At 71.3% G+C, this 56,574-nt stretch carries 54 protein-coding genes (1 of these 54 only partly in view); 20 read left to right on the top strand and 34 right to left on the bottom strand.

The window, feature by feature from the left end:
- Positions 1–85: 85 nt before the first annotated feature.
- The 3 genes from IEY73_RS24620 to IEY73_RS24630 all read right to left on the bottom strand — a co-directional run bounded on the left by IEY73_RS24620 (position 86) and on the right by IEY73_RS24630 (position 3,072).
- The gene (locus IEY73_RS24620) at positions 86–517 is read right to left on the bottom strand and encodes an NUDIX hydrolase (protein ID WP_189081687.1); all 432 of its coding nucleotides are present in this window, start codon (positions 515–517) and stop codon (positions 86–88) included.
- A gap of 83 nt (positions 518–600) precedes the next feature.
- Positions 601–2,400, bottom strand: a complete 1,800-nt coding sequence (locus IEY73_RS24625) for a ricin-type beta-trefoil lectin domain protein (protein WP_194505942.1) — start codon at positions 2,398–2,400, stop codon at positions 601–603.
- 237 nt (positions 2,401–2,637) lie between these two features.
- A complete protein-coding gene (locus IEY73_RS24630) occupies positions 2,638–3,072 on the bottom strand; it encodes a helix-turn-helix domain-containing protein (protein WP_189081689.1) in 435 nt (144 codons plus the stop codon).
- A 6-nt stretch (positions 3,073–3,078) separates the two neighbouring features.
- Here IEY73_RS24630 and IEY73_RS24635 point away from each other — a divergent pair, with 6 nt between their 5' ends.
- The 3 genes from IEY73_RS24635 to IEY73_RS24645 all read left to right on the top strand — a co-directional run bounded on the left by IEY73_RS24635 (position 3,079) and on the right by IEY73_RS24645 (position 5,536).
- Positions 3,079–3,342, top strand: coding sequence for an alpha/beta fold hydrolase domain-containing protein (locus IEY73_RS24635; protein WP_189081690.1), 264 nt, complete (start codon positions 3,079–3,081; stop codon positions 3,340–3,342).
- 586 nt (positions 3,343–3,928) lie between these two features.
- Complete coding sequence (locus tag IEY73_RS24640; RefSeq protein WP_229716120.1) at positions 3,929–4,834, top strand: hypothetical protein; 906 nt, start codon at positions 3,929–3,931, stop codon at positions 4,832–4,834.
- 381 nt (positions 4,835–5,215) lie between these two features.
- Entirely contained in the window at positions 5,216–5,536 is a 321-nt protein-coding gene (locus tag IEY73_RS24645) for a nuclear transport factor 2 family protein (protein ID WP_268240484.1), read from the top strand.
- Here IEY73_RS24645 and IEY73_RS24650 read toward each other — a convergent pair.
- Both IEY73_RS24650 and IEY73_RS24655 read right to left on the bottom strand, forming a co-directional pair.
- Positions 5,527–6,375, bottom strand: coding sequence for an MmyB family transcriptional regulator (locus IEY73_RS24650; RefSeq protein WP_229716121.1), 849 nt, complete (start codon positions 6,373–6,375; stop codon positions 5,527–5,529). The genes IEY73_RS24645 and IEY73_RS24650 overlap by 10 nt on opposite strands.
- A gap of 54 nt (positions 6,376–6,429) precedes the next feature.
- Positions 6,430–7,458 (bottom strand): SDR family oxidoreductase, encoded by a 1,029-nt coding sequence (locus IEY73_RS24655; RefSeq protein WP_189081692.1) that lies wholly within the window; start codon positions 7,456–7,458, stop codon positions 6,430–6,432.
- 291 nt (positions 7,459–7,749) lie between these two features.
- Here IEY73_RS24655 and IEY73_RS24660 point away from each other — a divergent pair, with 291 nt between their 5' ends.
- Positions 7,750–8,325, top strand: a complete 576-nt coding sequence (locus tag IEY73_RS24660) for a TIGR03086 family metal-binding protein (RefSeq protein ID WP_229716122.1) — start codon at positions 7,750–7,752, stop codon at positions 8,323–8,325.
- Positions 8,326–8,380: 55 nt separating this feature from the next.
- Here IEY73_RS24660 and IEY73_RS24665 read toward each other — a convergent pair whose 3' ends face one another.
- Entirely contained in the window at positions 8,381–9,076 is a 696-nt protein-coding gene (locus IEY73_RS24665; RefSeq protein WP_189081694.1) for a hypothetical protein, read from the bottom strand.
- 433 nt (positions 9,077–9,509) lie between these two features.
- Here IEY73_RS24665 and IEY73_RS24670 point away from each other — a divergent pair, with 433 nt between their 5' ends.
- Complete coding sequence (locus IEY73_RS24670; protein ID WP_189081695.1) at positions 9,510–12,620, top strand: GH92 family glycosyl hydrolase; 3,111 nt, start codon at positions 9,510–9,512, stop codon at positions 12,618–12,620.
- A gap of 100 nt (positions 12,621–12,720) precedes the next feature.
- Here IEY73_RS24670 and IEY73_RS24675 read toward each other — a convergent pair whose 3' ends face one another.
- Positions 12,721–13,287 (bottom strand): hypothetical protein, encoded by a 567-nt coding sequence (locus tag IEY73_RS24675; protein ID WP_189081696.1) that lies wholly within the window; start codon positions 13,285–13,287, stop codon positions 12,721–12,723.
- Positions 13,288–13,297: 10 nt separating this feature from the next.
- Complete coding sequence (locus IEY73_RS24680; RefSeq protein WP_189081697.1) at positions 13,298–13,870, bottom strand: RNA polymerase sigma factor; 573 nt, start codon at positions 13,868–13,870, stop codon at positions 13,298–13,300.
- A 709-nt stretch (positions 13,871–14,579) separates the two neighbouring features.
- Between IEY73_RS24680 and IEY73_RS24685 the strand changes: the two genes are divergently transcribed.
- Positions 14,580–15,569 carry a LysR family transcriptional regulator gene (locus tag IEY73_RS24685; protein WP_189081698.1) on the top strand — a complete coding sequence of 330 codons (990 nt, stop codon included), beginning with the start codon at positions 14,580–14,582 and terminating at the stop codon, positions 15,567–15,569.
- 56 nt (positions 15,570–15,625) lie between these two features.
- Here the strand turns inward: IEY73_RS24685 and arfA are convergent, their stop codons facing one another.
- The 4 genes from arfA to IEY73_RS24705 are packed head-to-tail and all read right to left on the bottom strand — an operon-like array spanning position 15,626 to position 20,268.
- Positions 15,626–17,119 carry an arabinosylfuranosidase ArfA gene (arfA, locus tag IEY73_RS24690; RefSeq protein WP_189081699.1) on the bottom strand — a complete coding sequence of 498 codons (1,494 nt, stop codon included), beginning with the start codon at positions 17,117–17,119 and terminating at the stop codon, positions 15,626–15,628.
- A gap of 2 nt (positions 17,120–17,121) precedes the next feature.
- Entirely contained in the window at positions 17,122–17,967 is an 846-nt protein-coding gene (locus tag IEY73_RS24695) for a carbohydrate ABC transporter permease (RefSeq protein ID WP_189081700.1), read from the bottom strand.
- Between the two features lies 1 nt (position 17,968).
- Positions 17,969–18,910, bottom strand: coding sequence for a carbohydrate ABC transporter permease (locus IEY73_RS24700; RefSeq protein ID WP_189081701.1), 942 nt, complete (start codon positions 18,908–18,910; stop codon positions 17,969–17,971).
- A complete protein-coding gene (locus IEY73_RS24705) occupies positions 18,907–20,268 on the bottom strand; it encodes an extracellular solute-binding protein (protein ID WP_189081702.1) in 1,362 nt (453 codons plus the stop codon). The genes IEY73_RS24700 and IEY73_RS24705 overlap by 4 nt, the downstream gene beginning before the upstream one ends.
- A 137-nt stretch (positions 20,269–20,405) precedes the next feature.
- On the opposite strand from IEY73_RS24705, the gene IEY73_RS24710 reads away from it, so the two are divergent.
- Entirely contained in the window at positions 20,406–20,711 is a 306-nt protein-coding gene (locus IEY73_RS24710) for a hypothetical protein (protein ID WP_189081703.1), read from the top strand.
- 264 nt (positions 20,712–20,975) lie between these two features.
- On the opposite strand, the gene ftsH is transcribed toward IEY73_RS24710, so the two are convergent.
- The 3 genes from ftsH to IEY73_RS24725 form a co-directional block, all read right to left on the bottom strand.
- Entirely contained in the window at positions 20,976–22,982 is a 2,007-nt protein-coding gene (gene ftsH, locus IEY73_RS24715; protein WP_189081704.1) for an ATP-dependent zinc metalloprotease FtsH, read from the bottom strand.
- A gap of 99 nt (positions 22,983–23,081) precedes the next feature.
- Complete coding sequence (locus tag IEY73_RS24720) at positions 23,082–24,317, bottom strand: sensor histidine kinase (RefSeq protein WP_189081705.1); 1,236 nt, start codon at positions 24,315–24,317, stop codon at positions 23,082–23,084.
- The gene (locus IEY73_RS24725; protein WP_189081706.1) at positions 24,314–24,988 is read right to left on the bottom strand and encodes a response regulator transcription factor; all 675 of its coding nucleotides are present in this window, start codon (positions 24,986–24,988) and stop codon (positions 24,314–24,316) included. Before IEY73_RS24725 ends, IEY73_RS24720 begins: the two co-directional genes overlap by 4 nt.
- Before the next feature lie 176 nt (positions 24,989–25,164).
- On the opposite strand from IEY73_RS24725, the gene IEY73_RS24730 reads away from it, so the two are divergent.
- From IEY73_RS24730 to IEY73_RS24745, 4 genes are all read left to right on the top strand, one after another.
- Entirely contained in the window at positions 25,165–25,728 is a 564-nt protein-coding gene (locus IEY73_RS24730) for a DUF2231 domain-containing protein (RefSeq protein WP_189081707.1), read from the top strand.
- A 94-nt stretch (positions 25,729–25,822) separates the two neighbouring features.
- Positions 25,823–27,457, top strand: a complete 1,635-nt coding sequence (locus tag IEY73_RS24735; RefSeq protein ID WP_229716123.1) for a methyl-accepting chemotaxis protein — start codon at positions 25,823–25,825, stop codon at positions 27,455–27,457.
- A 32-nt stretch (positions 27,458–27,489) separates the two neighbouring features.
- On the top strand, positions 27,490–28,113 hold the full coding sequence (locus tag IEY73_RS24740) for a maleylpyruvate isomerase N-terminal domain-containing protein (protein ID WP_189081708.1): 624 nt from the start codon (positions 27,490–27,492) through the stop codon (positions 28,111–28,113).
- Positions 28,114–28,174: 61 nt separating this feature from the next.
- Positions 28,175–29,143 carry a sulfite exporter TauE/SafE family protein gene (locus IEY73_RS24745; protein WP_189081709.1) on the top strand — a complete coding sequence of 323 codons (969 nt, stop codon included), beginning with the start codon at positions 28,175–28,177 and terminating at the stop codon, positions 29,141–29,143.
- Positions 29,144–29,202: 59 nt separating this feature from the next.
- Here the strand turns inward: IEY73_RS24745 and argH are convergent, their stop codons facing one another.
- Positions 29,203–30,639, bottom strand: coding sequence for an argininosuccinate lyase (gene argH, locus IEY73_RS24750; RefSeq protein ID WP_189081710.1), 1,437 nt, complete (start codon positions 30,637–30,639; stop codon positions 29,203–29,205).
- A gap of 67 nt (positions 30,640–30,706) precedes the next feature.
- On the opposite strand from argH, the gene dapE reads away from it, so the two are divergent.
- The gene (gene dapE, locus IEY73_RS24755) at positions 30,707–31,786 is read left to right on the top strand and encodes a succinyl-diaminopimelate desuccinylase (RefSeq protein ID WP_189081711.1); all 1,080 of its coding nucleotides are present in this window, start codon (positions 30,707–30,709) and stop codon (positions 31,784–31,786) included.
- A 7-nt stretch (positions 31,787–31,793) separates the two neighbouring features.
- On the opposite strand, the gene argG is transcribed toward dapE, so the two are convergent.
- The 8 genes from argG to argC are packed head-to-tail and all read right to left on the bottom strand — an operon-like array spanning position 31,794 to position 39,610.
- Positions 31,794–33,047, bottom strand: coding sequence for an argininosuccinate synthase (argG, locus tag IEY73_RS24760; protein WP_189081712.1), 1,254 nt, complete (start codon positions 33,045–33,047; stop codon positions 31,794–31,796).
- Positions 33,048–33,082: 35 nt separating this feature from the next.
- Complete coding sequence (locus tag IEY73_RS24765) at positions 33,083–33,973, bottom strand: hypothetical protein (protein ID WP_189081713.1); 891 nt, start codon at positions 33,971–33,973, stop codon at positions 33,083–33,085.
- On the bottom strand, positions 33,973–34,476 hold the full coding sequence (locus IEY73_RS24770; RefSeq protein WP_189081714.1) for an arginine repressor: 504 nt from the start codon (positions 34,474–34,476) through the stop codon (positions 33,973–33,975). Before IEY73_RS24770 ends, IEY73_RS24765 begins: the two co-directional genes overlap by 1 nt.
- The gene (argF, locus tag IEY73_RS24775; RefSeq protein WP_189081715.1) at positions 34,473–35,396 is read right to left on the bottom strand and encodes an ornithine carbamoyltransferase; all 924 of its coding nucleotides are present in this window, start codon (positions 35,394–35,396) and stop codon (positions 34,473–34,475) included. The genes IEY73_RS24770 and argF overlap by 4 nt, the downstream gene beginning before the upstream one ends.
- Positions 35,393–36,550 (bottom strand): acetylornithine transaminase, encoded by a 1,158-nt coding sequence (locus IEY73_RS24780; protein ID WP_189081716.1) that lies wholly within the window; start codon positions 36,548–36,550, stop codon positions 35,393–35,395. Before IEY73_RS24780 ends, argF begins: the two co-directional genes overlap by 4 nt.
- The gene (argB, locus tag IEY73_RS24785; RefSeq protein WP_189081717.1) at positions 36,547–37,443 is read right to left on the bottom strand and encodes an acetylglutamate kinase; all 897 of its coding nucleotides are present in this window, start codon (positions 37,441–37,443) and stop codon (positions 36,547–36,549) included. The genes IEY73_RS24780 and argB overlap by 4 nt, the downstream gene beginning before the upstream one ends.
- Positions 37,440–38,612 (bottom strand): bifunctional glutamate N-acetyltransferase/amino-acid acetyltransferase ArgJ, encoded by a 1,173-nt coding sequence (gene argJ / locus IEY73_RS24790; RefSeq protein ID WP_189081718.1) that lies wholly within the window; start codon positions 38,610–38,612, stop codon positions 37,440–37,442. The genes argB and argJ overlap by 4 nt, the downstream gene beginning before the upstream one ends.
- Positions 38,609–39,610, bottom strand: a complete 1,002-nt coding sequence (argC, locus tag IEY73_RS24795; RefSeq protein ID WP_189081719.1) for an N-acetyl-gamma-glutamyl-phosphate reductase — start codon at positions 39,608–39,610, stop codon at positions 38,609–38,611. The genes argJ and argC overlap by 4 nt, the downstream gene beginning before the upstream one ends.
- Positions 39,611–39,961: 351 nt before the next feature.
- Between argC and IEY73_RS24800 the strand changes: the two genes are divergently transcribed.
- Genes IEY73_RS24800 through IEY73_RS24815 form a run of 4 tightly spaced genes read left to right on the top strand, consistent with a single transcriptional unit; the run spans position 39,962 to position 45,275 of the window.
- Positions 39,962–42,208, top strand: a complete 2,247-nt coding sequence (locus tag IEY73_RS24800; protein WP_189081720.1) for an exo-beta-d-1,3/1,6-glucosidase — start codon at positions 39,962–39,964, stop codon at positions 42,206–42,208.
- A 7-nt stretch (positions 42,209–42,215) separates the two neighbouring features.
- Positions 42,216–43,193 carry a phosphotransferase gene (locus IEY73_RS24805; RefSeq protein WP_189081721.1) on the top strand — a complete coding sequence of 326 codons (978 nt, stop codon included), beginning with the start codon at positions 42,216–42,218 and terminating at the stop codon, positions 43,191–43,193.
- 23 nt (positions 43,194–43,216) lie between these two features.
- On the top strand, positions 43,217–44,545 hold the full coding sequence (locus IEY73_RS24810) for an ATP-dependent 6-phosphofructokinase (RefSeq protein ID WP_189081722.1): 1,329 nt from the start codon (positions 43,217–43,219) through the stop codon (positions 44,543–44,545).
- Positions 44,546–44,594: 49 nt separating this feature from the next.
- Positions 44,595–45,275 (top strand): SanA/YdcF family protein, encoded by a 681-nt coding sequence (locus tag IEY73_RS24815; RefSeq protein WP_229716124.1) that lies wholly within the window; start codon positions 44,595–44,597, stop codon positions 45,273–45,275.
- On the opposite strand, the gene IEY73_RS24820 is transcribed toward IEY73_RS24815, so the two are convergent.
- Entirely contained in the window at positions 45,182–45,850 is a 669-nt protein-coding gene (locus IEY73_RS24820) for a DedA family protein (protein WP_189081723.1), read from the bottom strand. The genes IEY73_RS24815 and IEY73_RS24820 overlap by 94 nt on opposite strands.
- A gap of 91 nt (positions 45,851–45,941) precedes the next feature.
- On the opposite strand from IEY73_RS24820, the gene IEY73_RS24825 reads away from it, so the two are divergent.
- The 3 genes from IEY73_RS24825 to IEY73_RS24835 all read left to right on the top strand — a co-directional run bounded on the left by IEY73_RS24825 (position 45,942) and on the right by IEY73_RS24835 (position 48,184).
- A complete protein-coding gene (locus tag IEY73_RS24825; RefSeq protein ID WP_189081724.1) occupies positions 45,942–47,327 on the top strand; it encodes a M20/M25/M40 family metallo-hydrolase in 1,386 nt (461 codons plus the stop codon).
- A 105-nt stretch (positions 47,328–47,432) separates the two neighbouring features.
- Positions 47,433–47,750 carry a putative quinol monooxygenase gene (locus tag IEY73_RS24830; RefSeq protein WP_189081725.1) on the top strand — a complete coding sequence of 106 codons (318 nt, stop codon included), beginning with the start codon at positions 47,433–47,435 and terminating at the stop codon, positions 47,748–47,750.
- The gene (locus tag IEY73_RS24835; protein WP_189081726.1) at positions 47,747–48,184 is read left to right on the top strand and encodes a mycothiol transferase; all 438 of its coding nucleotides are present in this window, start codon (positions 47,747–47,749) and stop codon (positions 48,182–48,184) included. Before IEY73_RS24830 ends, IEY73_RS24835 begins: the two co-directional genes overlap by 4 nt.
- Positions 48,185–48,224: 40 nt before the next feature.
- On the opposite strand, the gene pheT is transcribed toward IEY73_RS24835, so the two are convergent.
- The 9 genes from pheT to IEY73_RS24880 form a co-directional block, all read right to left on the bottom strand.
- Positions 48,225–50,702, bottom strand: coding sequence for a phenylalanine--tRNA ligase subunit beta (gene pheT / locus IEY73_RS24840; protein ID WP_189081727.1), 2,478 nt, complete (start codon positions 50,700–50,702; stop codon positions 48,225–48,227).
- Positions 50,703–50,708: 6 nt separating this feature from the next.
- Positions 50,709–51,770, bottom strand: a complete 1,062-nt coding sequence (locus IEY73_RS24845) for a phenylalanine--tRNA ligase subunit alpha (RefSeq protein WP_189081728.1) — start codon at positions 51,768–51,770, stop codon at positions 50,709–50,711.
- A gap of 216 nt (positions 51,771–51,986) precedes the next feature.
- Entirely contained in the window at positions 51,987–52,778 is a 792-nt protein-coding gene (locus IEY73_RS24850) for a TrmH family RNA methyltransferase (protein ID WP_189081729.1), read from the bottom strand.
- A gap of 103 nt (positions 52,779–52,881) precedes the next feature.
- The gene (gene rplT / locus IEY73_RS24855) at positions 52,882–53,274 is read right to left on the bottom strand and encodes a 50S ribosomal protein L20 (RefSeq protein WP_189081730.1); all 393 of its coding nucleotides are present in this window, start codon (positions 53,272–53,274) and stop codon (positions 52,882–52,884) included.
- A gap of 38 nt (positions 53,275–53,312) precedes the next feature.
- Positions 53,313–53,507 (bottom strand): 50S ribosomal protein L35, encoded by a 195-nt coding sequence (gene rpmI / locus IEY73_RS24860; RefSeq protein WP_189081731.1) that lies wholly within the window; start codon positions 53,505–53,507, stop codon positions 53,313–53,315.
- A 151-nt stretch (positions 53,508–53,658) separates the two neighbouring features.
- On the bottom strand, positions 53,659–54,276 hold the full coding sequence (infC, locus tag IEY73_RS24865; protein ID WP_189081743.1) for a translation initiation factor IF-3: 618 nt from the start codon (positions 54,274–54,276) through the stop codon (positions 53,659–53,661).
- 351 nt (positions 54,277–54,627) lie between these two features.
- On the bottom strand, positions 54,628–55,068 hold the full coding sequence (locus IEY73_RS24870) for a PH domain-containing protein (protein WP_189081732.1): 441 nt from the start codon (positions 55,066–55,068) through the stop codon (positions 54,628–54,630).
- A gap of 26 nt (positions 55,069–55,094) precedes the next feature.
- Positions 55,095–55,937 carry an ATP phosphoribosyltransferase gene (gene hisG / locus IEY73_RS24875; RefSeq protein WP_189081733.1) on the bottom strand — a complete coding sequence of 281 codons (843 nt, stop codon included), beginning with the start codon at positions 55,935–55,937 and terminating at the stop codon, positions 55,095–55,097.
- A gap of 46 nt (positions 55,938–55,983) precedes the next feature.
- Positions 55,984–56,247 (bottom strand): phosphoribosyl-ATP diphosphatase, encoded by a 264-nt coding sequence (locus tag IEY73_RS24880; RefSeq protein ID WP_189081734.1) that lies wholly within the window; start codon positions 56,245–56,247, stop codon positions 55,984–55,986.
- A 172-nt stretch (positions 56,248–56,419) separates the two neighbouring features.
- On the opposite strand from IEY73_RS24880, the gene IEY73_RS24885 reads away from it, so the two are divergent.
- Positions 56,420–56,574, top strand: the 5' end (the start) of a protein-coding gene (locus tag IEY73_RS24885) for an ABC transporter substrate-binding protein (RefSeq protein WP_189081735.1). 721 nt of this gene lie beyond the right edge of the window; 155 of the gene's 876 nt are visible here — the first part of the coding sequence; it begins with the start codon at positions 56,420–56,422; its stop codon lies beyond the right edge, outside the window.

Raw genomic sequence — 56,574 nt, forward strand, 5'->3', positions numbered from 1 at the left:
GCGCCGCAACACCAGCGTGCAGGAGACCACTGCGATCACGGCGAACAGCGCCCAGACGGCACCGGCGCGGCGGTCAACCATCGCATCAGGGTATCGACGCGGGTCCATTCTGCGGTGCGGACCGTAGTTCCGCCGCCCGGTGCAGATGATCAAAGATGATCTGGTCGACGGGTGAGACGCGGCTCCGGTCGGCGTGGGTGAGCCAGACGATTTCCGCGATCTCGCTGGCCGGCTGCAGATCGCCCTGGTAGTGGGCGGTGTAGCAGGTCATGCGCACGACCGTGCCGGCCGGGTGTCCGTGGGCTTGCGCCTGGAACGTTCCGGTGTGGGCGGCGCTGTGCGCCATGATCGTGACGCTGAGTTCCTCGCGGATTTCGCGGACGAGCGTGTCGATGTCGCTCTCGCCGGGTTCTCGTTTGCCGCCCGGAAGGTAATAGGTGTTCTTGCCGGCGGAGCGGGTGCTGAGAATCGCACCGCCGACGATATGAATCCAGGCGATTTTGTCGATGACGGTCACGGTTCGGCTCCCGAGGGCTGGTGAGCGTGCGGATCGCCCGGCCGGACTGGTGCGGCCCGGCCGGGCGTCCCCGTGCGGCCCGGTCAGTCGGGGTCGAGCGGCGTGAAGATCCAGCTCTGGTTGGCCTGGCCGTTGCAGTGGAACACGATCAGCCGACCCCGGTTGGGGGTGGTGGGCTTGCCGGCGACGTCGAGGCACAGATTGGGGTTCTGGGCGTTGAGCAGGTTCACTGTCTCATTGTCCTCCTGGATGACAAGCCAGGTCTGGCTCGTTTCGCTGGAGCAGTTGTGGATGACCAGGATCATGCCGGAGACCACTCTCGCCCCGCCCGGGACGTCCAGGCAACGGTGACTGCCCAACCCGCTCAGCGTCACGATGAGTCCGCCGAACTTCGCGCTCCAGCGCCATCCCAGGTCCCAGCCCTGGTTCGTGCCCCCGGTGCGGTGGTAGACGCCGACCGCCGAGTTGTTGCCCGTCCGCTCGCCGAGCACGTCCATCACGGCGCCGGAGTTCAAGGTCTCCAGGCTCATCGACTCCTGGTCCATCCACCGGTAGGGAGGTGTCGGAAGCACGGTCGCGGTCGACGGCTTGTAGGCCGGGGTGAAGATCCAGCGTTCGTTGCGGGTGTTTTCACACTTGTACAGGATCAGGCGTTTCGCGTCGGTGGGGTCGTGTTGCTCACCCCTGACGTTCATGCACAGGTCGGGCCGTAGCTGGCTGCGGAGTTCGTACTCGCCGTGTTCGTCCAGATAGATCGGACGCCAGCGCTGGCTCGCCTTCCCGGTGCACTTCCACAGCGACAACGACCGCCCCGGACCCGGGTTCCGATCGCTGTTCGTGATGTCGATGCACCGGCCGCTCTCCTGGCCGCGGAAGGTCATCGACATGTCGCTGAACTGTTGGACCAGCCAGCTTTGATTGTCCTTGCCGGTCCGCTTGTAGCTGACGATCGGCGTCCCGTTGGAGGTGCCGTGTTCCTTAGCGTCGAGCACACCCCCGGCGTCCATGCTTTCGATCGCCTGGAGGCTGGAGAAGACCTCCACGGGCGGTTCCGGGAGCTGAACCGTGCCGATGAAGGCCCCGTAGTGGTCGGCTGTCGCACCCGGCAGCCTGCGGGTCGGTAGCGGGCCCTCGTCGGTGGAGTTGACCGCGTAGTCCAGTTCACGGCCCGCCTGGTGGGTCGCCCGGCCGGTGTTGTAGATCCGTGCGCCCGCCGGTGTCTGGAGCTGGTCCGGTTCCTGGTTGTAGTCGCCGAGGGCGACCCAGTGCTCGCCGCGGTTACGGCCGCGGACGAACGCGGCGATGTCTCGCAGCAGCCCCCGCCCGTCGTCGGCAGCGCCGGTGGCGTGCACATTGAAGTACCAGTTCCCGTCATTGAGCAGCACGCCGAGTGTTGCGCGGGCATTGCGATGGGTCCGGGTCCGCCGGTTGGCCACCGCCGCGACCGCGACCGCCGGCTCGTGGGTCACGATGGCCAGGTTGTTGCGGCCACCGACGTACCGTCCCCCTCTCGGGTCGGTCTGGAGAAAGTAGACGTGAGCGCTGTTCCTGTTCCTTCCGGTGCGCCACCGGGTGTATGCCACCTCGTTGGCGTGGCCTACCTGCGGCAGGCCAGCCCCGCCGTTGGCCAGTTGCCGGCCCTGGTAGCGGGTCAGCCGGGTCCCGTAAGCCAGCGCCGGTGAATCGGGACCCGCTTCTTGCACCGCCACGACGTCGGCATCGGCGTAATACCGGCCGATGGTCGTGGTCCATTTGTTGTCTCGTCCGCTCCGTGAACCCTGCAGGTTGTAGGTGATGACCCGGCGGCCTCGCAACGCCGCCTGCGCCGGCTGGTCGGTCACCACCACAACCACGCCCGCGAAACTCACCGCCAGCGCTGCCACCAGCGCCAGCGGAAACCATCGGCCCCACCGGCCTGTTCTTGATATCTGCACCGTCGTGCGCCTCCTCGCCGCTTGACGTTTGACCGTCGGCGCCGGGCCTGCTCGGTGGCGGTGCATGTCATCTCCGCTGGTGCGGTGGCATGCACGACACGCCGACATCCGGCCGGGTGGCCGGTAGGACCGAGTCTTCGCCGGCTGCCGCCGCGAGACATCTGTCAGACGACGGTGTGGTTCGGGTCAGGGGCTCGGCGGGCGGGGCGTGCCGTCACGCCCGTGAGTGTCGCGGGCGAGCAGCACCGCGGTGTCGAGGATGCGGTGCCAGTCGAGCTCTGACAGCGGCCGGGTCGTCAGCGACGCCATGCCGGCCATGGCGTGGAGCAGGCGTTCGCGTAGCAGTGTTCCGGGGGCGCGCGTGGCCTCTGCCAGCCGCTGAGCCTCGACGGAGAACCGGGCGGACCGCGAGAACTGCACCAGCGACTCGGGCAGGGCCGTGGGCGCGTCGCGTGCCGGTTCGTCGCTCTCGGCCAGTTCCACGGACAGGCGCACGCCCAGCGCGATGGCGAGACTGTTCACGGCGGAGAGCGTCGGGTTGCCGCGTCCGTTTTCCAGGTTGGCGATGTAGGGCACGGACAGGCCCGCGTCGGCGGCCACCAGCAGCGCGCCCCCATGCACCCGGGCATGGCGGCACCGCAACGGGTCGCCAGAGACGCGGCACGCATCACGGCCCCGCTGCTGCTGCACGTCCAGCGCGATGATGAGATCTTCCCCGAGGCCGGCCAGCTAGAACTGTTCGATCGGATCGCCTCGCGGACCAAATACCTCTGTCTGGAGGCCGGTTCACACACTCACACCCCGCCCGCCGCCGTCGCCGGCTGGCGGACTTTTATCGCCGAGCGCCTAAAAGACGGCAGCCGAGAGAGCTGGGAGTCACCACCACAATAGATCGCTAGTCCGGATCTGCCGCGATCCGTATGTTGAACCCATTAGCACGGATACAGGGCGGCACGGTCTCGGTGCGTCCGAAGCTCGATCCAAGCGCCGGACACGTCGAGTGGCGGCGGTGCGGCCCAGTCGAGCAGTATTACCGCGCCGCCTAACTCAAGCGACGGGGTGTTGTCAGTGGCAAGGTTCAATCTGCCCCGCAGAAGCAGATCCTGTCCTTCGTTGCGGACTCTCTCGTCTGGCGAGGCTCGCAGGGCGGAGGTTCTGGCCCACGCAAGGTCTTCGTCGATGGTCCACTCGACGCGATACGGGCCGGGTGAGTTCCTGCGGATCGCCGCGCCATCGAACCACGGCGCTACCCACACCACTACGAACCGACCGGCTATCGCCTGAGCGGGCTACATGAACAATCACCAGGTCCCGACAACAGGCGCACCTGGGCACCCGAGGCCGTGCTGGCGGATGCACGCCCCGAGAGTCGCGTTAAAGAAGCTTTAAGGAACGCGTGCTCAGCGTCATGAACTGCTGCCACATCATTGCTCGTATATCTCGGCACAAGCAGTACCGAGACGAAGAGGAGCCGTGCATGTATCGACGCGGAGTCGGCAGCCGGACGCGCAAGCTGGTGATTGGAGGTGCCGCCGCAGCGCTGCTCGGCTCGGCGCTCGCGGTCGGCACGGGGATGAGCCAGGCCGCCGAACAGGGCAACGTCGGAGCCAGCTCCGGTAACATCAACGCTTTGGTGCCGGCACTGGGTTTCAGCCCGGGCGATCCGAACGCGACGGCCGACCGCGTGGGCCCCACCGGGGTAAACGTCCCCGGTCGCTGCCCACCCACTCAAGCCCAGGTGAACGCGCAGGTAGCGCTTCAAAATGCGAACCTTCCGAGTGGAACGGACCTTGAAAGTCGCATCCAACGTTTTGAAAAGACCTTGTCGGCGATGCAAGACTTGAAATGCCCCGCATCCTCCACGACTTTGCTGGGCCGCTTGAATTCCTTGACCGCGCTGCGCGGAAACGCGAACCGCGATGACGTCCTGCGTGGTTTGGGTTTGAACGAGACGCCAGCGGATAAGGCCGCCGCCACAGGATCCGGTGACGCGGCGGCGGGTGGAGCGACGGGGAACGCCGGAGACAGCTCCGGTAACATCAACGCTTTGGTGCCGGAGCTGGGTTTCAGCCCGGGCGATCCGAACGCGACGGCCGACCGCGTGGGCCCCACCGGGGTAAACGTCCCCGGTCGCTGCCCACCCACTCAAGCCCAGGTGAACGCGCAGGTAGCGCTTCAAAATGCGAACCTTCCGAGTGGAACGGACCTTGAAAGTCGCATCCAACGTTTTGAAAAGACCTTGTCGGCGATGCAAGACTTGAAATGCCCCGCATCCTCCACGACTTTGCTGGGCCGCTTGAATTCCTTGACCGCGCTGCGCGGAAACGCGAACCGCGATGACGTCCTGCGCGGTTTGGGTTTGAACGAGACGCCAGCGGGATAAAGCCGCGGGGAATGCGGCGCCGCAAACGCGCCAGCGAAACAAGCGGCTCGCAGAGCGGCGCCGCGGACGACGGCAACCTGATCCTTCGCGGATCCTGATCCACCGCACGGAACCGCCGCGCCGGAGGCCCTCGCACCACGGGCTCTCCGGCGCGCCCGTGTGTGGGCCACGCGCGGTGATCTTCGGCTACTTCGGCACGCTGACCGACTCCGGCGCTGAGGAGTATCGCGAGCGCGCCGATCCCGGGTGCGGCGCGGTACCGGGTCGACCCCGATGACGCGGTCTGCGCGTCGGTTGCGGGTCGTCCGTCACGTGACGTAGCTGGATCTCACCGCCGCCGACATCCAACTTCGCCGAGGAAGATGCGTCGCGAACTGTTGTATTCGCCGGTGGAGACAGTTTTGCGCCGACGTCGTCTATGACGTCTCTGCGTTCGGGCTGGGCGAGCTGCACGGGTACGAGGCGATCGAGAAATCCAGCCTGGCGCTGGGCGACGCGAACCCCGTTGGCCATCACGTCACCAACATCTGCGTGACCGAGGATCCGGACGGCACGGTGCGCGTGCGCTCGAAGGGGATCGGCGTCTCCGCTTCGGGCAGCGTGGGCAGCGTCGTCTACGAAGACGTGGTACGCCGCGAAACGGCCGGATGGCGCATCGCGTATCGCAAGGTGATTCCTCGCAGGACGCCGCTTCACCCCTGACAGTCGGACAAGGGACATTGTCTCGGCGAGTTGTTGAGGGTGCGTCGGCGGTGTGAGCCCCGGTCAACGACCGAAGTGTCTCCCGCTGGCGCGCCTGATCGTTCCATGATCACGTACACGGATCTGCCGCCGAGCTGGCGCGGCGAGACCGGCGTCGAGCGATGATGGCCGCGAGGGCTACAGGCTGGCGAGCATCTGGAGTCGTTCCGCGGTTTCCGATCCGGAGTCGGCGCGCGATAGACGACGAGCAGTTGCCGGTATTCCGGCTGCAGGAATTTCTCGTAGTACAGCTCGAGCGGGCCGGCGAGAGGATGGGCGAACCGGGTGATGCCGGAGGTGCGTCCGCGGATTTCCCGGCGTGCCCAGAGGGTGCGGAAGCGGTCGCTGGCGAGGCTGAGTTCGCCGATGAGTTCGAGCAGCTCGGGTTCGGCGGTGTCGCCGGTGAGCATCGTGCGGAGGCTGGAGACAGCCTTGGCGGTGATGTCGTTCCAGTCGCGGTAGAGCCGGCGCATCTCGGGTTCGAGAAAGACTGCCCGCAGGGGGATCTGCCCGACGGTGAAGAACGGGCACAGGGCGACGGCGAGGCGGTTGGCGGCGGTGACCTGGCCGGTGGCGTCCTGCGTGTAAGCCGGAGTGTGGTGCCAGGTGTCCAGCAGCGGTTGCAGGACATCTGCCGCGGTGGTACGGGTGCGGCGCCGTTTCGGGCGGGGCGTCGGGTGGGCGAGCCGGTGCAGGTAGGCGATCGCATCGTCGTCGAGCTGCAGCGCGCCGGCGAGGGCGGTCAGGATCTGGTCGGACGGGTTGAGGTCGCGGCCTTGTTCCAGGCGCAGGTAATACAAGGAACTCGCCGAGAGTGTCCGTGGTGCTCGCCATCGTTGGTCAGTCCTTCGTGTTCAGGCGGCTTGCAGGCCGAGGCGGATCAGCGACTCTGCGCTGGCGGTCACGGTTTCCTCGTTCGAGCGTGGAGTCCAGCCCAACTGCTCACGGATTTTGGTGTTGTCGGCGCGGCGCACGACGTTGAGCTGTGGGACGAGTTCGGTCAGGCGAGGGCTGAACCGGGCCATGAGTTTGATCAACCAGGCCGGCGCGGCGCGGGTAGGCGCCTTTGCGGCGGCCTCGCCGAGACTCGCGTGCAGGACGCGCCCGATCTCGGCGAACGAGAGGGGCGCGCCCGCCAGGGCCAGATATCGCTGGCCGGCCGCGACCGGCGAAGTCATCGCACGGACGTGCGCGTCGGCAACATCACGCACGTCCACCACGTGAGTCCACATCGGCGGGGCGGCCCGCATACCGCCGTCGAGCATCGTCTTGATGATCTGGATCGAGGGGGAGAAGTCGGGGCCGAGAACCGGGCCGAAGATGCCCACCGGATTGATCACCGACAGCTCGAGGCCGCCACCTTCAGACTCGATGAAGTCCCACGCTGCGCGTTCGGCGATCGCCTTCGATTTGATGTACGGAGCGACACCGGGCTCGTCGGTCCTGGTCCAATCGGCCTCAGTGAAGACCCGATCGGTATTGCCCCGGCTGTAGCCGACGGCGGCGAATGACGAGGTCAACACCACCCTGCGCACGCCCGCGTCGCGCGCGGCCCGCAGCACCCGCAACGCGCCGTCACGGGCCGGGATGATCAGGTCGTCCTCATGCTTCACAGGCGCGCCCGGAAACGGCGAGGCGATGTGCAGCACGTAGTCGGCGCCGGCTGCGGCCTGCGCCCACCCGTCGTCGCGGCCTAAATCGGCGGCCAAGTAGGAGACGCGCTCACGGTGTGGCGCTCGCGCGGCGTCGAGCATCTTCTCCACGTCACCCTGCCGGGTCAGATGGCGCATCGTCGTACGCACCGTGTGCCCGGCATCCAGTAACTGCGCCACCGCGTGCGCGCCCACAAAACCGGTCCCGCCGGTGACAAGTACCGTAGTCATGCCCTGATCCTTCGGCCCACCACCCGCATCCGGAAGTTCCCCTCGATACTGGTCCCAGAAGGGTCAGGCTCCGCACAGCGGCCGCCCCAGCACCGATCCTCCCCCAGGCATCGCCGGCCGGATACCAGAACGGCGCACCCGGCCGGCTCAGGTGCAAGCCCGCTCGTCGGCAAGAGCATCCGGATCTGCCGCCGGTCGGGCGCGGTTGGCGGCATGGCTGTGTGACGGTCAGTACTCCCAGCCTCGGGCATGCTCGCGGCAAAGGGCCGAGGCCGGCCCTATCGTGATCGCGTGACCTTGGCGCGGCAACGGCAGGACTACCTTGATGCCCTCGGCTGGGTGGCCCGCCTCACGGCAGAAGTGCCCCGCGAAACCCTCGGCCGGCCCACCCCCTGCGATGACTTCGATGTCCGCGACCTTCTCGGGCACCTCATCGGCACCGCGCATCGAGGACTCGCCACCGCCCGACGCCTGCCCACACGGGGCATCCCGCACGTGGTCACCGAAATTCCGGACGCCGAACTCGCCTCGACATACACGCATTTGACGGCCCAGATCCACGTCGCCTGGTCGTCGCTGGAGGCCGACGACGACTTGGTCGCCCCCTGGGGACCGTGCACGGCAGTGGAGGCGGCACGGGGCTTCACCGTCGAGACGATCACCCATGGCTGGGACCTTGCCGTTGCCACCGGCCAACCCGCCGAGGCTCCGAACGGCATAGCCGAACGCTGCCTTGCCTTTGCCGCCGAGGCCATCCCGGACCGGCTTCGCGGAGTGATGTACGACCAACCTGTCGTTGGGGCGGTGAACTCGTCGCCGACCGAGCAGCTCGCGAACCTCCTCGGCCACAGACGAAACCGTCGATGATGCCCTTCACGGAGCCTCGCCCGCGTGCGCGACCTCGGCGCCGCCCTCATCTCGGTCACGACCGGACGAGGCGCACACCGGTCGCGAGCAGCCAGACGAGCCAGGCCGCGAACCCGAGGAGCCCGACGAAGATCAGCGCCGAGCCGTCGGCGATCGCGAGGGTGCCGACCCCCGCGGCGAGCAGCAGGCCCCCGCCCACCAGGCCCAGCAGACGCTGCCAAGCCGGAGTCAGCCCACTCGCGTGCGCGGCGAGGGCCGCGCCGATGAAGGTGGTGCCGAGCGTCGGCAGCGCCAGCGCGAACGCCGCCGCGTGAACCTGCCAGACGAGCTCGAACGCGGGCGTCGGCTCGGCGAGCCCGCCGGCGGAGAGCACGAGCCCGATCTGCAGTACGTTGACGAGCACGAAGATGGCCGACAGCGTCGCGCCAGCGGCCACGGCGAGCAGCGACCAGTCGGCGCCCGCTCCGCCGCGCCGCTCCACGAGGCCGTGCAGACCGGTCACGAACACGAGCAGCAGCGGCAGGTACAGGGCCACCAGACCAGACACGATCGCGACCGAGCCGTGGTTGGCCGCGTAGTAGGCCAGCACTTCCCCGATCGGAGCGCCGTAGCTCGGCGCGCCCGTTACCGCAAATACCGCGTTCTCTGTCGCCACCGACACCATGAACGCGATCGCCGCGGCGCCGACGAGCCGCCCCCGAACGACCCAGTCGCGGGCCAGCGTGGCGGCGGTGTTCTGCGGTGATCTCATCTCTTACGCCTTCGTTCAGCCGGATGGGAGGTTGTCGAGCAGGTTCGGGGTGTTCGTATGGTCATCAGTCGGAGCGCACTGCCCCACCTGGCGTTACCGGGCGGTGACATTGTGGACGCAACACTATGACCGGCCCGCTCATGCGCGCATCGGTGAGAAACCCCGGCGTACGCCCGCGACGTCCCCCGACCTGGACTCGGGGTTCACCCCGGGCTCGGCGAGGATAGACAACGACTGAGGAATACGCGCTCATGCCGCGTTCAGTGCGTTCGGCTGGGCGGGCATCGCCATGTGCAGGTGACAGTGGCTTCTGCCCTGGAACATACTGCGCGAACGTGGTACACGGGATTGACTTTCCTTGATATTGGCGTATGTCTATTGCTGTCCCCGCTGTGACAACGTTGTCAAATCCCTCGGAACGGATGGCACCCGTATGCGCCGCTTCGTCGCCTGGTGGGCAGCGATCCTGCTCGCCGTCACCGCCCCCGTCCTGCTGGCCGTCTCCCCCGCCGCGGCCGCCGACCTCGACCTGACCGGATACGTGAACCCGTTCGTCGGCACCGACGACAGCAACTCCCCCAACCCCGTCGGCGGCGGCGCCGGCGGAAGCACCTTCCCCGGCGCCACCGTGCCGTTCGGCATGGTGCAGTTCTCCCCGGACACCCCGACCGGCTCACCGTCGGGTTACCGCGACTCCGACCGCACCATCGAGTCGTTCAGCCTCACCCACTTCAACGGCGCCGGCTGCCCGAACAACGAGGACCTGCCGATCCTGCCGATCACCGGCGGCATCGGCGCCTCACCCGGCAGCAACTGGACCAGCTACGCCTCGGCGTACACCAAGTCCAACGAAGCGGCGGCGCCCGGCTACTACCGCAACCGCCTCGACAAGTACGGCGTGGACGTGGAACTGAGCGCCACCAAACGCACCGGTGCGCTGCATCTCACCTACCCCGCCACCACTCAGGCCCGCGTCCTGATCAACGACTCCCGGTCGGCCACCGGCGACCGGGCCGGCAACGTCACCATCACCGGCAACCGGGTCTGGGGCGAGCACACCGCGGGCGGCTTCTGCGGCGGCCGCACCTACCGCGTCTACTACTCGATCCTGTTCGACCGCACCCCCACCGGCTTCGGCACGTTCGCCGGCGGCACGGTCAGCGCCGGGTCGGCCAGCACCAGCGGCACCAGCACCGGCGCGTACGTCACCTTCGACACCACCGGCAACCAGGTGGTCAACGCCACCGTGGGGATCTCCTTCGTCAGCGTGGCCAACGCGCAGAACAACGCCACCGACGAGGCGGGCGCCTTCAGCGCCGTACGGGCGAACGCGAACGCGGCCTGGAACAGCGCCCTCAACCGGGTGCAAGTCAGCGGCGGCAGCGGCACCGACCTGCAGAAGTTCTACACCGCGCTGTACCACGTGCAGCAGAACCCGAACCTGGCCAGCGACACCAACGGCGAATACCGCGGCTTCGACGGCGCGGTGCACACCGCGAACCATCCCGTCTACCAGAACTATTCCGGCTGGGACATCTACCGGTCCTGGGCGGCCCTGGTCTCGCTGATCGCCCCGGACGTGATGAGCGACATCGTCAAGTCCATGGTGCTGGACGGCCAGCAGGGCGGCCTGCTACCGAAGTGGTCACAGCAGACGGTCGAGGACTTCGTGATGCCCGGCGACCCCGGGCCGATCATCGTCTCCAGCGCGTACGCGTTCGGCGTGCGCGGCTTCGACACCTCCGCCGCGCTGGCGCTGATGACCAAGAGCGCCTCCGGCGGCTCCACCCAGGGATACGTGTTGCGCGGCAACTACGCCACCTACAACGCCAACCACTTCATCCCCGGCAACCCGTCGGAGACCCTGGAGTACGCCGCATCCGACTTCGCCATCGCCCGGTTCGCCGCCGCGCTCGGCGACACCGGATCGGCGTCCGCGGCGGCAACCCGGTCGCAATACTGGCGCAGCATCTTCAACGGCGAATCGGCGTACATCCACACCCGCAACGGCGACGGCTCGTTCGCCTGGCCGCTGGACCCGGCACGGGAGAACCCGTACGTGGAAGGCAATGCCTCGCAGTACACCTGGATGGTCCCGCACAACCTGGACGCGCTGATCACCCTGATGGGCGGGCCGGCCACCGCGGTCCAGCGGCTGGACCACCACTTCACCGAACTCAACGGCGGGCTGTCGCGGCCGTACTTCTACATCGGCAACGAGCCGGAACACAACGTGCCGTGGACCTACAACTTCGCCCGTAAGCCGGCCGGCGCCAGCGACGCCGTCCGCCGGGTGATGGCGGAGTCGTACACCACCGGCGCGGGCGGCCTGCCCGGCAACGACGACCTCGGCGCCACCTCAGCCTGGTACGTGTGGTCGGCGCTGGGCTTGTATCCGGTGACCCCGGGTGCGGACACCCTGGCGGTGCACGGCGGGCTGTTCCCCTCGGTCCTGATCCGGCGGCCGGGCGGCGACGTCACGATCAGCGGCGGCAGCGCCACCAACCGGTACGTGCAGGCGCTGTCCGTGAACGGGTCCGCCACCAGCCACAACTATCTGCGCTACGCGGACATCGGCGGTGGCGGCACGGTGAACGTCACCATGGGCGCATCGCCGTCGTCGTGGGGCACCGGCGCCTCCGACGTCCCGCCGAGCTTCGCCGACGGCGCCACCCAACCACCCGCCGAGCCGAACCTCGGCCCGGACCTGGCCGCCGGACGCCCGGTCACCGGCTCCACCGCCTGCGGCAGCGCGGAGTCCCCGGACAAGGCCGTGGACCAGACCATCCGCGGCAACAGCAAGTGGTGCTCCCCCGCCAACCCGGCCACCCTGACCGTCGACCTCGGCTCGGCGCAGACGGTGTCCGGCTTCGTGGTCAAACACGCCGGGCTGGGCGGCGAGACCACCGCGTGGAACACCGGCGCCTACACCATCGCCACGAGCACCGACAACGCCACGTACAGCACCGCGCTGTCGGTCAGCGGGGCGCGCAACAGCCGCACGTACGCGCCGGTGGTGCCGCGGACCGCCCGGTACGTACGGCTGAGCGTCACCTCGCCGACCAACGACGGCAGCACCGCGGCCCGCGTCTACGAGCTGGAGGTGTACGGCGGCACGGCGGCGGCGGCCGACCTGGCATTGCGGCGTACGGCCACCGCGGACTCCACCTGCGGCGCCGCGGAGAGCGCGGACAAGGCGGTCAACGGCAGCGTGCTCGGCGGCTGGGCGGACAAGTGGTGCTCGCAGGGCAGCGACAAATGGCTGCGGGTGGACCTGGGCAGCCGGCAGCACATCGGATCGGTGCTGCTGCGTCACGCGGGCGCGGGCGGCGAATACCCTGCCTGGAACACCCGGGACTTCGACCTGCAGACATCCGACGACGGCAACACCTGGACCACCCGTGCGCAGGTGCGCGGCAACACCGCGGACTCGACCACCACGTCGCTGAACGCCGACGCCCGCTACCTACGGCTGGCCGTGCTCACGCCGACCTCCAGCGGTGACACGGCTGCGCGCATCTACGAGATGGAGGTGCGCGGCTGACCCCCGCCGGTGGGCGACGGGTCCCGCGTCGCCCACCGGCGGGCCCCTCCCGCGCCTCGCCCGCAGGCAGGCCCGCCCTCGGGAGTGGCCGGTCAGGTGGTTACGGCACGGGCAGATGCAGCCCGCGACGCCGAAGTTGCTCTTCGGCCCGGACCCGTTCGATGTCCCGGTCGATGCCTTCCAGCACGGTCAGATGTTCCTCCACGTCCAGGCACCGGCAGGCCATCTGCAGTCGTTGGTCATAGGCCCGCAGGACCGCGGCCGACCAGGCAACCGACTGCCTGCTGACGCCGCCGTGCCGCTGGGCGTTCAACCGCCGGAGGTCCGCCGCGATCTGCCCCAGGCTCGGCGTCGGCCCGCCGGGCCGCGGGTACGGCGCGGCGTACCGCATGCGCCGGTCGAGCCGCGACAGCGCGCATCGGCGGTGCCGCTCGTCGATCGCCCACCGCAGCCACTGCCAACGCAGTTGCAGCATGAACACCAGCCGCCCGCGATCCGGACGCGCGAACCTCTTGATCCGGACCAAACGCCGCTCCAGGCGACGGTCGGAGTTATGGTTCCGGATCACCTGGTCAAGGCGGTCCACCAGGGAGTCGACCAGCGCCTTGTCAGCGGCGTCGTCATCTCGTAGCCCGCTGACGGGATGTCCGTCCTCGAACTGATTCATGCAACCCCCTCTAACGCGTCTCGTGTCCGTCTCGCGACTCTCGATAGAGTTCGGCCAGACGACGGCGCGCCGCACGAAGATTGCTGCGCACCGCCTGCGGGGACTTACCGAGAATCTGTGCGATGTCCGACGGGCCATAGAAATCCATGGTGTAAGCGATCACCTCCCGCTGTGCTGGAGGAAGCCGGCGCACCAAGTCCACGATCATCGAAGCGTCGCCGTCAGTCCAGTCCTCTCCGACCGGATGGGCCAACTGCTCGGCGATCAGCGATCGTCGCCGTCGCTCCCGGTCACGCATCCGTTCGCGTACGTAAATGCGCCGGGCTGCCTGTCGTACCCACGCCTCCGGGTTGTCGATCCTCGACCATCTCCGGTACGCGTCGAGCATCGCGGCTTCCACGGCGTCCTCGGCGTCTTCCCGCTGCGCGGCCTCGCTCATCATGAGAAACCGCACGAATTGCGTGAAGCGCGCCCTGAAAAAGGCATCGAAGTCGATCCGGCGGCGGTCTTGTTCCGCCCTGTCCGGGCGCAAGGTCTTAACTGGGCGCAAGGTGAAATGCCAAACGGCCATCCGAAACCCCATTGATCCGATGGTGATCGTTGAACCCTCGTCACCGTGACGAGGCCGGCCTCTGCCACCGCTGGCCAGCGGTGCGAAACCGGCGGCTCGCTGCCAGGCTGAAAATGATTCACTGTCGAGGTGCGAAAAGGATCAGAACCAGACCCAGGACCAGGCCGGCGGCGACCGTGGTGACCACCACCGACGCGGTCAGCGCGTAAATTCCGGCCACGCTCGTGGTGACCGCTGTGCACACGGTAAGTACGCCCGTCACGCGCCGGGAATCACCGGATCGCGTGATAGGCCGCTGTCTGGCCGGGGTTTCTCGTGCCATCGTGGACCGCCCTCCACGTCGATGCCCGGATCGGTCACCGGGCGTTCCATCTGTCCAGTGCATCCAGCGGTGGCGGGCGTGCATAGGAGCACCGGCCTCTGACCGTGCCACTCTGCCTTGTGATCACCAAGCCGGGAACAAGTCCGCCGTAGCGAAACAAGGACGTTCTCGGCCGAGCGGTCGGCGGGCGGGAGTGAGCGGGGCGCGGGTACGAAGACGCCGAGCGCGAGGGGTTCACCGCCATGGCTGCGCCGTTGTGGTGATCGTGTTTCCGGGTGGTGACACCTTGACGGCCGGAATGTTAGCGGTAACACTCCGAATAGCTGGTGATCGATGCAGGTGGCTCGGGCCATGCGTGTGTCGGTGCGCGCCAGACCGGCGAGGCGAGGAGGACGCGTCATGGACGAGCGGACCGCGCCGGCGAGTGACCGGATGCCTCCCGTGCGGGTCACCGACGATCTGGCCGGGGCCCGCATCGAGCTACGGCAGTTGCGCTACTTCGTGGCGGTCGCCGAGGAACTGCATTTCGGCCGGGCGGCGGCACGTGAGCACATCGCCCCGTCGGTGCTCAGCTCGCAACTGCGCCGGCTGGAACGCGCGCTGGGCGTGATGCTGGTGGACCGCGGCGGGCGACGCGTCGAGCTCACCGCCGCCGGAGCGCGGTTCCTCATCGAGGTACGCGACATCCTGCGCCGCCTCGGCCGGGCGGCGGTCGCCGCCCAAGGGCTCGCCTCGGAGCCGCCCGCGCTGCGCGTCGGCGTGCCGGAAGAAGGGTACGAGGCGGTACGGCCGGTGTTGCGTGCCCTGCGGTCCCGGCACCCGGATCTGCGCGTCGACCAGGTCAGCGCGGGCGTCCCGGAGCAGTGCCGGCTGCTCGCCGACGGCCGGCTCGACGTCGGTGTGGGCCGCGCGCCGGGCGCCACCGCGGCGATCGCCTCCGAATTGTTCCGGCTCGATCCGATGGGCGTGCTGGTGGCCGAGGACCACCCGATGGCCGGGCGCCCGACGGCGACCGTGGCGGCGCTGGCCGAGGAGACGCTGCTGTTCGCCGACGAGGACCGAGCACCCGAGCTGAACGCGTTCGTCGCCGAGGTGTGCCGCGGCGCGGGGTTCTTCCCGCGGACGTTCCCCGGCACGGTGCAGGACCCGCGCGCCGCCGTCGACCTGGTCGCGCGGGGCTGCTGCGTGCTGTGCGTGCCGGCCAGCGCCGTGACCACCGCCCCGGGCGTGGTGTGGCGACCGCTGGCCTCCCCGGTGCCGCGCTATCCGTGGTCGCTGCTGTGGCGGGCGCAGCAGCCGTCGCGGCACGCGGTGGCGATGGTGTCGGTGGCCCGGCGGTTGTCGGCGGACAACGGCTGGCGCGCCCGCACCGCCGAGCTGGCCGGCTGACGGCCAGCCGGCCGGCACGGCGGGCAGACCCGGTATGCCGGCGAAGGTCGCGGCCCTTAACTGAGCCGGATCATGTTCCAGGACATCGGGGGCAGCACCGCCAGCATCCGGCCGCCGTCCAGTTTCGGATCGTCGAGCCGGCGCGGCTGCACCCGGTCGGGATGCAACCGGTCGTTGACCGCCTCCGGGTCGTCGTCCGCCAGCGCGGTGTGCGCCGCCGACGTCAACCCGCCGAACCCGCGCAGGTCCGCGTCCAGGCTCATCGGCTCGTGCTGATGCCGGTTCACCGCGAACAGCACCGGGCCGTCGTCGCCGGCCACCGCCACCGCGTCCAGCAGCGGCACCTCACCGAACGCCGCGGTCTCGTGCATCGGGGACCGCACCGGCACCTGCAGCACGGTGCCGCGGGCGTGCCGCGACGTCAACGCGTACGGGTGGAAGATGGCTTGCCGCCACGCCGGACCGCCCGGCTCGGTCATGATCGAGGCGATCACGTTGACCAACTGGGCCTGGCAGCCGATGCGTACCCGGTCGGCGTGCCGCAGCAGGCTGATCAGCAGGTTGCCGACCACCACCGCGTCGGTGACCGAGTAGACGTCCTCGATCAGTCGCGGCGTGGCGGCGACCTCCAGGTTCGTCTCGGCGGCGAACCGGCTCTGGTACCAGACGTTCCACTCGTCGAACGAGATGTCGATGCGCTTGCGGTGCCGGCCCACCGCACGCACGTGGTCGGCGGTGGCGACCACCGCGTCGATGAACCGGTCCATGCCCGTCGCGGCGGCCAGGAAGCTGTCCCGGTCGTCGCCGTGCTGCTGGTAGTAGCCGTGCATGGAGACGTAGTCGACCACGTCGTACGCCTCCGAGAGCACCGTCGACTCCCAGGTGCCGAAGGTGGGCATGTCGAGGCTGGAACTGCCGCACGCAACCAACTCGATCGACGGGTCCACCTGGCGCATCGCCTTGCCGGTCTCGTGCGCCAGACGCGCGTACTCGACGGCGGTCTTGTGGCCGATCTGCCAGGGGCCGTCCATCTCATTGCCCAGACACCAGACTTTCACCCCGTACGGCTGCGCGCTGCCGTTGCGGCGGCGCAGATCCGACCAGTATGTGCCGGAGGCCAGGTTGCAGTATTCGACCAGGGCGCGGGCGGCGTCGATGCCCCGGGTGCCCAGGTTCACCGCCATCATCGTGCCGGTGCCCACGGTGGCCGCCCAGCGGTGGAACTCGTCCACGCCCACCCGGTTCGGCTCGATGGAACGCCACGCCAGGTCCAGCCGCGCCGGGCGCTGGTCCACCGGGCCGATGCCGTCCTCCCAGCGGTATCCGGAGACGAAGTTGCCGCCGGGGTAGCGCACGATCGGCACGCCGAGCTCGCGCACCAGATCCGCGACGTCGCCACGGAACCCGTCCGCGTCGGCGGTGGGGTGTCCCGGCTCGAAGATGCCGGTGTAGACACACCGCCCCATGTGTTCGACGAACGAGCCGAACAGCCGGGGGTCCACCTCCCCGACGCGGTAGGCCGGGTCCACGGTCAGTGCAGCGGTCAGCATGGTCATCCCTTCAGGCCGGTGCCGGCGATGCCCTCGACGATGTTGCGCTGGAACAGCAGGAAGACGGCGACCAGCGGGATGGCGCCCAGGATCGCCGAAGCCATGGTGTCGGCGTACCGGATGCCGAAGGTGCCCTGCACGGTGGCCAAGCCGACCGGAATGGTCATGATGTCCGGGTTGCTCAGCACCACCAGCGGCCACAGCAGGTCGTTCCAGGAGGTGACGAACGCGAAGATGGCCACCGCGGAGATGGCCGGCCGGGCCAACGGCATGACGATCCGCCGGTAGATCCGCCAGAAGTTCGCCCCGTCCATCCGGGCGACCTCCTCCAGCTCGCGGGGCAGGCCGTCGAAGAACTGCAGGAAGATGAAGACCGCGACCGCGGTGGGAATCTGCGGCAGGCTCACCGCCCAGAACGTGTTCAGCAGATGCAGCGAGTCGAACTCGCGGAACTGCGGCACGATGAGCACCTGCGGCGGGATCATGATGCCGGCCAGAATGCCCCAGAACAGCACCCGCCGGAACCGGAACCGCAGGCGGGACAGGGCGAACCCGGCCAGGCTCGCGGTGAAGACCGTCCCGGTCGCGGTGAGGCACGCGATGACCAGGCTGGAGCCGAACCAGCGCAGGATGTCGGTCTCGTTGAGGATGCGGCCGAACGCGTCGAAGGTCGGGTTGTCGATCAGCCAGGTGGTGCGGGTGGTCTCCGCGTTCGGCTTCAGCGCCGTGTCCAGCGCCCAGGCCACCGGCCCGATCCACAGCACCGCGAAAGCGATCAGCACGCCGAGACAGACACGGTTGAACAGCTTCGTGCGCGTCTCCACGCGCGCGGCGAGGTCCACGGCCATCTCAGATCTCCTTCTGCCCGCGCCGCACGATCCGGAACCAGATCGCGGACACCGTCAGCACCACGAGGAAGAACAGCATCGACACCGCGGCGGCGTAACCGATGCGGTAGTTGGTGAAGCCCTCGTCGTAGACGTACTCGATGAGTGACCGGGTGGCGAAGTTCGGCCCGCCGGAGGTCATGATGTACATCTGGTCGAACACCTTCAGCGAGGCGATCACCTGCAGCACCGCGACAAGCGTGGTGGTACGCCCGAGCAGCGGCACGGTGATGCGGCGGATCTGCTGCCACGGCCCGGCGCCGTCGATCGCCGACGCCTCGTACAGGTCGCGGGGAATCTCCTGCAGCCCGGCCAGATAGAGCACGAAGTTGAAGCCGAGCGTCCACCACAGCGTGGTCAGCGCCAGCGACGGCATCGCCCAGTCCGGGTCGCCCAGCCAGTTCGGCGCCGTGATGCCGATGTGGCCGAGCATGTTCTGCAGCAGGCCCAGCTCCGGCGTGTAGAGGAACATCCAGATCAGCGCCACCACCGCCGACGGCAGGATGTACGGCATGAAGAACGCAAGCCGGAAGAACCAGCGCCCGCGCGCGGCCCGGTCGGCGAGCAGCGCGAAGGCCAGGGCCAACACGATCAGCGGCGGCGTGGTCAGGATGGTGAACCACAGGGTGTGCCACAGCGACGACCAGAAATCGGCGCTGCGCAACGCCTCCGCGTAGTTGCCGAACCCGGCGAAGGCGCCGAGCCCGGACTGCACCAGGCTGGCGTCGAAGAAGCTCATCACCAGCCCGTACGCCGCGGGCCCGAGAATGAACAGCAGATACAGCGTCAGGAACGGGGCCAGGAAACCGGCCGCGGGCAGGCCGTGCCGGTCCGCACGGGCCGGGCGGGGCGTGGGCTGCGACGCCCCCGCGGCCGGGCGTACGGCGGTCTGCGTGGTGCTCACCGCGCACCTCCCTCGATCGGTGACGGTGTGCCGGCCAGGTCGAGAAGCTGGTCGCGCATCTGGGCGAGCGCGGCACCGGGCTGCTGCTGGCCGCCGAGCACCGTGGCCACCGCGTTACTGGTGACGATTTCGAAGTTCGAACCGGACCCGGAGTACCACCCCTGCGGGTCGTAGACCGCGCCCTGCGCCGCCGCGGCGTACGCGGAGTTCGGGGTCATCGCCCGGTAGGCGGCGCTGTTGCGGAACGGCAGCCAGGCCGGGATGTGACCGCCCTGCGCCCAGGTCTTGCTCTGATCCAGCAGCGACTTGATCAGCGTCAGCGAGCGGTCGCGGCGTTCCGGATCGGTGTCCGGCTGCTTGGGGATCACCAGCGTGTGCGAGTCGGCCTGCACGGCGTACCGGCCGCCGCCGAACACGTTGGGGAACAACGTCATGGAGAACGGCATCTCCGCGGTCTGGAAGGTGGATATCTCCCACTCGCCCTGGAAGTAGAAGCCGGCCTGGCCGTTGGCGAACGTGGCGATCGCGCCCTGATAGTCGATGCCGCCGGGCACCAGGCCGGAGGACGTCAACGAGCGCAGGAAGGTCAGCACCCGCATCGCCTTGCCCCGGTCGATCACCACCTGCGCGCCGTCGTCGGCCAGCATCTGCCCGCCGAGCTGGCTGTACAGCGACTGGAAGATCCGCCACGGGGTGGCTGAGTCACCGTTGATCGACACGACGCCGCCGTACGTCTTGGTCACCTGCTTGGCCCGGCGCATCGCGTCGGTGAACTTCTCCGCACTGTCCAACGAGGTGAGCTTGCCGGCGGAGTCCAGCAGGCCCGCCTTCTCGCAGACGTCGGTGTTGTAGAACATGACGAACGGGTGGGTGTCCAACGGGATCGCGTACGCCTTGCCGTCCACCAGCCCCGCCCGCCACGCGGTCGGGTCCAGTTTGTCCGGCGTGATGCCGGACCGGGCCAGTTCGTCGAGGGGCAACTGTTCCAGCAGACCCGAGGCGATGAGCGTCTTCGCCCGGGTCAGGTGGGCGACGGCCACATCCGGCGGTTTCGCGCCGAGGGTGGCCAGGGACAGCTTGGTGTAGTACGGATTCCCCCAGGCCAGCGTGACGGCCTTCAGGTCGGTGCCGGGATGGGCGGCACGGAAACCGTCCAGCATCTCGGTCATCCGCACGCCGTCGCCGCCGCCGAAGAGGTTCCAGAAATCCAGCGAGCCGGCGGATTCACGGCCCGTGCCGAGCCCGCTGAGCACCGGGGCCGAGCATCCGGCCAGGACGGCGCCCGCACCCAGCCCGGCGGCGCCGCGCAGCAGATCCCGGCGGCGCAGGCCCGCGCCGGAACCGGTGAAGTCGCTCATGGTCGGAGCTTGCCCGCGGCGGCGCGGCCCGGTCCACCGGTGCAGACCCGCGAAGACGCGAAGACACGAACGCGAAACGCGAAGCACGCCCGGCGACCGCGCGAGGGTCCGGCGGTCCCGCGGTGTACGGTCGCGTCATGGCTGTTCCCACCGCGGCGATCACCGCCGGGTCCCTGATCGGCGGATGGCAGCTCGCCCGCCGCACCGGCATCCGTCCGCTGGGCGGCGCCGTGCTGGCCGCCGGTGGCGCGCTCGCGGGCCGCGAGTGGGCCCGGCGCACCAGCCCGGCCACCACGGCGGCGCTCGTCGCGACCTACGTCGGCGCGTTCGGGCTGTCACACCCGCTGGCCAAGCGCATCGGCTCGTGGCCGGCCGTGCTGGCCGTCTCGGCGCTGACCGCCGCGGTGTCCTGGGCCGCCGCGGACCGCAACGCCGCGCACTGATCGTCACCGGTGCAGGAGCATCAGCGAACGCAGCAACGCGCGCAGTGACGGCTCGTCGGTGAACCGCACCGCGGTCATCCCGACACGGGCGGCGGCCCCGGGCATCGGCCCGCCGAGCATTTCCGGCCAGCGATCCCAGTACGCGGCGATCGCCTCCGCGTAGTGCGGGAACCGCGCGGTCAGGTCCGCGGTCGCCGCGGCGAACGAGCGGCCGCGGTCCTGCTCCTCGGTCCAGCTCGGGCTACGCCATTCTCGCGGGGATGCTCAGTCCGCGGACACCGGCACGCCCGGCCGGTGGTCCGTACCCGGCGCCTCGCCGCGGGCCACCGCACCCGGCGCCGCGTCGCGCGCGATGCCCGCCGCCGCGTACGCCGCGTCCTCGTCCAGGGTCTCGGTCTCCAACAGGGTGGTCGCCAACGCGTCGAGTTGTTCGCGATGGTCGCGCAGCAACCGCAGGGCCGCGGCGTAACACTCCTCGACGATGGCGCGGACCTCGCGGTCCACGAGCTCCTTGGTGGCCGGGGCCACGCCGTCCAGCCCCAGCGGGGATTCGCTGCCCGGCGGCGGCAGCACCGTGACCGGCCCGATCGCATCGCTCATGCCCCAGCGGCCGACCATCTGCCGGGCGATGGTGTTGACCTGGTCCAGGTCGTTCTCCGCGCCGGTGGTCATCTCCCCGAAGACCACCTCCTCGGCGGCCCGGCCGCCCAGCGCGCCGATGATCCGGCCGCGCAGGTAGCGGGCGGAGTATCCGTACCGGTCCTCCTCCGGGCTCTGGAAGGTGACGCCGAGCGCCTGCCCGCGCGGAATGATGGAGATCTTGCGAACCGGGTCGGCGCCGGGCGTGAGCATGCCCAGCAGCGCGTGCCCGGACTCGTGGAAGGCGGTGCGCCGCTTCTCCTGCGGGGTCAGCATGATGCCGCGTACCGTGCCGAGCACGATCTTCTCCAGGGCGTCGGAGAAGTCGGCCTGGCCGACGGTGTCGCGGCGCCGCCGCGCGGCCAGCAACGCCGCCTCGTTGACCAGGTTCTTCAAATCCGCGCCCACCATGCCCGGGGTGGCCGCGGCCACGTTCTGCAGGTTGACGTCCGGGGCGACCGGTACGCCGCGGGTGTGCACGGCGAGGATCTGCTGCCGGCCGGCGAGGTCGGGCGGGCTCACCGTGACGCGCCGGTCGAACCGGCCCGGCCGCAGCAACGCCTGGTCGAGGATCTCGGCCCGGTTGGTGGCGGCCAGCACGACCACGCCTTCGCTGCCGGTGAAACCGTCCATCTCGGTGAGGATCTGGTTCAGGGTCTGCTCGCGTTCGTCGCTGCCGCCGATGCTCTGCGCGCCGCCGCGGGCGCGGCCGATGGCGTCCAGCTCGTCGATGAAGATGATCGCCGGGGCGACCTTCTTGGCCTGCTCGAACAGGTCGCGTACGCGACTGGCGCCGACACCCACGATCATCTCGATGAACTCGGACGCGGACATCGAGAAGAACGGCACCTCGGCCTCGCCGGCCACCGCGCGGGCGAGCAGCGTCTTGCCGGTGCCGGGCGGGCCGGACAGCAGCACGCCGTGCGGGATCTGCGCACCGAGGCGGCGGTAGCGTTCCTGGTCGCGCAGGAAGTCGACGATCTCGGTGACCTCCTGTTCCACCTCCTCGATCCCGGCGACGTCGGCGAACGTGGTGCGCGGGCCCTGATCGGGTTGATAGAGCTTGGCCCGGCTGCGGCCGAATCCACCGATGCCGCCGCCGGCCGCCGCGGCGGCGCTGCGGCGCAGGAACCAGATCAGCAGGCCGACCAGCAGCAGCGTGGGGCCGAAGCCGAGCAGCACCTGCTGCCAGACCGGCGCGGGCGCGTCCGGCGGGTTCGCGTTCACCGGCACGCCCTTGGCCTGCAACGCGGCGAGCAGGTTGTCGGCCGCGAAGGAGGGCCGCTGGGTGGTGAACCTGTCGACCTTCTCGCTGTCGCCGTCGTCGGCGGGCTTGTAGGTGACCTGCTTGCTGAACTCGCCCTCGATGGTGTCCCCGGTGGAGGTGATCTCGGCGACGTTGGCGGCGGTCAACTGCTGCAGGAAGAACGTGTACGACACGGTGGTCCGCGGCGCCGGCGCGAGCAGGAACGACGACACGATCCAGTTGATCGCCAACAGCACCAGGAGCATCCATCCGAAGCGCAGCCAGGCCGGGCGTTTCGGCCCCTGCGGCGGACGGCCGCCCTCGACCCGCCACGGTGTGGGCTTGTCGTCGTCACGCCCGGCCGGGCTGCGCCCTGGAGAGGTCATGAGCGCGACGGTACCCCCGTACGGGGGACGTCCATCGCCGTGGTGACGAGCGCAACTGGCGCGCCGGGCTCAGCCCCGCCCGGACCCGGTCGCTGCCTGTCAGTTTCGGGCGGTGTCGCGGGGCAGCCGCAGGGTGAACACCGCACCCCGGCCGGGCTCCCCGTGTGCCTCGATGGTGCCGCCGTGCCCGGCCGCGACCTCCCGGGCCAGGGCGAGACCCAGGCCGAACCGGCGGTGGTCGTCCGGCCCGGCGCGGGCGAACCGGGCGAACAGCCGCTCGGCGTCGCGCTTGTCGAATCCGGAGCCGTCGTCGCGGACCGCCACCCGCACCCAGCCGTCGTCGGCGGCCAGTTCGACGGTGACGTGACCGCCGGACGGGGTGTGGCTCAGGGCGTTGTCGACCAGGGCGTGCACGACCCGGCGCAGCGCCGCCTCGTGCCCGCGCACCCGCCCCGGCGCGGCGCACCGGTCGATCGTCGCCAGTTCCACCTGCTGGCTCGCGGCCCGCGCGGCGTGCTCCTCGACCACCTCGCCGACGACCGCGGACAGGTCCACCTCGGTGCGGTCCGCGCGCTTCGCCGGCTGGCTGGACAGCAGCAGATCGTGCACCACTTCGCCGAGCCGGCGCGTGCCGGTGACTAGCCGGTCGACATCCCGGGCGATCTCGTCCGGGTCGCCACCGCCGCGCAGGTCCATCTGCAGCAACTGGGCCCGCGTGTGCAACTGGGTCAGGGGTGTGCGCAGTTCGTGGCTGGCGTCGGCGACAAACTGCCGTTGGCGGGTCAGCGCCTCGGCGAGCGGGGCGGTGGCCCGCCCGGCGAGCAGCCGCGTCACGAGGGCCGCGATGAGCAGCCCGGCGAGTTCGGCGACGGCCAGGGCGACCAGCAGCCGGTTGCGTTCGTCTTCCTGCTCGTACAGGCCGGTGACGACCTGGAGGGTACGGCCGTCGCGGCGGGTGGTGAGCGCGAGGAAGTCCCCGCCGCCGACGTCGAGTTCGGTGATCTCGGCGGCCCCGCCCGCCGCGACGCGGTCGAGGGCGGCGCGATACGGCAGCCCGGCGGGCACCTCACCGCCGGCGGACCCGGCGACGGCCGGCTCCGGGCCGGAAGCCTCCGCCGCGAACACCCAGACGCCCTGCGGCGGGTGGACGCCGCTGCCGTACGCGTCGGCGGTGCGCCGCAGCAGGTCGACGCTGGCGGTGTGCTGGGTGTGCACCACCACGATCAGCACGAGCACGCCCACCACGAGGAGGCTGAGGGTGATGGCCGCGGCGGTCTGCACGACCATCGCACGGCGGGCCCGGCGCAGCAGCACGCGATCCGGGTCGCGCGTCACGACGGACCGAGCCGGTAGCCGGTGCCGCGAACCGTGGTGACCACCGACGCTCCCAGTTTGCGCCGCAGGTAGTGCACGTAGGTGTCGACAAGCGCGTCGCCGGTGGTGTCCGGGAACACCCGGGCCACGATCTCGCTGCGCGAGAAGGCCCGCTCGGGATGCTCGGCGAACAGGCGCAGCAGGTCGCTCTCGCGCCCGGACAGGGTGACCTCCTCGCCGTCCGGGCCACGAACCGCGCGGCTCAGCAGATCGAACACCCGCTCCCCCACCGCGAGCTCGGACGCCGGGCGGCGGCGCAGGATGACCCGCACCCGGGCCAGCAGCTCGGCCACCTCGAACGGCTTGACCAGGTAGTCCTCGGCGCCCCCGTCCAGACCGGCGACCCGGTCGTGCACCGTGCCCAGCGCGGTGAGCACCAGCGCCGGGGTGGTCACGCCCGCGCGGCGCAGACGCTTGAGCAGGTCCAGACCCTCCACCGCGGGCAGGCCCCGGTCGATGATCAGCACGTCGTAGGTACGGGTGAGGGCGCGATGCAGGCCGGCCTGGCCGTCGGTGGCGTGGTCGGCGGCGTACCCGGCGCCGCGGAAGAGCCGGACCAGGAGCTGACCGAGTTCCCGGTCGTCCTCGACCACCAGGACGCGAGCGAGGCCGCCCGTCTGCTGCTCCGCCATGCCACCACGCTCCCCTGCCTCCCCGGCGCCGACCGGCGCTCGGCGTTCCTCGGCGTTTCAGACTCGCAGCCGAAGATGGGAGTCCTCCAAGAATCACTGCCCTAGTGTCGGGAGCGGACGTTCAGGGTTAATGCCGCTAACGGCAATAAACCCCATTTTTCTTGGAGGACTCGCCCATGGGCACCGTCAACGGCCTGCCGGCCCACATTCTCCTGGTTCACGCGATCGTGGTGCTGCTTCCGCTGACCTCCGTCATCCTCGTGCTCACCGCCGTGTGGCCCGCGGCCCGCCGTCGCCTGGCCCTGCCGAACGCGCTGCTCGCGGTGCTGGTGGTGATCCTGGTGCCGATCACCACCAGCGCCGGCGAATGGCTGGAGCACCGGGTCGACCACACCGCCCTGATGCGTGATCACGCCGAGCTGGGCGACACCGCCCTCTGGTTCGCCCTGCCGGTGGCGCTGCTGGCCCTGGCGGTCTGGTGGCGGGACCGGGAGGCCGGACCGGCGCAGTCCGGCGGCGCGCCCACCGGATCCGGCGGCGGGACGGCGACGATGGTGGCCCGGCGCACCTACCTGGCCCCGGCGTCCACCACCGTCACCCGGGTGATCGCGGCGCTCGCCGTGGTCTTCGCCGTGGCGGCCGTGGTGGACACCTACCTGATCGGCGATTCCGGTGCGCGGGCGGCCTGGACCGGCAACTTCAGCGACGCGCCCACCGGAGGTGACGCAGAGCACGACTGAGCCCGGGGCATTGCCGTCAGCTTCCGACTCGTCCGGCCGATACCCCCAGGCGTACCGCACCGCGTCGCGGGGCACCGGACGAGTCGAGGACCCGATGGCTTCTCTCGCGCATCAGACACCGCAGCCCGCCGACCGCCCCGCCGGGCGCGGACTCGCCGCCAAGGCGTCGGCGGCGTTCCTGGTCGTCATCGTCGTGGCGTGCGCCGCAATGGCCTTCGTGCTGATCACCGCGCGGTCCACCGAGAGCCGGCTGACCGCGTACCAGGAGCAGGCCCAGGCCCTGCAGATCCGGCTGGCCCAGGTGGAGAGCGACTTCTACGCCTTCGACGACCAGCTCAACATGTGGGTGCTGGTGGCCGCCACGCAGCCCGGTCAGACCGCCCTGCTGGAGGAGACCCGCGCCCAGGCCGAGGACGCCGGCACGCACCTGGCCGCGGACCTCGCGGCAAGCGAGCAACTGAGCACCACGGGCGAGCTGCGCCAGGGCACCGCGGACCTGCGGCGGAGCTTGGCGGCCTTCCAGGGCTACGCCGACCAGGTGGGCCAGGCGATGCGCGAGGGCGACATCGCCCTGGCCGCCCGGCTGCAGACGGTCGACAACGCGGACGCCTCCAACGAGCTGATGGACGCGCTGAGCGCGGTCACCGAACTCGCCGACCAGCAGGCGCAGCAGGCGATGGCCGCGGTGCAGACCCAGCAGGAACGGCTCGTGCTGGCCGCGGCCGGCACGGCGGTGCTGATCCCCGCCGTGCTCATCGCGCTGCTGGTGGCCTTCATCCGCGGCGTGGTCCGCCCGCTGCGCAAGCTGGCCGGCGTGCTGTCCACGGTGGCCGCCGGGGACCTCACCCACACCGCCGACGTGTCCAGCCACGACGAGGTCGGCCAGATGGCGCAGGCCCTGAACGCGGCGACCGCCAGCATCCGCACCACGATCACCTCGATCGACGCGTCCGCCGACGCGCTGCGCGGCGCCTCCGCCGAGATGGCCGACGTCTCCACCACCATGGCCTCGCTGGCCTCCCGGGCCAGCGACGAGGCGGGCACCGGGTCGCAATCCGCGAGCGACGTGTCGGCCAGCGTGCACACGGTGGCGGCCGGCGCGGAGGAGATGGGCGCGTCCATCCGGGAGATCTCCGCCAGCGCCAACCACGCCGTGCAGGTGGCCCAGGAGGCGGTGGGCATCGCCCGGCAGACCAGCGAGACCATCGGCCGGCTCAACACGTCGTCGGTGGAGATCGGCGACGTCATCAAGGTGATCACGTCGATCGCGGCGCAGACCAACCTGCTCGCGCTGAACGCCACCATCGAGGCGGCCCGCGCGGGCGACGCCGGGCGCGGTTTCGCGGTGGTCGCCGGCGAGGTCAAGGATCTGGCGCAGGAGACGGCACGGGCGACCGAGGACATCAGCCGGCGGGTGGAGACCATCCAGGGCGACACCTCCGGCGCGATCGAGGCGATCGCCAGCATCTCCCAGGTGATCGAGACGATCAGCGACTACCAGACCACCATCGCCTCCGCGGTGGAGGAGCAGACCGCCACCACCGCGGAGATGAGCCGCAGCGTCAACGACGCGGCCACCGGCGTGGAAGGCATCGCCTCGACCATCACCGCCGTCGCCTCCACCGCCTCGTCCACCAGCGACGGCGCGACCCAGTCCCAGCGCGCGGCGGCCGACCTGGCCCGGATGTCGGCCGACCTCAAGCAACTCGTCAGCACCTTCCGGGTCTGACACCGTCGCGACGGCACGCCAGACTGGGCGACATGGATTTCCGACGTACGTACCGCGCCGCCGCGGTCGCCTATGCCGACCTGGTCTCCCGCATCCCTGCCGACCGGCTGGACTCCCCCGGCCTGGGCGACTGGAGCCTGCGCGATCTGATCGGCCACACCGCCAGCTCCGGACTGCGCGAGGTGCCCTCGGCCATCGCCACCTCAGCCGCCGAACTGCAGGTGCCGTCGGCCGAGGCGTACTGGGCGTTCGCCCGGTCCGCACCCCGGGACATGGTGGAGGCGGCGATGGCCGCCTCCACCCGCGACGCCCGGGAGACCGGCAAGTCCTTCGGCGACCAGCCCGGCACCGCGGTGCAGGATCTCGCCGGCCGGGCCACCGCCGCGCTCGCCGAGGCGGGCGACGACGACGTGGTCGCCTCGGCCATCGGCGGCATGCGCCTGCGCGACTGGATCACCACCCGCACGTTCGAGCTGGCGGTGCACGGGCTGGACACGGCGCGGGCGGCCGACCTGCCGTTCGAGGTGTCGGCGGAGGTGCTCGCGGACGCGGCGGCGATGGCCGCGCGGGTCGCCGCCACGGTCGGTGACGGCGCCCCGGTGCTGCGCGCGCTGACCGGCCGGGGCGCCCTGCCGGAGGGCTTCTCCATCATCTGAATCTCGACAAAGTCCACCGGACAGGTAGACAAAGTGGGTGTTGGTCGCCGAGACTCGGGCCATGGACTTCACCCTTGCGCTCGCCGGACTCGGTGTCGGCATCGTCGTCGGCCTGACCGGTATGGGCGGCGGTGCCCTGATGACGCCCATCCTGGTGCTGGTCTTCGGCGTCCCACCGGTGGCCGCGGTCTCCAGCGACCTCGCGGCGAGTGCCGTCATGAAGCCCTTCGGCGGTTGGGTGCACGCCCGCCGCGGCACCGTGAACTGGCGCCTGGTCGGCTGGCTGTGCGTCGGCAGCGTGCCCTCGGCCTTCCTGGGGGTACTGCTGCTGCGCCTGCTCGGCGACGACGACGCGGTGCAGCACGCGATAAAGGTGTCGCTCGGCGTCGCGCTGCTGCTGGCCGCCGCCGGGTTGCTGCTCAAGGCGTGGATGGGCCGCAAGCGCCCGGGCGGCGGTCCGGCCGCGCCGATCGCCGTACGCCCGGTGCCCACCGTGCTGCTGGGCGTGCTCGGCGGCCTCATCGTCGGGCTGACCTCGGTCGGGTCCGGCTCGCTGATCATCGTGCTGCTGCTGGTGCTCTACCCGAGGCTGCGCGCCAACGACCTGGTCGGCACCGACCTGATCCAGGCGATCCCCCTGGTCGCCGCCGCGGCGCTGGGACACGTGTTCTTCGGCGACCTGCAACTGGACATCGCCGGCGCGGTGCTGATCGGATCCATCCCCGGCGTGCTGATCGGCGCGCGGATCTCCTCGCGGGCACCCGGCGGCGTGGTCCGCTCGGCGCTGGTCATCGTGCTGCTGGCCAGCGCGCTGAAGCTGCTGGACGTGCCGACGCTCGCGGTCGGGGCGGTGGCCGGCACGGCGTTGCTGATCGCGGTGCTGGTGCCGCTGGTGCGGCGGATGCGCGGCGGCGGGCGGACATCACCCGCCGCACCGGCCGAGGTCCCGACCACGGCGCCGGGCGACGCGCCGGCCCCTCAGCAGGCGGGTCACACGGACCACGACGAGCCGGCCCGCGCGGCACGCTAGCGGCCGGCGGGCTCCGCGCCGCCCGCACCGGCGGTTCACACGGCGCTACCGCAGACGGGTCAGCGGGGCACCACCTTCTCGATCGCCCACTGCCGCCAGGTGTCCAGCCGGTGCTGCACCAGCGCCAGTTGCTCGGCCACCGGGCCGGGCCCGGTCGAGCCCGGCGTGGTGCGGCTGGCCAGCGCGGAGCTCACCGTCAAGACTTCGCGCACCGACGGGTCCAGATGCTCGCTGATCACCTTGAGGTCCTCGTCGCTGACGTCCTCCAGCTCGCACTCGCGCGCCGAGCACAGCGCCACCAACTGTCCGGTGATCTCATGCGCGTCCCGGAACGGCACGCCCTTGCGCACCAGCCAGTCGGCGACCTCGGTGGCCAGCGAGAAGCCGACCGGCGCGGCGGCGGCGAGCCGGTCCACGCGTACCGTCATGGTGGCGATCATCCCGGCCAGCGCGGGCAGCAGCAGCCGCAGGGTCTCGACCGCGTCGAAGACCGGCTCCTTGTCCTCCTGCATGTCCCGGTCGTAGGTCAGCGGCAGGCCCTTGAGCATGGTCAGCACGGCGACCAGGCCGCCGGTCAGCCGGCCGCTCTTGCCGCGGGCCAGTTCGGCGATGTCGGCGTTCTTCTTCTGCGGCATGATCGAGCTGCCGGTGGCGAACGCGTCGTCCAGCTCCACCCAGCCGAACTCGGTGGAGGTCCAGAGCACCACCTCCTCGCCCAGCCGGGACAGGTGCACGCCGATCAGCGCGGTGACGAACAGGAACTCGGCCACGAAGTCACGGTCGGCCACCGCGTCCATGGAGTTCGGCGCCGGCGCCTGGAACCCGAGTTCCTTGGCCACCGCGGCCGGGTCCAGCGGCAGCGACGAACCGGCCAGCGCGCCGGAGCCGAGCGGTGAGATCGCGGCCCGGCCGTCCCAGTCGCGCAGCCGCTCCAGGTCGCGCAGCAGCGGCTGCACGTGGGCGAGCAGCCAATGCCCGAAGCTGACCGGCTGGGCGTGCTGCACGTGCGTCAGGCCCGGCGCCGGGGTGTCCACGTTGCGCTCCGCCTGCTCGGTGAGCGCGTCGGCCAGCTCGATCAGCGCCACCGCCACCCCACGGGCGTGATCACGCAGGTAGAGCCGCAGGTCGGTGGCGACCTGATCGTTGCGGGAACGCCCGGCGCGCAGCTTGCCGCCGAGCGTGCCGAGGCGTTCCAGCAGGCCGCGCTCCAGGGCGGTGTGCACGTCCTCGTCCTCGACGGTGGGCCGGAACTCGCCGGTGGCGCAGGCGCTGTCCAGGTCGTCCAGGGCGGCCAGGATCTGCCCGAGCTCCTCCGGGTCGAGCAGGCCGGCACCGGCGAGCACCCGCGCGTGCGCCCGCGAACCGATCAGGTCGTACGGGGCGAGCCGCCAGTCGAACTGCACGCTGACGCTGAGCCGGGCCAGCGCCTCCGCCGGGCCGCCGGCGAAACGCCCGCCCCAGAGCCTGGTCGCTCCCTCGCTGTCCGACACGTTCATGTCCCTTCGTCTGCGATGTCTCGCGGCCCCGACCCTACCGGCGGGGCCGCGCACTAAAGTCGCGGGAATGACCAGCACTCCCGCATTCGATCTGTCCGGCGACGTCGTCGCGCTCACCCGTGCCCTGTGTGACATCCCCTCGGTCAGCGGCCAGGAGAAGGAGATCGCCGACGCGGTGGAGATCGCGTTGCGCGCCTGTCCGCACCTGGAGGTGCTGCGCGACGGCGACGCGGTGGTGGCCCGCACGGCGCTGGGCCGGCCGTCCCGGGTGGTGCTGGCCGGGCACCTGGACACCGTGCCGGTGGCCGGGAACCTGCCGACCACCACGACCGGCGAGGGAGACGCCGAGATGATCCACGGCCGCGGCACGGTGGACATGAAGGCGGGCGTGGCCGTCTTCCTCCATCTCGCCGCCACGCTGAGCGAGCCGCGGCACGACGTGACGTACGTCTTCTACGACCACGAGGAGGTCGCCTCCCGCCTCAACGGCCTGGGCCGGCTGGTGCGCACCCACCCGGACTGGCTGGCCGGCGACTTCGCGGTGCTCGGCGAGCCGTCCAACGCCGCGGTCGAGGGCGGGTGCCAGGGCACCATGCGCGTGCGGATCACCGTGCCCGGCATGGCCGCCCACCCGGCCCGCTCGTGGATGGGCAGCAACGCGATCCACTCGGCCGGGGCGGTGCTCGACGTGCTCCGGGCGTACCAGCCGCGCCGCCCGGTGGTGGACGGCCTGCACTACCGGGAGGGCCTGAACGCGGTGAAGATCGAAGGCGGCATCGCCGGGAACGTGATCCCCGACGAGTGCGCCGTCTTCGTCAACTACCGTTTCGCCCCGGACCGCAGCGTCGAGGAGGCCGAGGCGCACCTGCGGGAGCTGTTCGGCAGCCACCAGGTGGAGGTGACCGACGCCGCCCCGGGCGCCCGCCCCGGCCTGGACCATCCGGCGGCGCGGGCGTTCGTCGAGGCGGTCGGCGGCACCCCCACCGCGAAACTGGGCTGGACCGACGTGTCGCGGTTCGCCGCGTTGGGCGTCCCGGCGGTGAACTACGGGCCGGGCGATCCGCTGCTCGCCCACAAGGGCGACGAGCAGTGCCCGGCCCCGGCGATCCGCGACGCCCTGCGCGGCCTGCAGGCGTGGCTCGCCTGAGGCGGGCTCAGTCGCCCGGCTTGGCACCGTGGCCCGCGATCTGGGCGATGGCGCCGGGCATCGCGTACATGTGCGCGAACGCGCGGGCCTGCTCGCCGGTCCACAGCGACGACCCGTACCCGTAGACGACGCCCTGCCGGGCGGCCGCGTCCAGCAGGCTGAACGGGCTGCGGCTGCCCAGCGGCACCACGGTGCCCTTGTGCAGCCGCACCCGGACGGTGCCGGTGACGCGGCGCTGGCTGCTGTCCAGGAAGGCGCGGAAGTCGTCCAGGATCGGGTCGTAGTAGACCGCCTCGTGCAGCAGATCCCCGTACGTGGTGCCGAGCGACGCCTTGGTGGCCTGCTGCCGGTTGCTGAGCACGAGCCGTTCCAGTTCGCGGTGCGCGGCGATGAGGATGAGCATGCCGGGCGCCTCGAAGCCGACCCGCGCGAGGTTGCCGACCATGGTGGAGCCCATGTGGATGCCGCGCCCCACGCCGTGCGTGCCGCCCAGTTCGTTGAGCGCCTTGAGGATCGCGTAGTTCGGCGTACCGGGGCCGGTGCCGTCGATCGGCGCGCCGTCAGGCGTGGTGCACGAGACCACGTCGCCGCCGTCGAAGCCGAGGAGCAGTTCCACCGCCTCGTCCGGCGCGTCGGCGATCGACCGGGTGTACGTCCAGGCGCTCTCCGGCAGGTACTCCCAGGACCCGTACGTCTCGCCACCGCCGATGGTGGTGCCGATCAGGCCCTCGTTGATGGAGTACGTGGTGGTCTTGGCGCTCACCTCGAACCCGCGCTCGCGCAGGTACTCGCTCTCCGCCTCCCGGGTGAGGCGTTCGTCGCGGATCGGCGTGATGATCTCCATGGTGGGTGCCAGGGCGCGGATCACCGCGTCGTAGCGCACGTGGTCGGCGCCCGCGCCGGTGGAGCCGTGCCCGACCGCGTCGGCGCCGTGCTCCAGCGCGGTCTGCACCACCTTCTCCGCCTGCACCAGCCGTTCCGCGCCGACGCACGACGGGTAGCCGCCGTTACGCAGGTAGTTCGCCTTGATGGCGTAGCTGATGACCCGCTCGTACAACTCGGCGCGGGCGTCGACGACGACGTGGCCGGCCGAGCCGAGTTCGAGCGCGCGGGCCTGCACCGCCTCGCCTTCGCCGCTGTGCAGGCCGCCGGTGTCCACATTGGCGGTGAGCACCTCCCAGCCCTGCTCGCGCAGCGAAACGAGGGCGTAGGAGGTGTCCAGCCCGCCGGAGAAGGCGAGGACGATCTTGCGCTTGGTCATGGTGGGGTTCCCTGATCGAGTGGTCGCGGACGGGGTCAGGCCGGGGGCACTTCGAGGATCGGCACCCGGACGGCGCCGTCGCGGCGCACGTGCCCGGGTGGCAGGACGTAGAACCGGCACCGGTCCGCCTCGATGTCCTTCTGCATCGCCCGCTGCCGGTCGTAGTCGAACGGGTCCAGCCAGAAGGTCGGCTCGCCGGCGGCGCCGGGCGGCGCAACGGTGAAGTCGCTCTCGTAGACGAACGAGCCCGGTGAGGTGTGGAACGGCACGGTGGCCACCAGGATGCGCAGCGCGCCGAAGCGGGTGTGCACCTTCAGCGCGCTGTTGTCGTACTGCGTGACGCCGTCCAGCTTGCGCGCCCGGTACGCGGACAGCGCCAGCGCCTTGGCCGCGTGCCCCAGCCCGACGCTGGGCATCAGCGACCACAGCGACCAGCCGACCCAGGTGCCGGGCGCGGCGCTGGGCGCGGCGCAGTAGCCGCCCACCGGCACCGGCCCGCGGTAGCCGCTGTCCACCATGCCGGCCCGCACCGCCCGCAGGTGCTGCTTGACGTCGGTGTCGAAGGAGAACGTCGAGCGTTCCACCATCGCGGCGAAGGCGTCCTGCGGAAGTCCGGCGATCACCGCGGCCGAGGGCATCAGGATCAGGTCCACCATCACCCACTGCGGCATCGGGATGCCGCGGTCACCGAAGGCGATGCCGTTGATGATGTTGAACAGGTTGAGGAACTCCCCGGTGTCCCAGCCCTTGTCGGCGGTATCGGTGAAGTCGAGCCAGCTCAGCTTGTGCCCGTACGGCGCCTCGTTCAGGTGCGGGCGCAGCGTCTCGTTGGAGGCCAGGAAGAACTCGACCCCGTGACCGGTCAGTTTGTGCAGGTGGTCGACGAAGTCCGGGAAATGCACCTCCACCGAGGGTTCCACGGTCATCACAGGCTCTCCTCGCGCGGGTCGGCGTCGGTACGGCTCCAGTTGCCCAGCTTCTCGGCCAGGGTGGCCCCGGCGTGCGGCCGGGAGTCGCGGGCCACCACGAGGATCGTGTCGTCGCCCGCGATGGTGCCCACCACGTCCGACAGCCCGGAGCGGTCCAGCGCGCTGGCCAGGAACTGCGCCGCCCCCGGCGGGGTGCGCAGCACGGCCATGTTGCCGCTGGCGTCCACGCCGGTGAGCAGTTCCCGCAACAACCGCTGCAACCGTGCGGGCGCCTGCTCGGCGTCGCGCAACGGCCGCTTGCCGTCCTCCGGGATGAGGTAGGACCCGCTGACCTTAACGGCGCCCAGCTCCTCCAGGTCGCGCGACAGCGTCGCCTGGGTGACCTGCACCCCGTCGGCGGCGAGCAGATCGGCCAGCTCGGTCTGCGAACGCACCGAGCGCCCGCGGATCAGCTCGACGATGCGCGCGTGCCGGGCGGCGCGGGTCACCGGAGCGGTCATGACGCCTCGATCAGCCACGCCAACAGGGCCTTCTGGGCGTGCAACCGGTTCTCCGCCTGATCGAACACGGCCGACTGGGTCCCGTCCATCACCTCGTCGGTGATCTCCTCACCCCGGTGCGCGGGCAGGCAGTGCAGCACGATCGCCTCGGGCGCGGCGAGCGCCAGCAGTTCCTTGTTCACCTGGTAGGGCCAGAACGGCGTGCGCCGGTCCAGTCCGTCGTCCTCCTGACCCATGGACGTCCACGTGTCGGTGGCCAGCACGTCGGCGCGGTCGGCCGCCTCCCGCGGGTCGCGCAGCACCTCGACCGACCCGCCGGTCCACGCGGCGATCTCCGCCGCCCGCGACACCACGGCGGGCGCCGGGTCGAACCCGGACGGCCCGGCCACCCGTACGTGCATCCCGGCGCTCGCCCCGGCGAGCAGATAGGAGTGGGCCATGTTGTTGGCCGCGTCCCCCAGGTAGGCCAGCGTGCGCCCGGCCGTGGCGCCGAGCCGTTCCCGCACGGTGAGCAGGTCGGCCAGGAGCTGGCACGGGTGGAAGCCGTCGGTGAGGGCGTTCACCACGGGCACCCGGGAACCGCCGGCGATCTCGGCCAGCCGCTCGTCGCCGAACGTGCGCATCACGATGGCCGACACGTAGCGCTGCAGCACCAGGCTCGCGTCGGCCAGCGACTCGCCACGCCCGAAGTGGGTGTTCTGCGTGTCCACGATGATCGGGTTGCCGCCGAGCTCGGCGATGCCGGCCTCGAAGGACAGCCGGGTGCGCAGGCTGGGCTTGTCGAACAGCACGGCCACCGACTGCGGGCCGGCCAGCGGCCGGCGCGCGTACCGGTCCGCCTTCATCGTCGCGGCCAGATCCAGCACCGCGGCCTGTTCGGCCGGCGTCAGGTTGTCGTCGCGCAGCAGATGACGCGTCACGCGGTCACCTCCGCCAGCGCCTGGCCCAGCGCCGCCAGGAACGCCTCGGCCTGCTCGGCGGTCAGGATCAGCGGCGGGGCCAGCCGCAGCACGCCCGGCTGCACCGGGTTGACCAGGACGCCGCCCGCCCGCAGGCGCGCCGCGACCGCCGCCGCGGTGTCGCTGCCGAGCACGATGCCCAGCAGCAGCCCGGCGCCGCGCACCTGCAGGCCCAGCGACTCGGCGCCGCGACGGATCTGTTCGCCGACGCGCTTGACGTTGTCCAGCAGGCCCTCGCCGGCGATGGTCCGGATCACCGCCAGGGCGGCGGCGCAGGCGACCGGGTTGCCGCCGAACGTGGTGCCGTGGGCACCCGGCCGGAACAGCTCGCCGGCGCGGCCGAAGGCCAGGCAGGCGCCGATCGGCAAGCCCCCGCCGAGACCCTTGGCGAGCGTCACGATGTCCGGTTCGACGCCGTCGGCCTGGTGCGCGAACCAGTGGCCGGTGCGGCCCACCCCGGTCTGCACCTCGTCCACCGCCAGCAGGGCGCCGGCCGCGGTGCAGATCCGGCGGGCCTCGGCGAGGTATCCGGCCGGCGGCACGACCACGCCGTTCTCGCCCTGGATCGGCTCCAGCACCACCATCGCCGTGTCGCCGGTGACCGCGTCGGCCAGGGCGGCGACATCCCCGTACGGGACGTGGGTGACCTCGCCGGGCAGCGGCCGGAACGGGTCGGCCTTGGCCGGTTGCCCGGTGAGCGCGAGCGCCCCCATGGTGCGGCCGTGGAAGCCGCCCTCGGTGGCCACCACGTGGGTGCGGCCGGTCAGCCGGGACAGCTTGAACGCGGCCTCGTTGGCCTCCGCGCCGGAGTTGCAGAACAGCACCCGGCCGGGCCGCCCGGCCAGCGCCAGCAGCAACTCGGCGAGTGCCAGCGGGGGCTCGGCGACGTACAGGTTGGAGACGTGGCCCAGGGTGGCGATCTGCGTGGACACCGCGGACACCACCGCCGGGTGGGCGTGTCCCAGCGCGTTGACCGCGATGCCACCGAGCATGTCGAGGTATTGCCGGCCGTCCTCGCCGGTGAGCACCGCGCCGGACCCGGCGACGAGCCCGAGCGGCGGGGTGCCGTAGTTGTCCATCATGGACTGTTGCCAGCGTTCGGTGAGGGAGGTCATTGTTCGCTCACGACCATCGTGCCGATTCCTTCCGGGGTGAAGACTTCGAGCAGGGTGGAATGCGCGACCCGGCCGTCCACGACGTGCGCCGCGGGCACACCGCCGCGCACCGCGCGCAGGCACGCCTCCATCTTGGGCACCATCCCGGACTGCAGCGTGGGGAGCAGCTTCTCCAGGTCGGTGTCGCTGATCTGGGAGATCAGCGACGCGGTGTCCGGCCAGTCGGTGTACAGGCCCGGCACGTCGGTGAGCACCACCAGCTTGCGGGCGCCCAGCGCCACCGCCAGCGCCGAGGCCGCGGTGTCCGCGTTGACGTTGTGCAGCACGCCGTTCGCGTCCGGGGCGACGGTGGCCACCACCGGGATGCGCCCGGCCGCGATCAGGTCGTCCACGGCGGAGGTGAAGACCCGGTCCACGTCGCCGACCTGCCCCACGTCCACCGCCGCGCCGTCCACCAGCGCGTACCGGCGCACCGCGGTGAACAGCCCGGCGTCCTCACCGGACAGTCCCACCGCGTACGGGCCGTGCTGGTTGATCAGCCCGACCAGTTCCCGGCCGACCTGCCCGGTGAGCACCATCCGGACCACGTCCATGGCCTCCGGGGTGGTCACGCGCAGGCCGCCGCGGAACTCGCTGGCGATGCCCAGCCGGTCCAGCATCGCGGAGATCTGCGGGCCGCCGCCGTGCACCACGACCGGCTTGATGCCGGCGTGCCGCAGGAACACCATGTCCGCGGCGAAGGCCCGCTGCAACTGCGGATCCACCATCGCGTTGCCGCCGTACTTCACCACGATGGTCGCGCCCTGGAAGCGCTCCAGCCACGGCAGCGACTCGATGAGCACGGCGGCCTTCTGCTGCGGCGTCAGCCCGTCGCTCTGCTGCGCCCCGCTCATGTCGAGTACGCCGAGTTCTCGTGCACGTAGGCGTGGGACAGGTCGGTGGTCCAGATGGTCGCGGACATCTCCGCCTCGTGCAGGTGCACGGTGATCGTCACGTCCCGTCCCGTCAGGTCCACAGCAGACCGGTCGGCCGCCGCGGCACCGCCCCGGCAGACCCACACGCCGTTGACCGCCACGTCGACCCGGTCCGGCTCGAACGCCGCCGTCGTGGTGCCGACCGCGGCGAGGATCCGCCCCCAGTTCGGGTCGTTGCCGAACAACGCCGTCTTCACCAGGTTGTTGCGGGCCACGGTGCGGCCGACGGTCACCGCGTCGGCTTCGCTGGCCGCGCCCCGCACCTCGATGGTGATGTGCTTGGTCGCGCCCTCCGCGTCCGCGATGAGCTGCTGCGCCAGATCGTGACAGACCGCGGTGACCGCCGCGGTCAGCTCCGGCAGCGTCGGCTGCACGTCGGAGGCGCCGCTGGCCAGCAACAGCACCGTGTCGTTGGTGGACATGCACCCGTCGGCGTCGATGCGATCGAAGGTGACCCGGGTCGCCTCCCGCAACGCCATGTCCAGCGTCTCGTTGTCGGCCACCGCGTCGGTGGTGAGCACCACCAGCATGGTGGCCAGCGCGGGCGCGAGCATGCCGGCGCCCTTGGCCATGCCGCCGACGCTCCAGCCGTCGCCGGCCACCTGCGCGTTCTTCGCCACCGTGTCGGTGGTCATGATGGCCCGTGCCGCCGCCTCGCCGCCGTCGGCGGACAGGCCCTTGGCCGCCGCGCTGACCCCGGCCAGCAGCCGGTCCATCGGCAACAACTCGCCGATCAGGCCGGTGGAGCAGACGGCCACGTCGCCGGCGCCGACGAGGGCCGGCCGCGCGCCGCCGCGCAGCACCGCCGCGGTGTGCTCGGCGGTACTGTGGGTGTCCCGGAAACCCTGCGACCCGGTGCACGCGTTGGCGCCGCCGGAGTTCAGCACCACCGCCCGGACCACGCCGCCCTTGAGGACCTGCTGACTCCACAGCACCGGCGCGGCCTTGATCCGGTTGCCGGTGAACACCCCGGCCGCGGTGGAATCGGGGCCGTCGTTGACGATCAGCGCGACGTCGCTCGCGCCGCTGGACTTCAGCCCGGCCGCCACGCCGGTGGCCCGGAACCCGCGCGGGGTGGTCACGGTCACGGCGCCACCCCGTACGCGCCGAGTCCGGCCGTCTCGGGCAGGCCGAGCATCAGGTTGGCGCACTGCACGGCCTGGCCGGCCGCGCCCTTGCCGAGATTGTCCAGCGCGCTGACCACGATCACCCGGCCCGCGTCGGCATCGGTGGTGGCCTGCAGGTGGCATGCGTTCGACCCGGCGGTGGCCGCGGTGCGCGGCCAGGATCCGTCGGGCAGCAGACTGACAAACGGCTCGTCCGCGTACGCCTGCGCGAGCACGTCCCGCGGATTCGCGTCGCCTGTGGGGCGCGCGGTCACGGTGGCCAGAATGCCGCGCGGCATCGGGGCCAGCACCGGCGTCATGGACAGCGACCGCGCGCCGGTGGCCTGCTTGATCTCCGGCACGTGCTGGTGCGTCCCCACCTTGTACGGCGTGAGGTCGCCCATCACCTCGGTGGCCAGCAAGCGCGTCGTGGCGGACCGGCCGGCGCCGGACGTGCCGGAGGCGGCGACCACCACGACATCGTCGGGTTCGACCGCACCGGCGGCGATCAGCGGCGCCAGCGCGAGCGTGATGGTGGCCGCATAGCACCCGGTGTTCGCCACCCGGGTGGACGCCGCGATGGCCTGCCGAGCTCCGGGCAGTTCCGGCAGCCCGTACGTCCACGTGCCGGCGTGCGCGCCACCGTAGTAGCGCTGCCACGCGCCCGCGTCCCGGAGCCGGAAGTCGGCGCCCAGATCGACCACCTTCACCCCGGCCGACACCTGCCCGGCGACGGCCGCCGACTGCCCGTGCGGCAACGCGAGGAACACCAGGTCGGCCGCGCTCAGCACGTCCGGCCCGGTGGCCGCGAACGTGATGTCCAGCGCGGCCAGGTGCGGATGCACGGCGGCGACCGGCGCACCGGCGTGCGCATGCGCGGTGGCGGCGACCAGATCAAACTCGGGATGCCCGGCGATCAGGCGCAGCAGCTCACCACCGGCGTACCCGCTGGCCCCGGCGACGGCAACCCGGATTCCCATACTCACCTCCGCATGACTATGCAGAGAACCGTATCAACCCGCGCGACCACCCCGCAACACCGTTCCCCCACCCCTCCCACCCCACCGCACCCCGCCGATTGCGTCGATCTTGGACATTCTGTGCCCGGTTGAGGGTGATAAATCGGTTATGCCGGACCGAAAAGCTCAAGATCGGCGGCCGGGTTCCGGGCGCGGACACGCGGACCGCCCCGGGTGTAGGGCGGGGCGTGACGGGGGGTTGGGGCGGTTCCGGAACCGGACCGGGGTGCCGTAACCGGTTCCGAGCTGGGAGACTCACCCCGTACGTGTTGTGATGACCGCAATGACGGTCGACTTCACTGGAGGCCGTCCGTGAGCGAGGTCCTGCCGTACCGGGACGCCGGTTTGTCCGTTGAGGAGCGGGTCGCCGACCTGCTCGGCAGGATGACCCTGCCGGAGAAGGTCGGGCAGATGCTGCAGCTCGATTCGCGTGGTGACGTCAAGGAGATTGTCACCGAGAAGCTCGCCGGGTCGATTCTGCACACCTCGCCGCCGCGCATGCTGGAGGCGATCGACCTGGTCGCCAAGACCCGGCTGGGCATTCCGCTGATCACCGCCGAGGACTGCATCCACGGGCACAGCTTCTGGCCCGGCGCGACGATCTTCCCGACGCAGCTTGCCATGGCCGCGAGCTGGGACGTCGGCCTGCTGGAGCGGGTCGCGCGGGCCACCGCCGTGGAGGTCGCCGCCACCGGCATCCATTGGACCTTCTCGCCGGTCCTGTGCATCGCGCGTGACCTGCGCTGGGGCCGGGTCAACGAGACGTTCGGCGAGGACCCGTACCTGATCGGCGAACTGGCCGCCGCCATGGTTCGCGGCTATCAGGGCCGCGGGCTGACCGATCCGAGCGCCATCCTGGCCACCGCGAAACACTTCGCCGGATACTCCGAGACCCAGGGCGGCCGGGACGCCAGCGAGGCCGACATCAGCCGGCGCAAGCTGCGGTCCTGGTTCCTGCCGCCGTTCGAGCGGGTGGCCCGCGAGGGCGTGGCCACGTTCATGCTCGGCTACCAGTCGATGGACGGCGTGCCGATCACCGCGAACCGGTGGCTGCTCAACGACGTGCTCAAACGGGAGTGGGGCTTCACCGGCACCCTGGTCACCGACTGGGACAACGTCGGTCGGATGGTGTGGGAGCAGCAAGTCTGCGCGGATCTGACCCAGGCCGCCACGCTCGCCGTACGCGCCGGCAACGACCTGGTGATGACCACGCCGGGCTTCTTCGAGGGCGCACTGGCCGCGGTCGAGCAGGGCCTGCTCGGCGAGGACGAGATCGACGCCGCGGTACGCCGCATCCTGCGCCTGAAGTTCGAGCTGGGCCTGTTCGAGAACCCGCGCGGCCCGGACGCGCAACGGCAGGCGGCGGTGATCGGCTGCGCCGAGCACGCGACGCTGAACCTGGAAACGGCGCGCCGCTCGCTGGTGCTGCTGCGCAACGACGGCCTGCTCCCCCTGGACACCGGCGCGCAGGCACGCACCCTCGCGGTGGTCGGCCCGAACGCCGATGACGTCTCCGCCCAGCTCGGCGACTGGTCCGGCGATTCCGGCCAGGTGGACTGGATGCCCGACGGGCACCCGCGTGAGCTGACCGAGACGGTGCTGGACGGATTCCGCGCGCTCGTGCCGCACGGCTGGACGCTCCGGCACGCTCGCGGCGCGGACATCGAGAAGCTGGTGCCCGACCCGGAAGGTCCGCTGTTCCCGGACGGGCAGCCCCGGCCGCCGATCTCCCGGCCCGCCCCGGCCGACCCGGAGATGATCGACGCCGCGGTCCGCGCCGCACGCCAGGCCGACTGCGTGGTCGCGGTGGTCGGCGACACCGTGGCGCTGACCGGCGAGGGTTGCTCCACGGCCACGCTGGAGTTGCAAGGCGGACAGATCGCCCTGCTGGACGCGCTGGCCGACACCGGGACCCCGATGATCGTGGTGCTGATCAACTCCAAACCGGCCGTGCTGCCACCGTCGGCGCTGCGCGCGCGGGCGCTGATCCAGGCGTTCAACCCGGGCATGCGCGGCGGTCGCGCGATCGCCGAGCTGATCCTCGGCATGATCGAACCGACCGGCCGACTGCCGCTGTCGGTGCCCCGGCACGTCGGCCAGCAGCCGGTGTACTACAACCAGATCCGCGGCCAGCACGGCAGCCGCTACGCCGACCTCACCCAGGACCCGCAGTTCGTCTTCGGCGAGGGGCTGAGCTACACCCGCGTCGAGTACGCCGATCCGGTGCTCGCCGCGCCGGTGGTCGCCCCGGACGGGGTGGTGCGGGCACGGGTGACGCTGACCAACGTCGGATCCCGCCCGGCGACCGAGACGGTGCAGGCGTACATTTCCGACGTGATCACCAGTGTCACGTGGGCCGATCGGGAGCTCAAGGCGTTCACCCAGGTCACGATCGGCCCCGGGGAAACCGTCACGGTACCGGTGGAGATCCCGGCGGCACAGTGCACACTGGTCACCGCCGACGGCCGCCGCGTCGTGGAGCCGGGAGAGTTCGACCTGCTGGTCGGCCCCAACTCCGGCGATCTGCGCGCGGCGCGCTTCCGCATCGCCGAGGAGTGACCCCACCGTGCTGAGCCCGCCCGACGACCTGGATCCCGACGTGCTGACCGGCGCCCTGACCCGCGAGTGGGGGCTGGCGGTGGCGTCCCTGGCGTACCGGGAGGCCGGGTTCGGCAGCCATCACTGGGTGGTGACCGACCCGGCCAGCACCGGCTGGTTCGTCACCGTCGACGACCTGCCCGCCAAGCGCCGGGATGCGGCCGAGGGCCTGGACCGCGCGTTCGCCCGGCTCGGCGGCGCGTTGGACGCCGCCCGCCGGCTGCGCGAGGCGGGCGCGGCGTTCGTGGTGGCGCCGTTGCCGACGGCCGGCGACGAGCCCGTCATCCGGCTCGGCCAGCGCTACGCCGTCGCGGTCTATCCGCTGGTCGAGGGCGTCGGGTTCGGCTTCGGGTTCGACGCCTACGCCGATGAGGCACATCGCCGGGGCGCGCTGGAGATGGTGATCGGCGTGCACGCCGCTCCCCCGCCGGTGCGGGACCGCGCCCTCGCCGACGACTTCGCGGTGCCGCACCACGACGCGCTGGAGGCCGCGCTGTCCGGTGACGCGGCGAGTGACTGCGGCCCGTACGCGGTCCGGGCCGCCGAGCTGATCACCGGCCACGCCGAGCCGATCCGCGCCCTGATGCGCCGGCACGACGAGCTGGCGGCGGGCGCCGACCCACGACGGGCGGTGCTCACCCACGGCGAGCCGCACGCCGGCAACACCATGCGCACCGACGCGGGCTGGCGGCTGGTGGATTGGGACACCGCCCTGGTCGCCCCGCCGGAACGGGATCTGTGGTTGATCGGCGGTGACCTGAGCGCGTACACCGCAGCCACCGGGGTGGAGGTGATGCCGGAGATGCTGGAGATGTACCGCCTGCGGTGGCGCCTGGCGGACCTGGCCGTGGACGTGGACCGGTTCCGCCGCCCGCATCCGGGCGACCGCAACGACGACGAGTCGTTCCGGGTGCTGTCCGGCGTGGTCGCCGGAATACGCCCGTAACGCGGCGCGCCTAGTCTCGCGGCATGGTGGACGCGCCGCAGACGGACGTGACGACGCTGGGGGAATGCCGCATCGAGTCGCCGCTGGGCGCGCTCGCCGAGCGCCAGGGCACCACCCGGCACTACGTCCACGAGTCGGACCGGGTGCTGCTGGACGACACGGTCTCGCTGCTCGGCGCGCGGACCTCGGATCCACCCTCGTTCGAGCCGGGCGGCCCGCGCCGGCGCATCTACTTCGACCCGTCCAAGATCCGCGTCGGCATCGTCACGTGCGGCGGGTTGTGCCCGGGGCTCAACGACGTGATCCGCGGGCTGGTCCTCTCGCTGACCGCGCACTACGGCGTCACCCGCATCCTCGGGTTCCGCAACGGCTACCAGGGCCTGGTGCCCCGGCACGGCCGCAGCGTGATGGAGCTGACGCCGCAGGCGGTGGAGTACGTCAACGAGCACGGCGGCACCATCCTGGGCACCTCGCGCGGCAACCAGGACCCCGAGGAGATCGTCGACACCCTCGACCAGCTCGGGGTCAACGTCCTGTTCGTGATCGGCGGGGACGGTTCGATGCGCGGCGCGCAGAGGATCGCCGCGGCGGTGGCCGCCCGGGACCGCCGCATCGCCGTGGTGGGCGTGCCCAAGACGATCGACAACGACATCCCGTACATCGGGCACAGCTTCGGATTCCAGACCGCGTTCGGGAAGGCGACCGAGTCGCTGCGAGCGGCGCACACCGAGGCCACCGCGCAGCCCGGCGGCGTCGGTCTGGTGCAGTTGATGGGCCGGCACAGCGGCTTCATCGCCTGCTACGCCGCGCTCGCCACCAACGACGCCGACTACGTGCTCATCCCGGAGGTGCCGTTCGCCCTGGACGGTTTCCTGCCGCACCTGCGCCAGCGGGTGGCGACGCGGGGGCACGCCCTGGTGGTGGTCGCCGAGGGCGCCGGGCAGGAACATCTGGCCGAGCTTCCCGCGGCCACCGACGCGTCCGGCAACAAGCGGCTCGGCGACTTCGGCGACTTCCTGCGCGCCCGGATCCTGGAAACGTTCGCGGCGGCACGCCAGGAGGTCAATCTGAAGTACATCGACCCCAGCTACGTCATCCGCAGCGTGCCGGCCAACCCGTACGACAGCGTGTACTGCCTGCGGCTTGCGCAGGCCGCCGTGCACGCGGCGATGGCCGGGCGCACCGACATGGTGGTGGGGAGCTGGCGGGGCCGGTTCGTGCACGTGCCGATCCCGCTCGTGGTCTCCACCCGCAACCAGGTCGACCCGGACGGGGATCTGTGGATGTCGGTGCTGGAGGCGACCGGCCAGCCCACCGCGTTCCCGGCGCCGCACCGCGCGGCGGCGGCCTGACACACCCCCGGCGCAGGCTCGGCTTGTGCCGGGTTGGCAAGCTGGGGTGGTGATCTCGTGGATTCGGCGGCTGACGGTGGCCGGTGCCCTGGCGACCGCGGCGGCGGTGCTGATGATGGCGGCCGGCGCGATCTGGGAGCGGGCCGAGTCCGCCGGGCACGTGTACGCGCCGGAGCAGGTGCCGGACGCTGCGGTGGCCCTGGTGCTGGGCGCGCAAGTGGACTATCCGGGCGCCCGGCCGTCCGCCTTCCTCGCCGCCCGGCTGGACATCGCCCGGCGGCTGCTCGCCCGCGGCGCGGTGCGCGCCGTGCTGGTCTCCGGAGATCATGCCCGGTGGGCGTACGACGAGCCGGGCGCGATGACCCGCTGGCTGATCGAGCACGGCGTGTCGCCCAGCCTGATCGTGCAGGACTACGCGGGCTTCGACACCTACGACTCGTGCCAGCGCGCACGCCGGATCTTCGGCGTGCGGCGGGCGATCGTGGTCACGCAGTCCTACCACGTGGACCGCGCGGTGGCACTGTGCCGCAACGCCGGGATCGACACCGACGGCGTGGGCGACGACACCGCCCGCGCCTACCCCCGGCAGTGGCTGGCCAGCGCGGTGCGCGAACCACCCGCCGGGGTCAAGGCGCTCTACGACACGCTGTCCGGACGGGACCCGGTGTTGCTGGGCCCGAATGAGACCGGCGTCGCGGACGCGCTGCGCACCGCAGCCCGCCGAGGCTGAGACGCGGACTCCCGCCGGTCCAGCAGCCGCTGCACCAGCAGCGCGATCCCGGTCACGGCCAACGCGCCCGCCCAGCCGGTGAGCAGCCCGAGGATCGGGCGATCGGCGAAGACCGCGCCGCCTGAGAACCCGAGCAGGGCCGCCTCGACCGCCCAGAGCAGCACGCCGGCCGCGGTGTACCGGCGGAAGCGTCCCGCCGGGTAGCCGACCGCCCCGGCGGCGAACGCCGTGGTCGAGCGCCCGCCGGGCACATACCGGGCGAACATGATGACCAGCCCGCCGCGACGATGCAGCAGGCGATGAGCCCAGTCGTGGGCGCGCCGGGCGCGACGCAGCACGGTGCGGTTGCTGCGCCGCCCGATCTCGTACGACAGGCAGTCACCGCCGAACGCGCCTGCCGCGGCCGCACCGATCAGCGCGGCCGGCAACGGCCGGCCGGTGCTCGCGGTGATCACGCCGACCGCGACCACGGTGGACTCGCTGGGCATGAAGGGCAGCACGGCATCCAGCCCCGAGACGAGAAAGACGATCACGAGGACCCACGGGGTGCCGGCCAGGGAGCCGAGATCGTGCATGCCCTCACCATGACGGCCCTACCGGTGCGTCAGATGAACACCGCGGGAACGGACATGGACATCCACCGATCCCTGCGTCAGAGTGCCAGGCATGACCTCTCGGCGAGCAGTCCTCTCCGTATCGGCGGCCGCGGCCGTCGCCGCTCCCCTGGCCGGCGCCGGGGGCGCGACCGCCGGCACCCGCACCGGACCGCGCCCGCAGCGACCCGACCCGCAACTGCGGGAGTTGCTGCGGGAGATCGACCCGCGGCGCATCGAGGCCGACATCCGGCGCCTGGTCGCCTTCGGCACCCGGCACACCCTGTCCAGCCAGGATGACCCGGAGCGCGGCATCGGCGCGGCCCGGGACTGGATCTTCGAGCGGATGAGCAGGTACGCGGCCGCGTCCGGTGGACGCATGTCGGTGCGCAAGCAGACCTTCATCCAGCCACCCGCCTCGCGCATCCCGGAACCGACACCGATCACCAACGTGATCACCACGTTGCGCGGATCCTCGTCACCGGAGCGCATCTACGTGGTCAGCGGCCACTACGACTCGCGGGCCAGCGACGTCATGGACGCCACCAGCGACGCGCCGGGCGCCGACGACGACGCCTCCGGGGTGGCGGCCGTGCTGGAGCTGATCCGCGTGCTGGCCACCCGGCGGACCGAGGCGACCATCATGCTCGCCGCGGTGGCCGGCGAGGAACAGGGCCTCTACGGGTCGGATCACATGGCCCAGGTGCTGCACGACGCGGGCGCCGACGTGCAGGCGATGTTCACCAACGACATCATCGGCACCGGCGACGCGCACGACGGCAGCCGCCCCGACCCGCGCAGCGTGCGGCTGTTCGTGGAGGGCGTGCCGACCACCGAGACCCCGCAGCAGGCGGCCATCCGGCAGGCGGTGGGCGGCGAGAACGACGGGCCGGCACGGCAGCTCGGCCGGTTCGTCACCGACGTCGCTCAGAACGCCCCGACCGGCATGGACGTGCGCGTGGTGTGGCGGCGCGACCGCTACCTGCGCGGCGGCGACCACATCTCGTTCCTGCGTCGCGGCTACCCGGCCGCCCGGTTCACCGAGCCGCGGGAGAACTTCGCCCACGAACACCAGGATGTGCGGGTGGAAGACGGCGTGCAGTACGGCGACCTCGCCCGGTTCTGCGACTTCTCCTACATCGCGCGGGTGGCCCGGGTGAACGCCGCGACGCTGTGGTCGCTGGCCCAGGCGCCCGGCACGCCCACGGACGTGGTCATCGACACCACCCAGCTCACCAACGAGACGACGCTGCGTTGGGCGGCCAACACCGAGGCGGATCTGGCCGGGTACGAACTGCTGTGGCGGGAGAGCACCGCCGCCGATTGGGAACACGTGCTGGACGTGGGCGACGCCACGGCGGTGACGGTGGACGTGTCCAAGGACAACGTCCAGTTCGGCGTGCGCGCGGTGGACACCGACGGCCACCGCAGCCCGGCGGCGGCGCCGGTGCCGTCCTAGGCCCCCGCCCGATGGGCCACCCCGGCGTGCTGGTGACCCGCGGTTGCAGCGCGTAATCTCTCCGATGCCCTGGACACGGGCGTTGTCGACGTGTGAGGAGTACTCGTGGCCTTCGGCTATGCCGCCAGCATGCGGGCCCAGCCCGGCAAGCGGGACGACGTGATCAAGATCCTGCTCAGCGGGCTGGACGGGCTGCGCCAGGCGGGATGCTCGGTCTACGCGGTGAGCGTCGAGGATGAGGACCCCGACATGATCCGGATCTACGAGGTGTGGGAATCCGCGGAGCACCACACCGCCTCGTTGCAACTGCCCGAGACCAAGGCGGCGATCGCCACCGCCATGCCGATGCTCACCGGCGAGTTCACCGCACGCCACGGCACGGTCGTGGGCGGCCTGGGCGTGGGCGGCCTGGGCGTGGCATGACCGGATACGAGCGCCACGGCTTCCCGGACGGCACCAGCGACGAACGCGAACTGTTCCTGCGCTGGCTGGCATTCCTGCGCGGGGCGGTGCTGCGCAAGGCGCTGGGCGTCAGCGACGAGCAGGCCCGGTGGCGCCCGGGCGGCAAGCTGCTGCCGCTGGTCGGCATCGTCAACCATCTGACCGGGGTGGAACGCCGGTGGATCGACGGTGACGCGGCCAAACCCGAGGATGAGTACGACCCGCCGCGGCTGAGCATCACCGAGGCGGTCGCGGCGTACCGGGAACGGGGTGCGCGCACCGACCAGGTGGTGCGCGAGGCGGACCTGACGCCGGGCCTGCGCTTCGTCCTGATCCACCTGATCAACGAGACGGCGCGGCATGCCGGGCACGCCGACGCCGTACGGGAACTGCTGGACGGCACGACCGGCGAGTGACCCCCGCCCTGCGGGGCCCTCGCCGGTCGGCGCCGACGACCTAGGCTCCGCGCAGCGCGGCGCCCACCCGGGACGCCGCCGCGGCCACCGCCGCGTCCCGCGCGGCCACCGCCTCCTCGACGGTCAGCGTCCGGTCGGCCGCCCGGAACGTCAGCTTGTACGCCAGCGACCGCTTGCCCGCGCCCAGCCGCTCCGCGGTGTAGACGTCGAAGAGCTGCACCGACTCCAGCAGCTCCCCCGCGCCCGCGCCGAGCGCCGCCTCCACGTCCGCCGCCGGCACCGCCGCGTCCACCACCAGGGCCACGTCGATCAGCGCCGGAGGGTACGTGGACAGGCGTTCCGCCTGCACCGGCGGCACCGCCGGGACCGCGTCCAGGTCCAGTTCCACGGCGCAGGTGCGGCGCGGCAACTCGACCGCCTCGATCACCGCCGGGTGCAGCTCCCCCGCGTACCCGACCACCGCGTCGTCCACCAGCACCTGCGCGCAACGGCCGGGGTGCCACGGGGTGTGCTCGGCCGCACGCACCGCGACCCGCCCGGCCGGCACGCCCGCCGCGGCCAGCACGGTCCGGGCGGCCTGCACCGCGTCGGCCCATCCGGCCGCGCGGCCCGCGCCCCACCAGCCCGCCGGTTCGACGTCGCCGGCCAGCACCGCCGCGACATGCCACGGCTGGTCCGGCACATGCGCGTTGGCCGCCGCCCACTGCGCATCGTCCGGACGCCGGTCCACGCCCATCTCCGGCGCCGCGGACCCGGCCGGGCGGGGACGAAACACCGTGCCCATCTCGTAGAGGGCCAGATCGCGCCGGCCCCGCCCCAGGTTGCGCTTCAGGGTGGCCAGCAGCGGCGGCAGCAGCGAGGTGCGTAGCTGCGGTTCCTGCTCGGACAGCGGGTTGGTGAGCCGCACCGCGGTACGCCGCGGGTCGTCGGCGGCCAGCCCGAACTCCTCGTGCGCCTGCGGTGCGACGAACGGGTAGGACAGCACCTCGACGTACCCGGACTCGGCCAGCGCCCGCGCGACCGTGCGCCGGCGGCGTTGTGCGGGGGTGAGCCCACGGCCGCCGGGTGCCATCGGCAGCACGCTCGGGATGGCGTCGTAGCCGCCCAGCCGGGCCACCTCCTCCACCAGATCGGCCGGGTCGATCAGGTCGGGCCGCCACGACGGCGGGGTGACGACCAGCGGCGATTCCCCGGTGACCGCGCAGCCCACCTGGGACAGCAGCGCCGTGACCCGGTCCGCCGGGTACCCGACGCCGATGCGCCGCGACGGCAGCTCGGCGGGCAGCGACACCGGCGCGGACGGCGCCACGTGGTCGATGTCCAGCACACCCGGATCGACGACGCCACCGGCGTGCGCGGTCAGGATCTGCACCGCCCGTTCCAGGGCGCGCAGCGGCAGTTGCGGGTCGACGCCACGCTCCCAGCGCTTGGCCGCCTCGCTGAACAGCCGGTGCCGGCGCGCGGTGCGCCCCACCATCACCGGGTCCCAGTGCGCGGCCTCCAGCAGCACGTCCACCGTGCCGGGCTGCCATTCGCTGGTCTCCCCGCCCATCACCGCGGCCAGCGAGATCGGGCCGCTGTCGTCGCAGATCACCATGTCCTCGGCGGACAGCGACCGGGCGACCCCGTCCAGGGTGGTCAGCTTCTCCCCGGCGGCGGCACGCCGCACCACCAGGCCGCCGCGCAGCCGGCCCAGGTCGAACACGTGCATCGGCTGGCCGAGTTCCAGCATCAGGTAGTTGGTGATGTCCACCGGCAGCGAGATGGCGCGGATGCCGGCCGCGATCAGCCGGCGCTGCATCCACTGCGGCGAAGCGGCGTTCGGGTCGATGCCGCGCACCACCCGCGCCGCGAACCGGTCGCAGCCCACCGTGTCGTCCACCCGAACCGGGTACGGCGGCTCGGGGGTGCCGGGCGTCGCCGGGCCGGCGGCCGGGTCGGTGAACGCCGAGGAGAACGCGTACGACAACTCGCGCGCCATGCCTCGCACGCTCATCTCGTACCCGCGGTCCGGGGTGATCTCGACCTCGACCACCACGTCGTCCAGGCCGATCACGCCGCGCGCGTCGGCGCCCGGCTCGGCGGCGCCCTCGCGGAGCACCACAATGCCCGCGTGCTCGTCGCTGATGCCCAGCTCACGGGCCGAGCAGATCATGCCGGCGGACATCCGGCCGTACGTCTTGCGGGCGCCGATCCGGAACCCGCCGGGCAGTTCCCCGCCGGGCAGGATGACGACCACCAGGTCACCGGCGGCGTAGTTGCGGGCGCCGCAGACGATCTGCTGCGGCTCGTCGCGGCCCACGTCGACCAGGTTGAAACGGATCGGCTTCTTGAAGCCGGTCAGCTCCTCGACCTCCAGCACCCGGCCGACGACCAGGTCGCCGGTGACGGTGGCGGCCTGGTCGACGATGGACTCCACCTCCATGCCCAGGCCGACCAGGGCGGCCTCCAGCTCCACGACGCCGAGCTGGGCGGGCAGTTCCACGTATTCGCGCAGCCAGGACAGTGAGACCTTCATGACGCGTCAGACCTCCATTCCGAACTGCCGGGTGAAACGCACGTCGCCCTCGACCATGTCGCGCATGTCGGTGACGCCGTCGCGGAACATCAGGGTGCGCTCGACGCCCATGCCGAACGCGAAGCCGGAGTACCGGTCCGGGTCGATGCCGCACGCGGTGAGCACCCGCGGGTTGACCATGCCGCAGCCGCCCCATTCCACCCAGCGCGGCCCGTCGCGATGCTGGGCGAACCACACGTCGAACTCGGCGGACGGCTCGGTGAACGGGAAGTAATGCGGACGGAACCGGGTGCGCGCGTCCGGGCCGAACATCTCCCGGGCGAAGTGGTCCAGCGTGCCGCGCAGATGGGCCATGGAGATGCCCTCGTCCACCACCAGGCCCTCGATCTGGTGGAAGACCGGGCTGTGGGTGGCGTCCAGCTCATCGGTGCGGTACGCACGGCCGGGTGCCACCACATAGATCGGCGGCGTCCGGGTGAGCATGGTGCGCACCTGACCGGGTGACGTGTGGGTGCGCATCACCAGGCCGGGCAGGTCCACATAGAAGGTGTCCATGGCGCCGCGCACCGGGTTGTCCGGGCCGATGTTGAGCGCGTCGAAGTTGGCCCATTCGAGTTCCAGCTCGGGGCCCTCGACCACCTCGTAGCCCATGCCGATGAACAGGTCGGCCATGCGTTCCATGAGCGTGGTCAGCGGATGCCGGGCGCCGCGCGGACGCCGGTCCCACGGCAGGGTGACGTCGACACGTTCCTCGACCAGCACCCGCGCGGCACGTTCCCGCTCCAGATCCACGGCACGCGCGTCGTACGCCGCCTGCACCGCCTGCCGCGCCTGGTTCACCCGCTTGCCGGCGTCGGCCTTCGCGGCCGGCGGCAGCGAGCCGATCTCCCGACGGGCCAGCGACACCGGCGCCCGGTCACCCAGGTGGGCCGGCTTCAACGCGCCGAGGGCATCCAGGTCGGGTGCCTCGGTGAACGCCTTCTCGGCGTCCCGCACCGCGGCGTCGAGCATTTCCGGATCGAGCTGGGCGGCCTGCTTCGGGTCGTACGGATCATTGCGGTAGGACATGGTCGGGCGAACTCCCTCAACACCGGATGAGCGCAAACGCTCGTCGGAACCGAGTGCACCGAGCGCAGCGCGGGCCGCGAGGGCTACTCAGGTGGGTCAGTGTACGGATGCACGGCTGGGCCGCCGCCCGCCGGTCAGGGAGTGAAGCGCGAAAGAGTCAGCCGCGAAACGGCTCGAACCCACGCCCGCGACCAGCGGGCCGGGTAAACATCCGGATCATCGCAGGGACTCCTGTCGTTGCGCTCTGGCCGAAGCATACAGGCACACCGCCGCGGCGGCAGCCAGGTTGAGGCTCTCCGCCCCGCCGTAGATCGGCACCCGCACCCGGTGGTCGGCGGCGGCCATCACCGCCTCCGGCAGGCCGTGCGCCTCGGACCCGAACAGCCAGGCGGTGGGCCGGGCGAGCAGGCGATCGTCGAGCAGCCGGTCCAGGTCGGTGTCGCCGTGCCCGGTGGTGGCCAGCACCTGCAAGCCGGCCGCGCGCAAGTCGTCGACCACCGGCAGCGGTGCGCGGACCACATCGACGTGGAACAGGCTGCCCGCCGAGGAGCGGACACACTTGCCGTTGTACGGGTCGACCGCGTCGCCGGCGAACACCACCGCGCCCGCGCCGGCCGCATCCGCCGTGCGCAGCACCGTGCCCGCGTTGCCGGGGTCCCGGATCTCGGCGGCCACCGCGACCAGCCGCGGGCGCTTGGCCAGCGCCTCGGCCAGCGACACGTCAGCCTGCGCGCAGACCGCGACCAGGCCCTGCGGCTGCACCGTCTCGGCCAGCGCCGCGAGCGCCTCATCGGTCACCGGGGACACCTGCGGAGCACGGGCGGCCAGTTCGGCGTGCCGGTCGAGCGCGGACGGCGTGCCGAACAACTCCAGCACCGCCCCGGCGAGCAGCGCGGAACGGACGGCCTGCGGCCCCTCGGCCAGAAAGCGGCCGGCACGGTCACGGTCGCGGCGGCGCTGCAGCCGGCGCGCCGCGACGACGCGAGGCGTACGCGGTGTGAAGGTCACGGTCCATCCCTGCGGTGAGACGTCCGGTCCCTGTGGGGACGGACACGGCGAGGCGCCTCCCGCCGTGGCGGGAGGCGCCTCGAAGGTGCGTGCGGCCGCAGCCTCAGGCGGCCTGGGCCGCGGCGCCGCCGGTGCCTTCGGCCGCGACGGCGTCCTTGGCGATCTTCACGATCGCGGCGAACGAGGCGGCGTCGTTGACCGCCATGTCGGCCAGGATCTTGCGGTCCACCTCGACGCCGGCCAGGCGCAGGCCCTGGATCAGCCGGTTGTAGGTCAGGCCGTTGGCCCGGGCGCCCGCGTTGATCCGGGTGATCCATAGCTGGCGGAAGTCACCCTTGCGGTCACGGCGGTCCCGGTACGAGTACTGCATCGAGTGCAGCACCTGCTCCTTGGCCTTGCGGTACAGGCGGGAGCGCTGACCGCGGTATCCGCTGGCGGTCTCCAGCAACGTGCGACGCTTCTTCTGGGCGTTCACTGCCCGCTTGACGCGTGCCATGTCAGTTACTCCTTACAGGGGAACGTGGGCGGCGCGCGTCAGCGGCCCAGCAGCTTCTTCACTCGCTTGGTGTCGGCCTTGGCCACGCCGACCGTGCCGGTCATCCGGCGGGTGACATGGGAGGACTTGCCCTCCAGCAGGTGGCGCTTGCCGGCCTGCTCGCGGACGATCTTGCCCTTGCCGGTGACCTTCACCCGCTTGCCCATGCCGGTGTGGCTCTTCATCTTCGGCACTTGGAACGCCTCTACTCTGCTCTGCCTCCCCGCGGCCCGCGGACCGCGCCCGGGAGGAACCTCTCCCGCAGGCGAACGACCGCCGGGCGGGAATCTCGATTACTGCGACCTTCGGCTCGTCGCCGCCCTCACCCGTGATGGGCGAGGGAGGTCACTCGGCGCTGGTGCTGGTGTCGGCGGTGGCCGCCGGAGCACCGGCCGCCTCGGCGTCGCGCGGCTCCCGCGAACGGTGGCCGGCAGTGGCCGCAGCCGCCTTGGTCGCCCGATGCGGGGCCAGCACCATGATCATGTTGCGGCCGTCCTGCTTCGGACTGGCCTCCACGAACCCGAGGTCCGAGATCTCCTCGCTGAGCCGGCGCAACAGCCGGAAGCCCAGCTCGGGACGGCTCTGCTCGCGACCGCGGAACATGATCGTCACCTTGACCTTGTCGCCCGCCTTGAGGAAACGCACCACGTGACCCTTCTTGGTCTCGTAGTCGTGCGGGTCGATCTTCGGCCGCAGCTTCATTTCCTTGATGACGGTCTGCTGCTGGTTGCGCCGGGCCTCGCGCGCCTTGAGTGCACTCTCGTATTTGAACTTGCCGAAGTCCATGAGCTTGCACACCGGCGGACGCGCCATCGGAGCAACTTCGACCAGATCCAGGTCGACATCCGAGGCCAGTTGAAGGGCGCGCTCCAGCGGGACGATGCCCACCTGCTCACCCTCCGGACCGACCAGCCGCACTTCGCGTGCCCGGATCTGTTCGTTGACGCGTGGTTCGACGCTGATGGGGCCTCCTCAGAACGATCGTTCGACGCGGCCCGGACGAACCGGGCCGGCGTCTGCCAATGGCGGTCGGCCCCGGCCGCCCCCGACACGCAGGGACGACGGGAAAGCAGAAGACCCCGGCACATGCCGGGGCCCGCTCGACCGGTCATCGGCGTCCACGAGGACGCTCCCCCCGCCCCGGGAGATTCCCCGAGCGGGTGACCGGACCCGAACACTCCAGGAGTGATCAGGTGGGAGCCGGCGGGCTCCTCTTTCGCGTCCGCCCCTCACGTCGCTGCCTGCGATTCAGCCGACGGGCGTCATCACAGGTCGACGGTGCGGGTGGACGTGGTCGACTCGGCGTGAAGTCTATCAGCCCCGCGCGGCAGCCGCATGCAGGGCCCGCAGCGCCCGCACGCCGTCCACCGCGTACCCCTTGTCGGCCGCCTGCAGGGCATGCACCGACACCGTCTCGTCGTCGGCGAGCTCCAGCGTGGCCCACGGCGAACTGCGGTCGAACCGCACCGCGCGCACCACGTCCCAGGGCAGGTCGTACCCGCCCACCACATTGCGCACGCGCACCCGGTCGGCGTCGGCGCTCACCCGCGGCCGCAGAAACGCCAGCACGCCGAGGGCGATCAGCACACCCAAGCCGATCATCGCGGCCTGGTCGCCGCGCCGAAACTGGCCGATGCCGTCACCCGTCCCGCCGTGCAGGCCGAAACTCAGCACGGTGAACAGGACGACCACCGCAACGGCGGCGATGCCCGCCACCCAGCGGATGCGACGCGGGCGGAACACGACGGGAGTCACGACAACCACGGTACTCACCACCTGGCCTACAGCCGGCAGTTGGCGATGTCGGTGACCAGGATGGCGCGGGCACCCAGGTCGTACAGCTCGTCCATGATCTTGTGAACGTCGTCGCGCCGGACCATGGCCTGCACCGCGACCCAGCCCTCGCGGTGCAGCGGGGAGACCGTCGGCGACTCGATGCCCGGGGTGAGGGCGGTGGCGTTCTCCAGCAGCTCGGCCGGCACGTCGTAGGCGAGCATCACGAAGCTGCGGGCCACCATCACGCCCTGCAGCCGGCGCATCAACTGCGCGCGCTTCTCCTCCGCGGTGTCCGCGCGGCCGATCAGGACCGCCGAGGATCGCAGGATCGGCTCGCCCACGGTGACCAGACCGGCCTGGCGCAGCGTCGCGCCGGTCTCCACCACGTCGGCGATGAGATCGGCGACGCCGAGCCGGACGGCGTTCTCCACCGCGCCGTCCAGCGGCACCACCTCGGCCTTGAGGTCGTGCTCGGCGAGGTAGCGCTCGACCACGCCCGGGTACGCGGTGGCGATGCGCCGCCCGCCCAGTTCCTCGGCGGAGGCCAGCGAGTCGGCCGGGGCGGCCCAGCGGAACGTGGCGCCGCCGAAGCCGAGGTCCAGCAACTCGTGCGCGGCGGCGCCGGAGTCGACCAGCAGGTCCCGGCCGGTGATGCCGAGATCGAGATCACCCGAGGCCACGTACGTGGCGATGTCGCGCGGACGCAGATAGAAGAACTCGACGCCGTTGGCGGCGTCCCGGCAGAGCAGATCCTTGGGGTCGGAGCGCTGGCGGTAGCCGGCGTCGCGCAGCATCTGGGCGGCGGGTGTGGACAGGGTGCCCTTGTTGGGCACGGCGATACGCAACATGACGTGTTTGCTCCAAAATCGTTTGAACGAGGAGGGCTCGGACACGTCACAGATGTCGGTAGACGTCCTTGAGCTCCAGGCCACTGGCGATCATCAGCACCTGAGCCTGGTAGAGAAGCTGGGAGATCTCCTCGGCGGTGCGCTCGGGGCCCTCGTGCTCGGCCGCCATCCACGACTCGGCCGCCTCCTCGACGACCTTCTTGCCGATGAAGTGCACCCCGCGCTCCAACGCCTCGACGGTCGACGACCCGGCCGGCCGCTGCACCGCCTTCGCCTGCAACTCGGCGAACAACTCTTCGAACGTCTTCACAGGATGCGATTGTGGCAGCCCATCACATCGCCGTACACGGACGCCCCCGACAGTGAACCCTTTTCAACGTGCCGAGGCCGGCCGACGCCGCCGCTGGTCGACGGCGCGCAACCGACGGGCTCGATGCCAGGTTGAAAAAGGTTCAGTGGAGACGTGGCTTAGGCTGCCCGTCATGGTCGCCAGACACACCCTCCCCGCACTGGGCGGCGCGGTTCTCGTCCTCACCGCGGCGGTCGCCTGCGCCCCCGCCGACGAGACGACCGGCGGGCCCGGCGCCTCACCGTCGGCCTCCGTGGACCCCTGTCCGCCGGGTGGCCTGCCCACCCT

The organism is Mangrovihabitans endophyticus, assembly GCF_014646155.1.
In the GTDB taxonomy this organism is placed as follows: domain Bacteria; phylum Actinomycetota; class Actinomycetes; order Mycobacteriales; family Micromonosporaceae; genus Actinoplanes; species Actinoplanes endophyticus.

What these genes read in the sequence shown, in the direction of transcription:
- IEY73_RS24740 (WP_189081708.1), top strand. Translation starts at nt 27,490, where the DNA reads ATGGATTTCCGACGTACGTACCGCGCCGCCGCGGTCGCCTATGCCGAC.
- argB (WP_189081717.1), bottom strand. Translation starts at nt 37,443, where the DNA reads ATGAGCGGGGCGCAGCAGAGCGACGGGCTGACGCCGCAGCAGAAGGCC.
- IEY73_RS24845 (WP_189081728.1), bottom strand. Translation starts at nt 51,770, where the DNA reads ATGTCCTACCGCAATGATCCGTACGACCCGAAGCAGGCCGCCCAGCTC.
- IEY73_RS24635 (WP_189081690.1), top strand. Translation starts at nt 3,079, where the DNA reads ATGGCGGCACCGCAACGGGTCGCCAGAGACGCGGCACGCATCACGGCC.
- IEY73_RS24765 (WP_189081713.1), bottom strand. Translation starts at nt 33,973, where the DNA reads ATGACCGTGGAACCCTCGGTGGAGGTGCATTTCCCGGACTTCGTCGAC.
- IEY73_RS24640 (WP_229716120.1), top strand. Translation starts at nt 3,929, where the DNA reads ATGTATCGACGCGGAGTCGGCAGCCGGACGCGCAAGCTGGTGATTGGA.
- ftsH (WP_189081704.1), bottom strand. Translation starts at nt 22,982, where the DNA reads ATGACCTCTCCAGGGCGCAGCCCGGCCGGGCGTGACGACGACAAGCCC.
- IEY73_RS24835 (WP_189081726.1), top strand. Translation starts at nt 47,747, where the DNA reads ATGACCGGATACGAGCGCCACGGCTTCCCGGACGGCACCAGCGACGAA.
- IEY73_RS24825 (WP_189081724.1), top strand. Translation starts at nt 45,942, where the DNA reads ATGACCTCTCGGCGAGCAGTCCTCTCCGTATCGGCGGCCGCGGCCGTC.
- IEY73_RS24810 (WP_189081722.1), top strand. Translation starts at nt 43,217, where the DNA reads ATGGTGGACGCGCCGCAGACGGACGTGACGACGCTGGGGGAATGCCGC.
- dapE (WP_189081711.1), top strand. Translation starts at nt 30,707, where the DNA reads ATGACCAGCACTCCCGCATTCGATCTGTCCGGCGACGTCGTCGCGCTC.
- argH (WP_189081710.1), bottom strand. Translation starts at nt 30,639, where the DNA reads ATGAACGTGTCGGACAGCGAGGGAGCGACCAGGCTCTGGGGCGGGCGT.
- IEY73_RS24780 (WP_189081716.1), bottom strand. Translation starts at nt 36,550, where the DNA reads ATGACCTCCCTCACCGAACGCTGGCAACAGTCCATGATGGACAACTAC.
- hisG (WP_189081733.1), bottom strand. Translation starts at nt 55,937, where the DNA reads ATGTTGCGTATCGCCGTGCCCAACAAGGGCACCCTGTCCACACCCGCC.
- IEY73_RS24770 (WP_189081714.1), bottom strand. Translation starts at nt 34,476, where the DNA reads ATGACCGCTCCGGTGACCCGCGCCGCCCGGCACGCGCGCATCGTCGAG.
- IEY73_RS24705 (WP_189081702.1), bottom strand. Translation starts at nt 20,268, where the DNA reads ATGAGCGACTTCACCGGTTCCGGCGCGGGCCTGCGCCGCCGGGATCTG.
- IEY73_RS24710 (WP_189081703.1), top strand. Translation starts at nt 20,406, where the DNA reads ATGGCTGTTCCCACCGCGGCGATCACCGCCGGGTCCCTGATCGGCGGA.
- IEY73_RS24655 (WP_189081692.1), bottom strand. Translation starts at nt 7,458, where the DNA reads ATGACTACGGTACTTGTCACCGGCGGGACCGGTTTTGTGGGCGCGCAC.
- IEY73_RS24680 (WP_189081697.1), bottom strand. Translation starts at nt 13,870, where the DNA reads ATGGGGTTTCGGATGGCCGTTTGGCATTTCACCTTGCGCCCAGTTAAG.
- rplT (WP_189081730.1), bottom strand. Translation starts at nt 53,274, where the DNA reads ATGGCACGCGTCAAGCGGGCAGTGAACGCCCAGAAGAAGCGTCGCACG.
- IEY73_RS24735 (WP_229716123.1), top strand. Translation starts at nt 25,823, where the DNA reads ATGGCTTCTCTCGCGCATCAGACACCGCAGCCCGCCGACCGCCCCGCC.
- IEY73_RS24685 (WP_189081698.1), top strand. Translation starts at nt 14,580, where the DNA reads ATGGACGAGCGGACCGCGCCGGCGAGTGACCGGATGCCTCCCGTGCGG.
- IEY73_RS24670 (WP_189081695.1), top strand. Translation starts at nt 9,510, where the DNA reads ATGCGCCGCTTCGTCGCCTGGTGGGCAGCGATCCTGCTCGCCGTCACC.
- argG (WP_189081712.1), bottom strand. Translation starts at nt 33,047, where the DNA reads ATGACCAAGCGCAAGATCGTCCTCGCCTTCTCCGGCGGGCTGGACACC.
- IEY73_RS24820 (WP_189081723.1), bottom strand. Translation starts at nt 45,850, where the DNA reads ATGCACGATCTCGGCTCCCTGGCCGGCACCCCGTGGGTCCTCGTGATC.
- pheT (WP_189081727.1), bottom strand. Translation starts at nt 50,702, where the DNA reads ATGAAGGTCTCACTGTCCTGGCTGCGCGAATACGTGGAACTGCCCGCC.
- IEY73_RS24745 (WP_189081709.1), top strand. Translation starts at nt 28,175, where the DNA reads ATGGACTTCACCCTTGCGCTCGCCGGACTCGGTGTCGGCATCGTCGTC.
- arfA (WP_189081699.1), bottom strand. Translation starts at nt 17,119, where the DNA reads ATGCTGACCGCTGCACTGACCGTGGACCCGGCCTACCGCGTCGGGGAG.
- IEY73_RS24665 (WP_189081694.1), bottom strand. Translation starts at nt 9,076, where the DNA reads ATGAGATCACCGCAGAACACCGCCGCCACGCTGGCCCGCGACTGGGTC.
- argC (WP_189081719.1), bottom strand. Translation starts at nt 39,610, where the DNA reads ATGGGAATCCGGGTTGCCGTCGCCGGGGCCAGCGGGTACGCCGGTGGT.
- IEY73_RS24695 (WP_189081700.1), bottom strand. Translation starts at nt 17,967, where the DNA reads ATGGCCGTGGACCTCGCCGCGCGCGTGGAGACGCGCACGAAGCTGTTC.
- IEY73_RS24675 (WP_189081696.1), bottom strand. Translation starts at nt 13,287, where the DNA reads ATGAATCAGTTCGAGGACGGACATCCCGTCAGCGGGCTACGAGATGAC.
- IEY73_RS24725 (WP_189081706.1), bottom strand. Translation starts at nt 24,988, where the DNA reads ATGGCGGAGCAGCAGACGGGCGGCCTCGCTCGCGTCCTGGTGGTCGAG.
- IEY73_RS24730 (WP_189081707.1), top strand. Translation starts at nt 25,165, where the DNA reads ATGGGCACCGTCAACGGCCTGCCGGCCCACATTCTCCTGGTTCACGCG.